Genomic DNA, 57,671 nt, shown 5'->3' with positions numbered 1-57,671 from the left:
ATAAGAGAAGTCCTTTACATGGAGTTCCCAAACTGTGCTGTCTGTTACTTCGTTCTGGAATACATGAGTGTCCTTGTCCCAACCGTCAGGGTCTGTAGAGTCGAGATCAACAATCATTGAACGGTTACCGTTTACACCGACTGCCTTTGAGTATACATCCTGTGTTTCACTTGTTGTTGTTTCGCCTGTTGTAGGATTAACTACTGTGATTGTGTAGGTGTAGTAGTAGTCTTTCCATTCGCCAGTAAGCTTAATCTCCCAAATGCCTGTAGCATCATCTTTCTCAAGCCGGTAAGAGGCTACCTTACTTGCTCCCTGTTCATCGTCTGAACCTTTTGTAAAAATATTTACCTTAATGTCAGTTGCTGTAGGTGACCAAACTTTGAAAGTTGTGGCATCTTTAGTGTATGTAGCACCGAGGTCATCTCCATCATATCTGTAATTTGCGTCAAGTTCCTCGAGTGCTTTTGTAGCAGTTGTATCAACTGCTACAGAATTGCCTGAAACTGTTTCGGCATCGGTTGTTGCAGCCATTGAAGTAACAGCTGTTGTTGTACCGAGCATACAAAATGCAAGAACAACAGAAACAAATTTCTTTGTATTTTTCATAGATTTATTTCCTCCTTGTTTTTTATAATCTATCCCTTGTGGGAATAACTACCTAAAATCATTCGTCTATATCCATAGACTCGGCAAAAGCCTTTTTCCTTTTAATGTTTGTATAAAGAGTGCTTGCAACGCATCCTGCAAGAATTAGACCTGCGGCAATATATACAACAACCATAACCGACTTAAGCGGGTCAGGGTCGTTTGAATATGAATAAATTACATTAACTTCTGTTTTTGTAAAATTACCGTTCGCATTTGACGGAACAAATCTTAATGTCATATCTTCAAATTCTTTTTCTTCTGCCGTATAAGCTTCTCCTTCTGCACCTGTAAGAGTTGTCTTTTCAACAACCTTACCGCTGCCGTCCATATAAATTACATTTACTCTGCATTCGTCCTTTGACTTGTCATCATCCGCAATCTTTTCGTATTTAAAGGTTACATCAAAATCCTTGTTAGGAAGAACACCGGAAGCATTGTTCGGAAGTTCGTCGAGTATAAGTCTGTAATTTTCAATACCCGGAATTTCGGGAGTGTAATACTCAACCCCTGTTCTGTTTTTAATTGAATAGCTGTCAACTAAATCTTTACCGCTCTCTTTATCAACAAAGTGGTAAGTAACTGTTGAAAAAGTACCCTCGTACTTTTCAACATAAACCTTAGCGTGAAGAACTCCGTCTGTAAAGAACCCTTTTGCGTCACCGTCGGTTTTCTTTATGTCATAGTTAAGAGTAAAAGCATTTTCAGCAAGGTCATAAGCCTTACCGATACCGCCTGTTACGGTTTGTGTAGAGATAAGCTCCTGAGTTTTGTTATCGTAATAGTCAACAACAACTGCGCCCTCTCTGATTGTAAGCGCTGCGTTTTCAAAGCCCTGCTTGTCTGCCATAACTACGGCTGAGTGAGCCTTAACCTCTACACTGCCGTCAACTTCGCCGAGGTTTCTTAATCCTGCTGTTTCGTTGTCCGCAACGATTACCCACTTTCCGTCAACTTTAACAGTCTGTGACTCATCACCGCCGTTAAAAAGAACGCAAACTTCATTCCATTTGCCCTGCTCTTTGTTGTTAAGTTTGTAACCTACAACTGTCTTTGGCAAGTCATTTAAATAATTAATTGCATTTGCACTCTGTGTCGTGCAATCCTTAAATGCCGCAAATTCTTCTCTGATTTGCATTAAACCTCTGTAATACTCAACAATATCGCTGTATTCATTGATATTGTTCCAATCAAGCATATTTTCCTCTCGGCTTGACGCATAAGAGTTTTCGTCACCGTCTTTGCTTCTTGCAAATTCCTCACCGGCAAGCATAAACGGAATACCCTGCGAAGTCATTACAATGGCAGCAGACAGCTTATTCATTGCAACTAAATCTTCGTAACGCTTTCTGTACTCTGAATCTCTGCCGTAAACCGAATCAACAAGTTTGTCATAAAGGCAAAGGTTATCGTGACAAGACGCATAAGTAACGCACTGTGACGGAACATTTGCCCAACCCGATGAGCGGTCTGACTGTCCTGCAATGCCAACCTTGAGATTGCCCTTTTTACTTCCGTCCTGCACAAATGCACCGTCTGTACCGCCTGAGCTGCCCTTAATAGCATCACGAATAGTATCGTCAAATGCGCCTATGCGGTCATTAAGCTGCTTGAGGTTATTTTGGTTAGCCATTACTGTGCCCTCGTCACAAGCAGTAGACATATTCCAAGCCTCGCCGTACATAAGAATTTTTTTGCCGATTCCGTTATCATAAAGGTTGTCGAGCGCCGCTCTTACCTGATTGAGAGTTTCAACATCGTGAAGTCCCATAAGGTCAAAACGAAAACCGTCAATGTGGTACTCCTTTGCCCAATAAGTAACTGAATCTACCATATATTTGCGGAACATCTTATGCTCCGATGCAGTATCATTGCTGCAGCCTGAGCCGTTAGAAAATGTGCCGTCCTCGTTCATTCTGTAATAATAGTTAGGAACTGTATTTTGGAATACGGAATCCGGTGTGTAGGTGTGGTTGTAAACAACATCCATAATTACACCGATACCTGCATTATGAAGTGCCTGTATCATCTGCTTACATTCTTTGATACGAACATTACCGTCATAAGGATTTGCAGAATACGAACCCTCGGGACAGTTATAGTTTACAGGGTCATAGCCCCAATTGTATTGCGACATAATGTCTTTTGATTCGTCAACAGAGCCGAAATCATAGAAAGGCATAACCTGAACATACTTTACACCGAGCTTTTTAAGGTAGTCAATGCAGGTTGGTGTGCCACCCTGAATGCCGTTTACAGTAGTACCCTCTTCGGTAAATGCAAGGAACTTGCCTCTGTTTGCCTTTGAAACACCGCTTGACTCCGAAGAAGAAAAGTCTGCAACTGAAACTTCCCATACAGATGCCTCGGTAGGATTTGAAACCGTTACATGAACATCGTTTTCCCAACCCTCAGGATTTGTGCTACTGAGATTTACTACCATGCTGCGCACGCCGTTCACACCGCAGGCCTTGGCATATACATCGCCTGTTTCAGCAACCTTGTCGCCGTTTTTTACGCTGTAAGTGTAGTATTTGCCTGCAAGGTCACCGCTAACCTTAACGCTCCATATGCCTGTTTTTTTGTCAAGCTCCATGGTTTTGGTTGAAATAGAACCACCGTCACCCTCTTCGTCACTGCCATGCTCGTAGAGGTTGAGCTTTACTGTATCAGCCTTAGGTGCCCATACTTTAAATGTAGTAGACTCCTTAGACCATACAGCGCCGAGGTCATTGCCCGAATACGCCGATTTGTCAAGCTCGGCTGCATATGCCTGATAATTCACCTTTTTATTTTCAACCTTCTTGTTTTCTGCTGCGCTGATTGCAGATGCGCACATACCTGCCATAATCATTGCTGTTAATGCCCCTGTAATTAATCTTTTTAATAACAATAAAAATGCCTCCTGACTCTGCGGCAATACCTTTCAGAATTCTTGTCTGCTTATAAAAGCCGCCATCAGAAACAAAATATTCAGTTTTAGTATTGACCAAAATAACACTGCTTGCTTCAGGACAGTATTATACATAATAAATAATTATATTTTCTTATTTATCATTCTAACATAATTTACAAGTTGTTTTATATCTTTTAAAGAATTATATTTTAAATCCGCCACTTTATAACGTAGAATTTTATTCGCTTTTATTGTGCATATTGCTATACAACAACTCGCATTTTTATATATTTTTCAATTAATCTTATAAAATGACAATATAAAAAAGGTCATTCAACCCCTGAATAAGCCGAATAACCTTTTTAGAATGGCAAAAATTTGACAATTTATTTAATTTGATTTTTAAAAGCCGTAAACCGAAGAACCCTTTATCAGACTTTCTATTCTCAAAAGTCTGTTGTACTTGCACACCCTGTCTGTACGGCAAGGAGCGCCCGTTTTTATCTGACCTGCGTTTACGGCTACCGCAATATCGGCAATAGTAGTGTCCTCTGTTTCACCGCTCCTATGAGAAATAACAGTTGTGTAGCCTGCTTTCTGCGCCGTATCAATAGCCTCAAAGGTTTCGGTAAGCGTTCCGATTTGATTCATTTTTATAAGAATAGAATTGCCTGCGCCAATCGAAATACCCTTGCAAAGTCTTTCTGTATTGGTCACAAATAAATCGTCGCCCACCAGCTGAATTTGACTGCCGAGCCGCTGAGTAATATTCTGCCAACCCTCCCAATCATATTCCGAAAGCGGATCTTCTATTGAAATAATCGGATACTTGCTGCAAAGATTTTCAAAATAATCAATTAGATCGCTTGTTTTCAGTACCGAATTTCTTTTTGGCAAATGATAAATACCATCGCTGTACCATTCAGACGCCGCCGCATCAATCGCAATCTTTGTGTTATCGGTATTATAACCTGCGTTTGCGATTGCCCCAATTATAAGCTCAATAGCCTCTTCATCGGTTTCAAGGTTCGGAGCAAATCCTCCCTCGTCCCCCACAGAGGCAGCCATTCCCTTTTGCGAAAGAATTTTTCCGAGCCTATGATAAATTTCACAGCACTGCTGTAAACCGTCAGAAAAGGTTTCTGCACCAACAGGCATTATCATAAATTCCTGAATATCAATATTATTTGCGGCGTGAGCACCGCCGTTTAAAATATTCATCATCGGTACGGGAAGTTTTACCGAATAAATACCGCCGAGATACCTGTAAAGCGGAAGTCTGAGCGACTTTGCCGCCGCCTTGGCAACCGCAACCGATACTGCAAGTACAGCGTTTGCGCCGAGATTTTTCTTGTTTTTACTGCCGTCAAGCTCAAACAGCTTTTTGTCAATTCCACATTGGTCAAACGGCGACATTCCGCAAAGTTCGGGCGCAATCACCTTGCTGATATTTGCAACTGCTTTTTTTACGCCTTTGCCGCCAAATCTTTCTCCGCCGTCACGCAGCTCCACCGCCTCGTACGCACCTGTTGACGCACCCGACGGCACTGCCGCATTTGCAAATGTTCCGTCTGTAAGACCTACCGTTGCCTCCACCGTCGGGTTGCCTCTTGAATCAATAATTTCTCTGCCAACTACTGAATTAATTGTAATTTTCATTTTATTACCTCCTAATATATTTTGCCGTAGCTGTCAAAAAATATTCAGAGCAGTAGCAATGCAAAACGGCAGGCATATTATAATAGAAAAGCAAGGAGGAATAATATGGATATTGTTTACTATACGGTCAGACCCGGAAATACTTTGTTTGGAATTGCGCAGTTTTTTCAAACAACGGTGAACGACATTTTAAGATATAACAATATAGCAGACGCAAACAGAATTTATGTGGGAGAAACACTTGCGATTCCGGCAGGAACTTCTCAGTCGCCACGCACACATATTGTAAGACCAGGAGAATCTCTTTGGTATATTTCAAAAATGTATAATATGACGGTAGAGGACATTATGGATAAAAACAACCTCGGAAATCCAAATGTTCTGTATCCGGGACAAATACTCAATGTGTAATTATTTAAAAATTGATAAGTTAAAGTAAATTTAAAATTTAGGTCAACCCTTTTTAAAGGGTTGCGGATTTGGGCAGAGCCCATAAAATGATGAAAACACACTGATTTGATATATTAATAAACATTTATAATTATATTATAGAATAATTAAACTTTAGATTAATCAAATCTTTAATATTAAACGAAAGTCAAGACTAATTAGTGGCAGAAAGTAAGAAAGTCACATTTGAGCCAAAGCAGAGAACGGTATTATAAAGGACACAAAAATTTGAGTGTGTGGCTTTTCCTTTCCGCTGTCGCATTTTGCTTTACTTTGTTGCCCGACAAATAATTTGCTAAACCATTATTTATTAATGTTACCCCAACATTTAGAATAAAAACTTAAAACTAAAAAACAAAAGCTGTACCGAAAATTCGATACAGCTTTTATGTATTATCCGTTTATACCATTACTTTTCAAATAAGATACTATCTGTTCATCATCACAAATACCGAGGTCATCGCAACCCGAAAGGTGTTCGTTGTGGTGCTTTACTTCATGGTGCATAATTTTTTCAAGTTCATTGTAAAGCCTGTCATTGGGCAATCTTCCGTAAACTTTCATTATACTGCCGTAGTAAAACACAATAGAATTTCCGATTGAATTTCTTACATACTCGCCGAGTATGAACAGCTCTCCCCTTACGCTTTGCGGATGCAACTTTGCCTGCGGTTCAAGCGACATTCCGCCATTTAAATCACGGAAAAGTTCCTGCGGCATTGAGTCTGCAATTTCATCGAGCATCTGAGCACATTCTTCAAAAGTAACCATAATCAATACCTAATTAATAATCAAGATAATCCTTGAGCTTTCTGCTTCTTGACGGATGTCTGAGCTTTCTGAGTGCCTTTGCCTCAATCTGACGGATACGCTCACGAGTTACATTAAACTCCCTGCCGACCTCTTCAAGAGTTCTGCTTCTGCCGTCCTCAAGGCCAAAACGAAGTCTTAAAACCTTTTCTTCTCTTGGAGTAAGAGTAGAAAGAACATCTGAAAGCTGCTCTCTGAGCATTGTGTGTGACGCAGCGTCGGCAGGAGCAGGTGCACCGTCATCAGGAATAAAGTCGCCGAGGTGGCTGTCTTCCTCTTCGCCGATAGGAGTTTCAAGCGAAACAGGCTCCTGAGCAACACGCATAATCTCTCTAACCTTATCAACAGGCAAATCAAGCTCCTCTGCAATTTCATCAGGAGTTGGCTCGTGACCGTTCTGATGCAAAAGCTGGCTCTGTACCTTTTTAACCTTATTAATAGTTTCAACCATATGAACAGGAATACGAATTGTTCTTGCTTGATCTGCAATAGCTCTTGTAATAGCCTGTCTGATCCACCATGTAGCATATGTTGAGAACTTAAAGCCTTTTGTGTAGTCGAACTTATCAACAGCCTTAATCAGACCAAGGTTACCCTCCTGAATAAGGTCGAGGAACTGCATACCTCTGCCAAGGTAGCGCTTTGCAATACTTACAACAAGACGGAGGTTAGCCTCTGAAAGGCGCTGTTTTGCCTGCACATCGCCATCTGCAATTCTGATAGCAAGGTCAATTTCCTCTTCCGAAGAAAGGAGCGGCACTCTGCCGATTTCTTTTAAATATACTTTAACAGGGTCATCAACGGTGACTGCACCGTCTGCAACAAAGTCGGAATCCTTACCGTCGCCGAGGTCAATGTCATCAATCTTAATATCGCCCATATCCTCAACGATTTCAATACCTTGCTGCTCAAGATTGTCATAGAGTTTTTCGAGCTGTTCGGGATCAAAATCCATCTCGCCGATTGCATCGAGAATATCCTGATTGGTGAGCTGTCCCTTTTGTTTGCCAAGCTCTAAAAGCTCTTTTACAACTGTTTTCTTGTCCTGAGGTGCGTTCATACTCATTTTCCTTTCTGAATGTCCAAATGATTATATATTAAAGAAACAGGATAAATTTACTATTTTTTATTCTGTTTCAACCTTTTTATGTAATCGTTAATGTCATCTGCCGACATTTCGGCAAGCTTGTCCGAAGTCAGCTTACTGCTTTCTTCATTAATTACCTTTATGTATTCTTCAACCGCCTCTCTTGTAGATGCGGCAGGAATTGTAGTGGAAATCAGCTTATACAGATACGAAACCTCGTCTGAATTAAAGTCGGACGCCACGCTTGTAAGCGGCTCGTATCCGCTCTTTATTTTGCCAAGCACATATTCATAGTAGCGCTTGATAAGCGAATTTGAAAATTTATCGGGAGTGACCCTCTCTGAAATACTGTTTGCGTAATCGGGATTGTTGATTAAATAAACAAGCAAAGCCTCCTCTGCGCTTGAACTTCTCGGCTTTTTATAGTGCTCCTTGTTTATTTTATCATTCTGTCCGTTCAGCTCGTATTGAATCTGTCGGGTTTCCTTTTTAATGTTCTCTCTTCTGCCTCGCCTTTTAATTTTTGCAATCTGATCATTAAAGGCATTTTTGTCAATCTCAAGCTCGGCACAAAGTTTAGATGCAAAAACATCTCGCTCAATGGGGCTTTCGATTGAGGCAACAATTTTTACCGCATCGTTAAGAAATGCAACCTTGCCGTCAGTAGTGGTAAGATTGTAGTTTTCCCTTAATTTCATAAGTCGGTACTCAACATCATTGCCGCATTTGTCTATTAAAAGTTTAAAAGCCGCAGGCCCGTTTTCTCCCTTTGAGCGAATAAACTCGTCCGGGTCTTTTCCGCTCGGAACAGTGAGAATTTTAATAGGAAGTCCTGCATTTCTCAAAATTTGTATCGCCCTTGCGGTGGCTTTCTGTCCTGCACCGTCAGCGTCATAGCAAATTATAACTTCATCGGCATATCTTTTCATAAGTACAGCCTGTTCGTTGGTAAGCGCCGTACCGAGTGTAGCAACAGCATTTGTAAAGCCTGCCTGATTGAGCGCAATAACATCCATATATCCCTCGCACAAAATCAATGTGCGTGTATCCGAACTCTTTGCATTATTAAGTGAAAAAAGATTTTCACTCTTTTTAAATACGGGTGTATCGGATGTATTGAGATATTTCGGCTTTTCGTCAGTCATAATTCTGCCGCCAAAAGCTATAACATTGCCACGCAAATCTATAATAGGAAACATAACCCTATTTACAAATCGGTCGTGTATTCCGTTTCCGCTCCTGTTTTTAAAGGCAAGATTTGCAGATAAAATCTCATATTCCGAAAAGCCTTTGTTTTTCAGATGATTACAAAGTGAATTCCAATCATCATCGGCAAAACCTAATCCAAAATGCCTTATTGTGCGGTCAGACAGCGCCCTGCCCCTAAGATAATTTAATCCGCTCTGCCCTTTCGGCGAAATCAGGGTTGAATGAAAAAACCTCGCCGCCTCACGATTAGCCTCATAAATTCTCATTCTGAGCTTGCTCATACTGTCATCATAGGTGTTTTCGGGCATTTCCATACCTGCCCTTTGCGCAAGAAATTTTACCGCCTCTACATAATCAAGATTTTCAATCTTCATTATAAAGGTAATAACATCTCCGCCTGCTCCGCAGCCAAAACAGTAGAAAGAACCGTTTTCGGTATAAATATTAAAGGAAGGAGTTTTTTCTCCGTGAAACGGGCACAATCCCACCATATTTCTGCCATGGCGCTTAAGATTTACATATGAAGATGCAATCTCCGTTATATCGTTTCTCAGCTTTAATTCCTGCAAAAAACTGTCTGGAAAAGGCATAAAACTCCCCCCTTTTCTGTTTCCCATTAGCTATTTACGAATTTTTCGCAAATATTCCTTTTTTATTTCAAAAAAATTTTAAAAATTTACAATTATTCATTTATAGGCACTGCAAAATACTGTTTGTCTGTCTGCTGAGTCACAACCTCGCCCGAAGTTGCGTCTGCAAGTTTTTTATTGAGAGTGCCGAGTAAGCCGGGCTTTATATGGAATTTTACAAGCACATCACTTTCAAATACAGTATCGTCAACATTTGCACCAAGTCCCATAATGAGAGATGACACCTTGCCGTACTGATTATATGCGCATCTTGTTTCACACACAAGGCAATTTTGCATTATTACAGGCTTAGCCGCCTCAAGTGCAATTTTAGAGCCATGAGAATACGCACGCACAAGTCCGCCCGTACCCAACAGCACACCGCCAAAATACCTTGTAACAACAACCACAACATCAAAAATCTCGTTTTTGACTATAACATCAAGCACAGGCATACCTGCTGTACCCGACGGCTCGCCGTCATCGCTGTATCTCTTTATGTTGCCCTCTCTTAGGGAATAAGCGTAAACATTGTGTGTAGCGTTCCAATGCTCACTGCGCTTTTCGTTAATAAAATCTATTGCCTCCTGCTCGGTTTTTACAGGCTTGCAATATCCTATAAATCGAGAGCGCTTTTCAACAAATTCATCACTTGCATACTCAAGTACAGTTTTATAATCCTTTGCCAATAGTACACCTCCGCAAAATAAACTTACAGACAACAGTCAAAAAGGCGGCACTAAGTGCCGCCTCAACAATTACGATATAAAAATTATTTGTCCATACCGAAACGCTTTTTGAATCTGTCAACTCGTCCGCCGGTATCAACCAATTTCTGCTTTCCTGTGAAGAATGGGTGGCATTTTGAACAAACTTCAACACGAATGTCCTTCTTTGTTGAACCTGTTTCAATAACATTACCGCAAGCACATGTAATTGTTGTCTGCTGATAATCTGGATGGATGTTCTCTTTCATTTTCCTCACCTGCCTGACTCTGCATAATAACAGATAGATTATACAACAAAAATAAGCAAAATGCAAGTATTTTTCAAAACTTTTTTCAAAATTTCGCAATATTTTTTAATTTTGCTTATTTTTGAAGTTATTAAATAGTATATACAATTATAATAATTCTTATTGTGAATTATTTAATTTCCTTTGTGTCAATTTCTTTCTTAGCCATTGCAATAAAGTCCTCAAGTTTCATTGCGCCGAGGTCGCCCTCTTTTCTGTGACGGACAGAAACTGTATTAGCCTCAACATCCTTATCACCGATAATGAACATATAAGGAACTTTCTCAAGCTGAGCCTCACGAATCTTGTAGCCGATCTTTTCACTTCTTGAGTCAACCTCAACACGCATACCGCAAGCGTCAAGAGCCTTTTTGATTTCGTAAACATAGTCAAGGTGTCTGTCTGCAACAGGAAGAAGTTTAACCTGAACAGGAGCAAGCCACATCGGGAATGCACCTGCATACTTTTCAATAAGAAGTGCAAGTGTTCTTTCGTAGCAACCGATTGATGTTCTATGAATAATGTAAGGATGTTTCTTTGAACCGTCCTTGTCTACATATTCCATACCGAACTTTTCAGCGAGCATCTGGTCAATCTGAATTGTAATAAGAGTATCTTCCTTGCCGTAAACATTCTTAATCTGAATGTCGAGCTTTGGACCATAGAATGCTGCCTCGCCAACACCGATAGCATAAGGAATCTCAAGGTGATCAAGGATTTTCTGCATAATGCCCTGAGCCTCGTCCCACTGCTCCGGTGTGCCGATATACTTAGCTGTATCCTTAGGATCCCACTGAGAAAATCTGTAAGATACATCTTCATAAAGACCGAGTGTTTTAAGCATATAAATAGCAAGCTCAAGACAGTTTCTGAACTCGTCCTCAAGCTGTTCAGGCAAGCACATAAGGTGACCTTCTGAAATTGTGAACTGACGAACTCTGATAAGTCCGTGCATCTCTCCGCTTGCTTCATTTCTGAAAAGTGTTGAAGTTTCATTGTAACGGAGCGGAAGATCTCTGTATGAACGCTGACGATTAAGATAAGCCTGATACTGGAACGGGCAAGTCATAGGACGAAGTGCAAATACTTCATCATCTTTTTCGGGGTCGCCGAGTACAAACATACCGTCCATATAGTGGTCCCAGTGACCGCTGATTTTGTAAAGGTCGCTCTTAGCCATAAAAGGTGTTTTTGTGAGCAACCAACCACGGCGCTGTTCCTCGTCTTCTACAAATCTCTGTAAAAGCTGAACGATTCTTGCGCCCTTTGGAAGAAGGATAGGAAGACCCTGACCGATTACATCTGATGTTGTGAAAAGCTCAAGTTCTCTGCCGAGTTTGTTATGGTCACGGCTTCTTGCCTCTGCAAGCATTTTAAGGTGTTCCTCAAGCATAGATGCCTTAGGGAACGCTACACCGTAAACTCTGCAAAGCTGATGATTGTTTGCGTCGCCTCTCCAGTATGCGCCTGTGCAGTTTGTAAGTTCAACAGCCTTAACAGGTGCAACGCTCATAAGGTGCGGGCCTGCGCAGAGGTCTGTAAAATCGTCCTGCTTGTAAAAGCTGATATGCTCGCCGTTGTCTGAATGTTCCTTTGCAAGCTCAACCTTGTAAGGCTCGTTCATCTCTTCAAGCATTTTTACAGCCTCATCAGGAGCAAGCTCAAAACGCTCAATCTCAATGCCCGACTTAACAATTTTCTTCATCTCTGCCTTGATTTTTTCAAGATCCTCGGCTGAAAAAGGCTTTTCAACCTCAAAATCATAGTAAAAACCGTTGTCAACGGCAGGACCGATAGCGCACTTTGCGTTTGGATAAAGGCGCTTAACTGCCTGTGCAAGAATATGTGATGCTGTGTGCCAAAACGCCTTTTTGCCGTCCGGCTCGTCAAAAGTAAGAAGATCTACTCTGCAATCCTTTGTAATAGGTGTGCGCAGGTCAACTACATTGCCGTCAACTCTCGCACAACAAACAGACTTATAAAGTCCCATACCGATAGATTTTGCAATTTCAGCAGGAGTTACTCCGCTTTCAAACTCCTTGACTGTACCGCCCTTTAATTCAACATTAATCATATTCATTCTCCTTAATCAAAAGAAATAAAAAGCCCGATATTCCAAAAGGAATATCGGGACGAATATACTTCGTGGTTCCACCCAACTTTGGCATAATTAATATGCCCTCATTCGACCTTAACGCAGTCATACGCCGCACCATTTCCTGTGCAGACTCAAAGGTGGTAGCTTAAAATTACTTTTGCGAAAAATCACAGCAGACATTTTCGCTCTCTGAAAAAGTAGGTTTTTAAACCGTGTCCTTATCGAAGTTCTTTATTTTACTTAATATTAACACCGCCGACTTGAAATGTCAAGCATTAATTTTCAAAACTTATTTTTTGTTATTGAGTTCATTTTGCTGTTCGTCAAGATCAGCGAGTAATTTATCAATCTCATTCATAAGTTTTTCTTCTTTTTTCTGTCTTCTTGCGGCAATAATGCTTGAATCGGCGTCATCGTCATCAATGCCTAACACAAAGCCGCCGGAAAGATCTCCCTCTTCACCGATAACCTTTGGAGCAGATATTTCGGGAATAACATCGTCAGCCTCATAACCCATAATAAAATCATCTGTATCGGCAGTAGCTTTTTGAGAATAATCCTCATCCTTTTTATCTTCACCCAATACAAGCTCGCCGTCTATATTATTGATTTCGGTATCTGAATTTGAATCTGTAAAAGCGTCTACAATTACGATTTCATCTTTTCTGAGTGCACCTCTTGTAAGCTCAACAAGGTAGCAAATCTGATACAAACCAAATGAAATAAGCATAGCGCCTGCAAGCAGAGCAATACCGCCCACACTGTCAAACACTACCCTTGCAATAAGGAATGCGCCGTAAGAAATACCGAAAGCGGCTGACGGCATACCGTAAATAAACGATGCCTTAACAGGGTTTTTACCCGGAATTTTTGAAATTACCATTGCCTGTGGGAACAATGAAAGTGTAAGGAAAATAAAGCAGAACAGCAAAGACATATCTGATGCCGCTACCGAGAGCTTTGTTGCCTCAAGGAAGCATGAAACCAACTCTGAAACTGCCCAAAGCGATGGGAAAACATACAAAAATGCAATGTTTGAAACAGGTGCAAATCCTGTAAAATGCGTTCTCGCCATAAACACAAGTCCGATAGCGGCAAGCATTGCAAGGAAAGCACATACTATATAAACCAAAAGATACTCACTGTCTTTTTTCGCCATAAGGGTCATTACAGAGTATGCAAGCGTAAATGCCGCCGAAAGCACCGAGAAGATACCGGCAGGCACATTTCTCTTTGACTCGTAAACCGGTGCGGTTTTTCGGTCTGCAATATTAAAAATTATACACAGCACAAAGAGTGCAAGTGCTACTCCGACTGCTAAATAAGAAAACAACAGTGCGTTTATTCCGCTTATCATTCCTGTATCATCATTGCCAAAAACGCTCAGCAGTCTAAGCGCAGTCATTGCAAGAACGGCAGGAATAAATGGAATCCATGATAATTTAATCTTCATACTTATCTCCGTTTCTTCAAACAATATAACGGTTATTTTAGCCGAATTTTTTACATATATTATTTTAAGCCAAATAAACTCTTATGTCAAGAATTATTGGGTCAAAAAATATCTTTTGCAAAGTTATACGAAAAGAGAGGAATTTATGAGAATAAAAGTTATATTTATAATAATCTTTTTGCTTACAATGGCATTTTTGCCCATAATTGTGTCAAAATGCACCGCAACCAAAACTACCGCAGCCTCGGTATCTACCGCCGACTATGCAGAAAAGCCGACCGATAATTCAACTGAAAATTCAGAGAAGAGCACAATAAAGCCTCAGCAAGAAAGCAGTGAAAGCAAAGCAGAACTTACCGATGCCGAGCTTTGCGGTATGGTAGCCGCCAATTATGACGAAAGCTATTGCGAAGAAACCCTCAAGGCTTTGGCTGTAATTCTCTACACCAATTATTGCCTTGCCCCCGATGATTACGACTTGAAAGACAGTAGAATATGTATTTTGGAAAGCAATGCAGAAAATTCAGTAAAAGAAAATTACAACACAATAAAATCTGCCGTTTCGGCTGTATATAAAAAAGCACTCTGCTCAAACGGCAAAGTGCTTTATATACCTTTTACAAGCTCAACCAACGGAAAAACCTCGTCAAGCAGTGAATATCCCTATCTGACCGCCGTTGCATCTCCATGGGACAGCTACTCAAACGCAAATGACGATGAGCATTGCGGCGTCAGTCTTAACGGAATAAATTATTTATGTAACGATGGATACAGCTATGCGCAGGCTTTGCAGTGGTATCTGCCCGATTTCACTATACAATAATCACATATAATGCTTTGTGATTTTATACAGCTTAGCCGCTCCCATCTGTATATGCCTTGTAACAACAGGCGGAGTTACACCAAGCTCACTTGCAATGGTTTTCATTTTCTTATGATTAAAATAATATTCAAGCACACAATGGCGCTGTCTGTCGGTAAGGTCATTTTCGATTACATTCATAAGTACCTTTAAAGCCTTTTTGCGGTTTTCGCTGTTGCTTTCGCCATTCATTATACTTCTTTCAAAGCAAATTTTATCCGAATTTAAATCAGAAAAATGTATAAGTCTGTCTCTCATTACATTACCCCCTTATATCTTGCCTCAAGAAGATTTGCAATATCAAGACATTCAAGATAATATCCTCTGTATTTGCCTATCCTCTCGTATATTTCTTTTTTATTAACAAAACCTTTGGTTTTTAACATTTTTTTATATTTATCAATAACAGACAACATTCTGTCTGCCTCTGTTCTGTATTCTTTTGACCATTCAAGATAATTATTCATATTATACTTCCTTTCTGCCTTTTATTCATTCGCTAAGAACCAACGGGGCTTGGTTCTATATTTATTATAGAGAGAAAAAATCACAAAATCAATAGTTTTTAGAACATTTGTTCTAATTAGCGCAATTTTTAAGAGCAAAGTCCCTTTTTCAGTACTTTGCAGGCAGAATTTATAAATTTTCTCAAAGTATTTCGATTGCTTTTTATTCTCAAACTTTCTTGACAAAACAATTCTTTTATACTAAACTATTAATAGATATGTGCCAATAGCTCAGCAGGATAGAGCGTCTGCCTCCTAAGCAGAAGGTCGGGGGTTCGAATCCCTTTTGGCACGCCAATAAGGCTCTCATCGTTAAGTTTTATGTGACTTAATGATGAGAGCTTTTGTTATATAGCAATATTATAGAAATTTAATTATAATTATTATAAATGAGAAATATAAAAGTAGTATACCCTGTTATAATTTCTCACATATAATTACTCATATTTTTTGGAAGGAATAACGATGAATAAAATAAAAAAATTAATTCTGATATTTTTTTCTGCCATTCTGACTTTAGAAACAAGCGGTTGTATATTTAATAAAGAGCCAAGCACAAAGGAGCTTGCTTTACAATACCTAAGCAGCAAGTATAATGATAATTTCACTTTATGCGGTTATTTAAGCAAAAGCTGGGCATATAGTTATGAAACAATAACCTACTATTCAGAAAAATATTCCGACAAGGTTACAGTTTATGTTTACGGTGATAAGGGCGATTACAGTTATAAAGATAATTACTATATGCTTTCTATGAAAGACGATGCTCAAAATTATTTTGAAAAATTCCCTCAAAAATATGGTTATTCGGTTGAAACTAAGGCACGATTCCTCTTTTCTGACAGCTATTATGTTGACGGAAATGACTCTTTTCTTGACTATTTAAAATCAGGTAATTGTAAGATTGAAATTTATTACATATGTCAATCAGATTTTTTGGAAAATGATAGTAAAACAATTTTAAAAGATATTTATAATTCTAATTCAAAAATAAAATTAGGATTTATATACTTTATTGTAACTAATGACAAAGACCTATTATCACAATACACTATTGATGAAATCGTTAATGATAAGCGCGATAACATATTGAGAGAATGGAACTACACAATAAACAATAAATATGGATTTGAAGAATCTTAAAAATATTCAAACATTTAAAGAAAGTTAAAATGGCTACTATAAGATAACGAACTTTTAACTATTACGCAACAAAAATATCACCGTAAGAAAGGAATAATGATGAATAAAATAAAAAAATTAATTCTGATATTTTTTTCTGTCATTCTGACTTTAGAAACAAGTGGTTGTATATTTAATAAAGAACCAAGCACAAAGGAGCTTGCTTTGCAATACCTAAGCAGCAAGTATAATGATAATTTCACTTTATCCGGTTATTTAAGCAAAAGCTGGGCATATAGTTATGAAACAATAACCTACTATTCAGAAAAATATTCCGACAAGGTTACAGTTTATGTTTACGGTGATAAGGGCGATTACAGTTATAAAGATAATTACTATATGCTTTCTATGAAAGACGATGCTCAAAATTATTTTGAAAAATTCCCTCAAAAATATGGTTATTCAGTTGAAACTAAAGTTAAATTTATTCCATCGGAAATTTACAACATCAATGGTAATGACCCTTTTGAGGAATACGCAAAATCCGAAAAATGTATGGCAGATGTATATTTTATATGCAAATCAAATTATTCAAATAATGATATGGAAGCTATAATAAAAGATATATGTAATTCTAAAATTATGGGCTCTGTTTATTTTTGGGTCACGAATGATAATAACTTATTATCACAATATGATCTTGATTACATATTTAACTATAAAATGGACTCTGTTTTAGATGAACAATATTATTCAATCAATAATTTATTTGAATATGAAAAAATAAAATGAAAAATTACAAAAGGAGAAATATATGGCTTTATCAAACAATCAATTACTATTGCTTAATAATATAATTTATACAGACTATATATCAAACCATAAATCCGTGAAAGATATAATTGACGATATGGAAATAAACAAAAATATAATCAACGCATGCGAAATGACCTCACAAGAATGGAAAGAATTGATCAATGAAATAAAAAGTGATCCGGTTCTTTTAAATTATAGAGTTACAAACTATGTAAATGATGAAAGCACCGGAATGAGAGCTGCTTGCTTTGTTGATGACGAAAATAATCCTAGTGATGTAAATGTGGTATTTAGAGGAACCAGCGGAGATAAAGAATGGCATGACAACGGACAAGGTGGATACCTTGCCGATACTCCGCAGCAAATATCGGCAGCAGAATATGTAAATAGTCTTCCAAATAAATACGGTAATCATTTAACAGTTACCGGTCATTCAAAGGGTGGTAATAAAGCGCAATATGTAACCATTGTTACAGACAGAATTGCCAGATGTGTATCCTTTGACGGTCAGGGCTTTTCAAAAGAATTTTTAGAAAAATACTCAGATGATATTACAAAAAAATCTCAAATAATTACCTCTATTTCTGCAAAGGATGACTTTGTAAATTGTTTATTATATCCAATTGCTGGCACTAAAATTTATGTAGATACTGATACACAAGAGAATTATTTGCATTACCACAAACCAAACATATTATTAAGAAATATAGATAATCCTAAATGTCAATCAGATGAGCCGGCTGAAATTTCGAAATTTATTAATGAATATACAACATATATGATTTCAAATTTATCTGAACCGGAAAGAAGTATTACAGTTGACGGCCTAATATCTTTTTTGGAACAAGGCGATGACAAGGAAAATATCATACAATTTATTTTAGCAGGAACCGATGCACTCTCTCATTTAGATGATTTTGCTTTTGACTATATTGGAAAAGAATATGGTTATCCTGCTGAATATAGCATAACTTTAGTAGCTGCAGCTATATGCCCTTTCCTATTTGCAGATGACTTAATAATTTGTCGTGAGAAACATCTAAAAAAGCAATTTGAAGATGCTATAAATAAAATGATAGATTTTTCTGATACGATTAAAAATAGACTATATACCTTTGGAGAAAAATGCTCTGATTTTACAAATACATTTGTATCAGCAATAACTGATTTTATAAGCAAAATAAAAAATCAAAGCAATCAAATATTTAACTATACTCAAAACTATGTATGCGAAAATCCTGAAATTTGTGTTGACACAAACAAACTGCGATACTATGGAGAAAGGCTTTCTAAAATAAGCCTAAGAATTAATGACTTAGATAAAAGACTTCGAAACTTATATAATAAAGTCGGTTTCTCAGATTTATTTACTATAATTCAATCTAATATTTTATTAGATGAAATTTGGAAAATAGAACAGTGTATAAAATATTTAGAAGAAACCGCAAGTGATTTTGATTCTGTTGAACGTGAAATAACGGCAAACTACAATAAAACATAAAGTGAATAGTGATATTAGTTCACCTAATTTAAATCAAAATATGTAATATAAAGTTGAAAACACATCTTTCATTTGATATAATAGTCATTACAAACACAAATTACAAATATACCTAATATATCCACAGATCAAAGGAATTGTTATGATTATTAAAAGAGCCATACTTCACATACTCGATTTCAACTCGGGAATGAGCGTATTTTCACAAAATGAGCTTGATCTCTCAGACGAAACCGTAAGCACATTTCTTCAAAAGCATATTGAAAAATTACATAAGGACTCGGCACGAAAAAGCGGAAATTTTAACGAGGAAAGCGGATTTGCCGCCGCACTTACAGAATACCGCAACGGCGCACTTGAATTCATAGGCTTTACTACGCAAATCGCCAATGTTCTTTATGAGAATATTTCAATTTCCGACAAACTCGAACCCATTGATTTGGTTGCGGTTGACTATATAAACGATGAGTCCGATTATTTTGCGCTCCTGCTCATAACCAATAAATCCGCCTATACTCATCAGGTAATTACTGACGAAAGCGGTATTCACAACGAAATAATGAAACATTATGCCATTCTCCCCACCCCATCGCAAAAAATTGACGCATACGCAATAATAAATATGCAGTCGGGCGAAATATATTTTGCAGACAAGAAAAGGCAGATTGACGGCAATTCAGTCTTTGTACTTCCGCAAATTTTGTTGGAATGTTCATCGGGTGCGTCAACAAAAGAGGTTGTAAAAATTGTGAGAGAAACCGCCAACGAAGTAGCCGAGGAATACGGTGTAAACACAGCGGTTGCGGTATCAAAGGCAAAAAACTATATTGTAGAGAATTGCGAGGAGTCCGATACGATCTCTACCGAGGAACTTGCCGAAAATATTTTTTCGGAGTCCCCTATTATGCGAGAGGCTTTTGAAAAGAAAATTGAGGAAAAAGAAATTCCAAAGGATATTAAAATTGAAAAAGCGTCTGCGGTAAGGGCAAGCAAAAGTCAAAAGATAAAGACCGACACAGGCATTGAAATAACTGTACCTGTTGAATACTTTGAGGATGACCGATATATAGAGTTTATCAACAACAATGACGGCACAATATCCATTGCGCTAAAAAACATCGGCAAGCTGACAAACAGATAAAACCTGCTATTTTACAAGGCAGCAAAAATATTTTAAAAAATTTTAAATAATGCTTGACAAATCTCTAATCATTTGATATAATCAATATCGCTGATTGAGATTACAGCATTACGGCGACATAGCCAAGTGGTAAGGCACGAGTCTGCAAAACTCCGATTCCCCAGTTCAAATCTGGGTGTCGCCTCCAATATTGTAAAAGCACTTCGCAAGGGGTGCTTTTACAAATAATAAAAAACAACTTTATGGGAGCATAGCTCAGCTGGGAGAGCATCTGCCTTACAAGCAGAGGGTCATAGGTTCGAGCCCTATTGTTCCCACCAAAAGGGTAAAAGTTAAATAGCCTTTACCCTTTTTATTATGCGGATGTAGCTCATCTGGTAGAGCGCCACCTTGCCAAGGTGGAGGTAGCGGGTTCGAGCCCCGTCATCCGCTCCAAAAAGCATTTGTTTTAACAAGTGCTTTTATTTTTTGTTCAATGTTAAATGGCTATTTGTCAATAGTTGGAAAATTACAATAAATTAGGGTTTAACAGACTTTCGGTCGAGCAACAAAGTAAAGCAAAAGCTAAACTTTCCGCCCCGAATATAAAAGTTTGGTCAACCTTTTCAAAGCTTGTTGGTGTGGGCAACAACCACAAATTCTTTATGCTATCTCAAATTTTGATAGTCAAACGGCAAGCCGTTAGGCGGTTTGAACATAGCGGCGAAAAGCTTCTTAATTGCGACAGCAACAAAGAAAAAAGCACGCTACTAAACTGCTAATTTGCCATTTTTTACTTTCTGCCACTCATTAGTCTTAACTTTTGTTTTCTGCTAAAGTCTTGATTAATCTAAAATTTAGGTTTATAAAACTAAAATCTGTGTAATAAAACAACTATTCACAAAACAGCAAAAAGGCTCAGCCGTTTTGGCTGAGCCCTTTTTATTTATCGTAATCATCAAGAAAGCTATGCTGTAAATCATCTTTTTTATAAGAAATTATTGTATTCAAATTTACATTCTCCACACTGCGGAATATATTGCTCTCTATCTGCGGATTAATTTTTTTCAGCTCGGCAATAAGCTGTTTTATCTCCTGCCTTTTTGAGCCTGTATTGCTCGGATTGCAAGATGTGCAGGTATCTGTAAAACGGCAGGCACACTGAATAAAATTGAGCTTATTATAATCTCGCCAATGCTTTATTTCAGCCTCTCTTATGAGATACAAGGGGCGGATAAGCTCCATTCCCTCATAGTTTGTGCTATGTAATTTAGGCATCATTGTTTGTACCTGTCCGCCGTACAGCATACCCATAAGTATTGTTTCTATAACATCGTCATAGTGGTGACCGAGCGCTATTTTATTACAGCCAAGCTCCTTTGCCTTTTTATAAAGGTAGCCTCTCCTCATTCTTGCACACAGATAACAAGGATATTTTTCAACATTATACACTGATTCAAATATATTGGTTTCAAATACAGTGATAGGGATATTCAGCTTTCGAGCGTTGTTTTCAATAACATCTCTGTTCTCTACGCTGTACCCGGGATCCATTACAAGGTACACAAGCTCAAACGGGAACTTATTATGCCTTTTCAGCTCCTGAAACAGCTTTGCCATAAGCATTGAATCTTTACCGCCCGAAATGCACACAGCTATTTTATCGTTAGGCTTTACAAGCTCATATTCAATGATTGCCTTTGTAAATCTTCCCCATATTGTTTTGCTGAATTTTTTTCTTATGCTTTTTTCAACATCTGCCGCATAATCGTCCTCTGTAAATTTATCTTTCAGCCAACCGTAATAGCCGTTTACAAGGTTCACTGCGTTGTATCCGTCTTCCCTAAGCTCTTCGGCAAGGGTGTCGCTTATCTGACCGCTTTTACAACAAATTATCAGTTTTTTGTCTTTTGGCAAAATGCTTTTATCGTTCTTTATTTTCTCAAGCGGAATATTAACCGAATTGGGAATATTTCCGTAATTATAAGAAATCTCATCTCTTATGTCGATTATAACGCAGTTGCTTTTGTCTGCTTTCTTTAATTCCTCAATAGAAATTTCATATTCTTCTCTTTCCATACTTACCTCTGATATTTATAATATGCTACTATTATACTCCCATTTTGCCTTATCAGCAATACATAAACGCAAAAATAAAGCTGTACCAAATATTGCATGGTACAGCTTTAATAGTGAATAAAAGGAGATTTTTTAATCACTAATAGCGGAATATTTATTACTCAATAATATTATACAGTTAAAAATGACAAAAGTCAACTATTATCAATTCTATAATAGTCAATATTAATTATATTTTTCAATAATTGTATTTAAAAAATCAACCCACTCCGACTCGGGTACATTATTTTTTAACGCAAATCTCAATGTATGGCGAATAATCTCGTTTTCGTTAATATAATCCGCAATGTCAAAAGCAACAGCTCTTGCATTTTTGCTTTTTGCGGCAAGGTCAAGCATTTCACCGAACTCGTCACCGTCAAGATCAAGCGCATTTTTAAATTTTAAAAGCACTTCATATGACGGCGCAGGGCGTTTGCCCGTTTCTATGCTTGACTGATAAACAGCCGAAATGCCGATTTCTTTCGCAACCTCTTTTAATGAATGTTCACTTCTGATTCTTTTTTCTTTAATGAATTCACCAAAGCTAATACTCATAACCCTCACCTTTATGATACTACAAATTATTTATTAATTTCATAGTATAATTTATATATAATTATAAATCTACACAGCATTAAAATTACTTTTTATTACATAAATTATTAGAAAATGTTGGTTTTTGTTAGTTTTTTGTAGTATAATATATTAGCGAGGTGGTAACGTGAATAAACTTAACTTACTAATTGTTGAAGATGACATTAATACTATTAATGAATACAAGGCAAGCATAAGGAACTTTGATAATTTTTATCTTGTCGGCACTACAAACAATTCCTCTGAGGCGGTAAATATGGTAAAAGAATACTGTCCACACGCTGTAATTCTTGACCTTGAGCTACATCTTGGCAGTGGCAACGGACTGATATTTTTAAAGCAGCTTTGCGAGCTTGCATTACCCTACAAGCCGTTTATTCTTGTTGTAACAAACAACATCAGCAATGTTACCCATTCCATTGCAAGAAATCTTGGTGCTGATTTTGTAATAACAAAAAATCAAAATGATTTCAGCTGTAAAATGGTTCTCGAATTTTTGAGTTCGATTGCCCAGTCAACCATAAATTCAAATCTTAATTCTTCATCTGCCGCACAGGCGGCTGCTGATATAAGCAACAGAGAAACTCTCAGAGATAAAATTTCTACCGAGCTTGACCTTATCGGCATAAGCTCAAAACTAAAGGGCAGGCAATATCTTGCAGATGCCATTGAAATCACCTACAATCAGAGGGTGTCGAACCTTTGCAGTATAATTGCTAAAAAATATTCAAAAACAGACGCAAGCGTAGAGCGAGCTATGCAGACAGCTATAAATCACGCTTGGCGCAATACAGACATAGAAAGCCTTGAGAGATACTACACCACATACATAAACCCTCAGAAAGGCGTACCCACAGTTATGGAATTTATCTACTACTATTCCGCTAAAATCAAAAAATCTTTGTAATCCTATCCCGATGCTGAAAAGTATCGGGATTTTTTAATTAAATTTAAAAAAATCAATACAAAGCTACAATTTCCAAGCTGTATTTATACATAAAGTGATTATTTTTCACTTAATTTAAAACAAAACAATTACAGCAACAAATCAGAATTTTCTCGCAAAAACGGTACACTTTACTTGTAAAACAAAAGTAAAGGAGGTACTCAATATGTGGGAAACACTTTATGAATTATTAAAAAGACTTTGGGGTTAATTAATTTGCAAATGTAGTGACAACATCCTTCTTGTATGATATAATATTACTATAATTTTATACGGAGAAAAATATTATGCAAGAGTATATCCACACATTTACCATTTATTTTTTGTCAAAATTACCGCTAATATATTCGGCGGTTTACATTTACATTAAGGCAATAAACCAAAAATGCAGCAAATCAAAGGTAGCTTTGTATTTGACTGCATTTTTTGGTATTTCATTAATTTCTGCTTTGCTGAACATATTAAACAACGGCATAAGCATACTTGCTAACTATATATTATTTATTACACTCATAACGCTGCTTACAAAAACAAACATAAAGTTAAGTATTCCGATTTCAATAGTTTCACTTGGAATAGCATACTACATACGATTTATCACTCTGACGATTATAGCTCCAATATCCTACTGGCTATCATTTACGCAATTTGATTTTATGGATGTAGACAGCATTTATTTAAACTTAATCGTTTCCATTCTAAACCTTATTATTACCTACTTAGTAATGAAAATTAAACGGTTAAAAAACGGACTTGCATTTTTCAATAACACAAATAATTTCGGACTCGGTCTGCTGTTGTCGGGATTTGCTTTCATTTCTGTAATAATAATTTCCGATAACAATGATACCGACAAAACTTTATTTTTCTTCTTATTTATTGGTTTAATTATTTGCTGTATAGGTACGGTAATATGGGTAAGGTCAAGCATAACAAGGCATTACAAAAGCAAACTTCAGCAAAAAGCCGATGAGCACTTTAATGCCATTATAGCTGAAAAGGAGTCCGAAATTGCAGAGCTCACCGATTCAAACACCTTTCTTTCTAAAATTGTCCATAGAGATAATCATCTTATGACATCTTTACAGTATTCATTAGCTCAACTTCAAAATTGCAGCGATAAAAATGAGCAGAATAAAATAATCTTAGAATTATTAACGCTTGCCAAAGAGAGGAACGAGCTTGTTCAAAAAGAGCAGAAAGAAAACAAAGTGCTCGTATCAACAGGCAACTCTGTAATAGACGGTGCATTGCTCAATATGTATATAAAAGCGGCGGCGCACAAAATTAATTTTGATTTAATAGTATCTGCCGATATAAACTATATTATTAATCACTTTATCACACAAACAGAGCTTGAAACCTTGCTTTGCGACCATATAAAAGACTCTATAATAGCTGTTGAAAGTGCAAATATTGCAAACGGAATAATTTTAACTTCGGTGTCAATGGCAGACGGTATATATGAAATATCGGTAAATGATAACGGAGTAGAATTTGAGCCGACTACATTAGATAAGCTCGGTATTGAGAGAGTAACCACACACAAAGAAAGCGGCGGTAATGGCATCGGCTTTATGACGAGCTTTGAAACTCTGAAAAAGGCAAATGCAAGTATCATTATAACCGAGTACGAACCCGACAAACCTTTTAGAAAAACAATTACTTTCAAATTTGACGGTAAAAATGAGTTTAATATAAAAACATACAGATATGAATTGCTCAAAGAAAAATTACATCGTACAGATGTAAAAATAACAACTAATCAATAATGTTCATCTGTAATTATAAGGCTGACACTGCTGACTTGCAATGTCAGCTTTTTTATAAAATCAAAAAGTCTGCTTATAAAAATAAACAGACTTTTTAAGTGCCGATTGATACTAATTGCTAAAAATCAAGCCTTATTATATACAGCAATAAATTTCTTTCGGGATTTTTCCCTTGGTGGAGCAGACATTAATTCCGCTTGCAATTTGGGCAATGATTATATTTGCAATATCCTGCGTTATGATCTCCCCCTTTGCTATAATAGGGATTCCGGGCGGATATGCCCACACATACTCAAGTGAAATTTTATCAATACTATGCTCAAGCAAGCAAAACTCGCCGTCTTTACCGCTGCACTCGCAAGGCTTTACTGAAATTTTAGGAATAGTAATTGAATATCTGTAAGCATTTAATTCTTTTACAGAACATTTACTATCTATAATTTGCAGTGCATTAATAAGCCTTGCAAATCCCTCATCGGTATCGCAAACAGTACTTATAAGCAACACATAATCGGAACATACCATTTCCGGCTCAATTTTAAAATCATTTCTAAGTATTTCGGCAAGCTGAGTGCCGTTAATATCAAGTCTCCTTACCGATACGGTAATTTTAGAAATATCAAAATCAAAGAATCTATGATTTTTCACTTCATCATTGCCATAGCAAAGCACTTTGATTTTTTTCAGACTTTTGCATTTTTCATTAAAAGAATTAAGCCTTTTTATATACTCATCAAAGGCGCTTGCGTTTTCACAAAATTCAAGACATTTTTCAATAGCCGACATAAAAATATATGACGGACTGCTTGTTTCAAAAATTGCAAGATTTTCAGCAAGTGAATTTATAAGACTTTCATTAGAGGTGAGCAACAAAGCCGTTTGAGTAAGTGACGGCAAGGTTTTATGCAAACTTGCAACCGCTGCATCCGCCCCACTTGCCACTGCCTCACTCGGAAAACTTTTTGAAAACGGAAAATGCGCCCCATGCGCCTCATCTACAAGCACCATCACATTATGTAAATGTGCAATCCTGCAAATTTCTTTTATGTCGGACACCACGCCCTCATAGGTCGGAGAAGTAATAATCAACAGCTTTGTATTGGGATTTTTCACGATTGCTTTTTCAACCTGCAACGGTGTAATTGAGCAATTTATTCCGAACTCATCATCCACTGCCGGCACGATATATTCAGGCTCTAATCCGCAAATCTCAAGCGCATTGTAAACGGATTTGTGACTGTTGCGAGCAACAAGCACCTTATCTCCCCTGTTTGTCATTGCACGAACAGCCGATAAAATTCCACCTGTTGCGCCGTTTACAAGCAAAAATGCTTTTTTTACATTATACAGTCTTTCCGCAAGGTTCTGTACCTCAAGGATACAACCCTCGGCATTGTGCAGATTATCAAAGCCGTCTATCTCGGTAAGGTCAATTTCATACGGCATTGTGCCGTCGCTAAGTGCTGTGTTGCGCTTATGCCCCGGCATATGAAACGGATACACTCCGCTTTTTGAATATTTTTTTAATTTATCGTAAAGCATTACCAATCTGTACCGAACTCTCTAAGCTCAAGTCCCTTGTTGTGTTCAAGTGCCCAGTCGATGCTCCAATAGCTTGTAAACAACAATAAGTGGTTGCCCTTTAAATCCTGAATACGCTTTGTATCTGACGCAAGGTCAAGTTCCTTTGGATTTACATCTTTATTTACAATCCATCTGATATATTCGTAAGGCAGATTTTCCATAATAATATCAACATTGTATTCGTTTTCAAGGCGATACTTGAGTACATCAAACTGCAGCACACCTACTACGCCTACAATTACTTCTTCCATACCGGCATCAAGCTCCTGGAAAATCTGAATTGCACCTTCCTGCGCAATCTGACTTGTGCCCTTTATGAACTGCTTTCTTTTCATTGTGTCTTTCTGACGAACGAGTGCAAAGTGCTCCGGCGCAAAGGTAGGAATACCCTTGAACTGAATTTTTTTGCCCGGTGAACAGATTGTATCGCCGATAGAGAAAATGCCAGGATCAAACACACCGATAATATCGCCTGCGTACGCCTCTTCTACAATTTCTCTTTCCTGCGCCATAATCTGTTGTGGCTGAGAAAGACGCATTTTTTTGTTGCCCTGAAGGTGGTAAACCTCCATATTTTTCTCAAACTTGCCACTGCAAATTCGCATAAACGCAACTCTGTCACGATGCGCCCTGTTCATATTCGCCTGTATTTTAAATACAAATGCCGAGAAATAATCAGACATTGGCTCAACAATGCCGTCAACGGTTTCTCTTGCAAGCGGTGAAGTTGTAATCTTTAAGAACTGCTCAAGGAACGGCTCTACACCAAAGTTTGTGAGGGCAGAACCAAAGAATACAGGTGTAAGCTCGCCTCGTCTTACTGCCTCAAGGTCAAAGTCATCGCCTGCGCCGTCAAGCAGCTCTATATCATCAAACAAATCCTGTCTATGATACATACCGATTACATCATCTATGCTCGGATCATCAAGGCTGATTTCGTTTTTCTCAACCTCTTTCTGACCGTTGTTAGCGGTAAACGCAAGAATTTTCTTTGAGTTTCTGTCATACACACCCTTAAATTCTTTACCGGAACCGATAGGCCAGTTTACAGGGCAGGTATGAATACCGAGTACATTTTCTATGTCTTCAAGTAAATCAAATGGATTTTTTGCATCTCTGTCCATTTTATTTATAAATGTAATAATCGGGATATGGCGCATAACGCAAACCTTAAAGAGCTTGATTGTTTGGCGCTCTACACCCTTTGAACCGTCAATTACCATTACTGCGGAGTCTGCCGCCATAAGTGTACGGTAGGTATCCTCCGAAAAGTCCTGATGTCCGGGTGTGTCAAGAATATTTATGCAGTAGCCGTTATACTTAAACTGCAAAACAGAAGAAGTAACGGAAATACCACGCTGTTTTTCAATTTCCATCCAGTCCGATACTGCATGCTTTGCCGTACGCTTGCCCTTTACAGAACCTGCAAGGTTAATTGCTCCGCCGTATAAAAGGAGCTTTTCTGTAAGTGTTGTTTTACCTGCGTCAGGGTGCGAAATAATCGCAAAAGTCCTGCGCTTGCTTATTTCTTCGTTTAATGAACTCATAGTTTACAATCCTTTCGGAATCTTTATTACATACTTTTCTACAATACTATATTTTACTATTTATCGTATATATATGTCAATAAAACAGGCAAAAAATATTTGTTTTCTGCCTTTCTTAAAAATAAATTCCTACAAAACCTTGACAAATTTGTAATTTTATTGTAATATATAGTTAATGAAGGTAATAAATTCATTTTATATCTTGTTTTTTCCTATTTTTTCATATACCTTCCAAATCGGGGCAGGAGTTTTACTTCTGCCTCAAATTCTTTTACGGAGATTATTATGAGTAAATCTATCGGACTTTATCTGCACATACCGTTTTGCAAAAGCAAATGCCCCTACTGCGATTTTTACAGCACAAGGGCAGGCGAAACCGAATACAGCGACTATGTTTTTGCTTTAAAAGAAAAAATAAAATATTGGAGCAAGCGTTTTGACGGCACTGTAAAAACAGTATATATCGGCGGAGGCACTCCGAGCGTTCTCGGGGCGGAAAGGCTTTGCGATATTCTTAGTTCCGTAAAAGAAAATTTTACACTCGAAAGTAATGCGGAAATCACGGTTGAAGTAAACCCTGACAGTGGAAAAAAACTTGATTTTGCCTTAATGAAAAGTACAGGCTTTAACCGCTTGTCAATCGGTATGCAAAGCGCAGTACCCGCCGAATTAAAAAAGCTCGGCAGAATACACTCCGCCGAAGACGCAAAACATACGGCAGAGCTAGCACAAGCTGCGGGAATTACCAACATTTCGCTTGACCTTATGACAGGCATTCCTCTGCAAACAAAGGAAACTCTGAAACAATCCGTTGACTTTTGCGCTCAATGCGGAGTTACTCATATTTCATCGTATATTTTGAAAATTGAGGAAAATACAAAATTTGCTCAGATAGAGTCAAAGCTAAATCTTCCGAGTGACGATGAGCAAGCCGAACTCTATCTATATACCGTTGAATTGCTTGAACAATACGGCTATATGCAATATGAAATTTCTAATTTCGCAAAAAAAGGCTTTGAAAGCAGGCATAATTCAAGCTATTGGGAATGTGGCGAGTACATTGGCATAGGCCCGTCTGCTCATTCTTTCTTTAACGGCAAAAGATTTTTCTACGGCAGAAGTATTGAGGATTTTAAGGCCGATAAAATCATAGAAGACGGCGAGGGCGGAACAGCCGAGGAGTATAGTATGCTTTCACTCAGACTAAAAAAAGGTCTTAACACTGATGAATATACAAAAAGATACGGTGCTACTCTCCCACTGAGCTTTTTTAAAAAAGCCGATTTATATGTAAAAAACGGCTTTATGGAGCATAACGGCGCTTCGTACTCATTCACTCCAAAAGGATTTTTAGTATCAAATACAATTCTTGCTGATTTGATATAGATAATTTTTAACAATTTTATAAAATAATGTTAATTTGATTTTCGTTGCCATAGCAACATATTTGCAGAGTCTAAAATATTATAATTATGCCACAAGGTGAGCGATTAACATACGCTCCTTGCATAAATAAGTATTTTGGAGGCAACTTTATGGATTATAAAATGTTTTGTTATCAATGTCAGGAAACTGCGAATTGTTCGGGTTGTACCGTAAGCGGCGTGTGCGGCAAAAAACCTGATACAGCAAATATGCAGGACTTACTCGTGTATGTTACAAAGGGCATTTCTGCCGTTACAACAAGGCTGAGAGCAGAGGGTAAACAGATAGATAAAAGTGTAAATCATCTAATCACACTGAATTTGTTTACAACAATTACAAACGCAAATTTTGACAAAGATGTTATCGTTGAACGCATTAAAACAACCCTCAAAGTAAAAGAGAATTTGTTAAAAGAAGTTTCCGATAAATCAGCACTTCCAAGCGCATCTTTATGGGACGGAAATGAAAGTGAATTTGCGGCAAAAGCGGCTACAGTCGGCGTACTTGCCACAGAAAACGAAGACATAAGAAGTCTTAGGGAACTTATAACCTACGGTTTAAAGGGACTTTCGGCATACAGCAAACACGCAAATGTTCTTATGAATGACAATGAAGAGCTTGACGCTTTCTTACAGAGAGCGCTGTCAATGTTGCTTGATGATACACTGTCCGTTGACGACCTTGTAGCATTGACGCTTGAAACAGGTAAATTCGGCGTTGACGGAATGGCTATGCTCGACAAGGCAAACACTACGGCATACGGCAATCCTGAAATAACAAAAGTAAACATTGGTGTCAGAAACAACCCTGCAATCCTCGTTTCAGGTCACGATCTTAGAGATCTTGAAATGCTTTTACAGCAGACAAAAGATACAGGAGTAGATGTATATACACACTCCGAGATGCTGCCTGCACACTACTACCCTGCATTTAAGAAATACAGCCATTTTGCAGGTAACTACGGCAATGCGTGGTGGAAACAAAAAGAAGAGTTTGAGAGCTTTAACGGCGCAATTCTTATGACTACAAACTGCATAGTACCGCCAAAGGACAGCTACAAAGACCGAATGTTTACAACAGGTGCGGCAGGTTATCCCGATGTAAAACACATAGACGGTGAAATCGGCGAGGTTAAGGACTTTTCAGAGATTATTTCTGTTGCTAAAAAGTGCAAACCGCCTGTTGAAATCGAAAGCGGTGAAATTATAGGCGGCTTTGCGCACAATCAGGTGCTTGCGCTTGCCGACAAAATTGTGGATGCTGTAAAAAGCGGCGATATTAAAAAATTTGTTGTTATGGCAGGATGTGACGGCAGAGCAAAGTCAAGAAACTACTACACTGAATTTGCAAAAGCCTTGCCAAAGGATACTGTAATTCTCACAGCAGGTTGTGCAAAGTACAAATACAACAAGCTAAACCTCGGCGACATAAACGGTATTCCTCGTGTGCTTGACGCAGGTCAGTGCAACGATTCGTACTCACTTGCCGTAATCGCCCTAAAACTAAAGGAAGTGTTCGGTCTTGACGACATAAACGAACTGCCAATCGTTTACAACATTGCGTGGTATGAGCAAAAGGCGGTAATCGTTCTCCTTTCTCTGCTCTACCTCGGTGTTAAAAATATTCATCTCGGCCCTACCCTCCCTGCTTTCATCTCTCCAAATGTTTTAAATGTGCTTGTAAGCAACTTTGGCATAAGCGGTATAGGTTCTGTTGAGGACGATATAAAACTTTTCTTTAATAAATAATAATGAAAACGGGCAAAACATAATCTAGTTTTGCCCGTTTTTTAACCAAAAACAGCCGCATTGCTGCGGCTGTCCTCAGTTTTTATGAAATTTTGAATTATCGTGAAAACACGGTATTATCAATGTAACTCGGGTTATCAGCCAACCTTGGCATTTGCTGTATCACCAAAGAAATTGAATCTGAAAAGCTTGCTTTCGTCATTCTTATTATCACAGATGATGCTTGCCTCAGCAATTCTGCCGCCCTCAATCAGCTTTGTTAAGCCAACGAGCTGACAAAGTTTGCTCTTAAGGTTTAATCTGTCGCCTTCGCTTGTAACGAGATATACATTGCCCTCGCAGGTATCGAGCACGGCGAGGAATTTGGTTACATCAATGTTGTGTAAATTAAGGATTGGTGTCATAAAAATTTCCTCCTTTAAAAATATCAATTATTATTTTTTTCGTGCGCCATTTACCATTTGGCAAAATCTAGACTTAATTTCGACTTAATTAATTTTACTCGAGTAATGTGACTGGTTAATCAGTCGATAGTCAAGCGGACTATTTACTTGACAATTATTATTATACTCAAGACTTCGTGAAAGTCAACATTTTTTCAATTATTTGTTTGTGCATTATGCTGTTTAAGTGTGCAATTCAGCTAATAAATCAACATTATTTTTGTATATTAATTACAATGGTTAGAACATATGTTTACATAATCTTCATTTTGTTTTTACATTCAATATTAATATTCACCATTATAAAATATAATTGAGAACAAAATTTTGACTTTTTTTAACAAAGTTGCATTTTTCGTATATAGAATAATTTAACTATTATGATTGACTGCAAACAAAAATAGGGATATAATTACACTTATAAATGAGGTGAAAACATTGATAAAGCTCTATTTAGCTGATATTTCCGTACTTGGTGATCCGCAAAGCGACAACAGCAAAATTTCTCTTTTACCGCAAGAAAGGCAAATTAAAATACTCAAGCACAAACTTGCCGATGACCGCAGGCGCTCACTCGGAGCAGGTATGATTATAAATAAAATTCTTTATGAGAATAATGTGGATGTAAATTCTATTCATTACGGCAGTAACGGCAAGCCGTATGTTGATAAAATTTTCTTTAATGCGGCTCACTCCGGTAACTTTGCTTTCGGAGTCAGTTCCGATAAGAAGATAGGCTGTGATGTTGAAATCATTAAAAAACCTCGCCTTGACGTCGCAAAAAGATTTTTCACCGAAAATGAATACAATTATATTACTCATTCAGAAAATACAAGCAATGCATTTTACAAACTTTGGACGATTAAAGAAAGTTATATAAAGCAGAGCGGCGAGGGATTGCGAATACCTCTCAACAGTTTTGAAATTAATATAAATAAAGATACCATTACCGTTTCGGAAAATAACACAAAGAAAAATTGCTATATCACCCACTTTGAATTTAAAAATCATTCATTTGCCATATGCAGCTATGAACAGCCGCCAAGAAAAATTGAATTCAATTATGTATAAACGCAAAACACTCCAACCACAATTAAGTAGTTGGAGTGTTTTTATAGGTAGATTAATGATTAAATCTTGATAAAAATGCCTGAGTTCTCGGATTCTGCGGATTATTGATTACCTGCTCCGGTGTGCCCTGCTCGGCTATTACGCCGTCTGCCATAAAGATAATTTTATCTGCAACATCTCTTGCAAATTCAATCTCGTGAGTAACAACAATCATTGTACTGTCAGAAGTTTTAAGACTTCTTATAACATTGAGAACCTCGCCTGTCAGTTCAGGGTCAAGTGCCGAAGTCGGCTCGTCAAAGCACAAAACATCTGGGTTTAGCGCAAGTGCTCTTGCAATGGCAACTCGCTGCTGCTGACCGCCGCTTAGGTTGCATGGGTAAGATTCGCTCTTTTCTGAAAGTCCTACCTTTTCAAGCAAACCGAGTGCGGTTTCTCTGATAATTTTCTGAGCGTCCTTATAGTTCTTTGCTCCCATATAGTCGCCCGTCTGCTTAATCTGCTCCTTTGCCGCAAGGCGTGGCGCAAGCATAATATTGTCAATTACGCTGTACTGCGGAAAAAGATTGAAAGACTGGAACACAAGTCCAAAGTGCAGTCTGTTCTTACGAATCTGAGATTCGCTGCTTTTGCCCGATCCGTTGCTGTCAAAAAGCACCTTGCCGCCTACACTGATTTTGCCGTTCTGTGGTGTTTCAAGAAAATTAAGGCATCTTAAAAGTGTGGTCTTGCCCGAGCCCGAAGAACCGATAATTGCAAGTACCTCGCCCTTTTCGAGCGAAAAGCTGATGTCCTTAAGGACGGGAGTTTTGCCGTAGCTTTTACGGATATTTTCAACGCTTAACAATGACATACTACCCCTCCTTAACCCTTGTAATAATCAAGTTTTTTCTCAATGAATGAGAAGAGAATTGTAAGAACACCGCAGAATACAAGGTAAAATACCGCAGAGTAGAACAGCGGCCAAATAAGGCCCTGCATTGAGAAGTCCTTTGCCATCATAAGAATTTCGGGAATAGCAATTACACTTGAAAGCGAAGTATCCTTAACAAGTGTGATAATTTCATTGCCGATTGGTGCAGTGATTTTCTTTACAACCTGCATAAGCACAACCTTAAAGAAAATCTGTGGCTTGGTCATACCAAGCACCTGTCCTGCCTCGTACTGTCCCTTTGGCACTGATTCAATACCGCCACGATAAATCTCCGAGAAATAAGCTGAATAGTTAATGATAAACGCAATAAGAGCCGCATTTATTCTCGAAAAATTAAATCCGCCGTTTGTCATGAGCGGTGGCACATAGAACACTACAAAAAGCTGGAGCATGAGAGGTGTACCCCTGATTATCCACACGAATGTTCTTGTAATCCACTTAATCGGTTTGAATTTTGACATTGAACCCATTGAAACAACAAGTCCAAGCGGCATTGCCGCAAGAATTGTAACTATAAAGATAAGGCAGTTTTGTCCAAAGCCCTCTAACAGGCTGTTAGTAACATTTATAAACTGATTCATAATTATTTAGCCTTTACAAGGAGTAAGTCCTGAAGATTATATTTTGTTGCAATTTGCTCAAGTGAGCCGTCATCAGCACAAGCCTGAATAGCGTCATCGAGCTTTTTGAGAGTTTCTGTGCTGTTTTTGCGGAGTGCAATACCGTACTGCTCAGGAGAGAAAGCCTTGCCGTCTACTACCTTAAGGTCAGCATAATCAGAACCCTCGGCAAGTGTGCCGATTGACATTACATAGTCGATAACCGCAACATCAGCTGTACCAGACTTAACCTCAAGCAAAGCCTTTGCCTGTGAGTCAACCGATACATAATCAGCGCTTGTAAAGAATTCGTCGCTCTGAGCTACCTCTTCACCTGCCGACTTTTTCTCTGCAACAACAGTTTTGCCCTTGAGTGCGTCAGCAGAAGTGAGCTGATCTGCTAAATCAGCCTTAGCAACCATAACCTGCTTGTTTTCCATATATGGAGTAGAAATATCCATATTTTCCTTACGCTCGTCTGTAATTGTAAGACCGTTCCAAATACAGTCAATAGTTTTTGCGTTAAGCTCTACTTCCTTAGAATCCCAGTCAATCTTCTGGAACTTTGGAGTAACGCCCATCTTTTCGCAAACCTTTGTTGCAAACTCGGTTTCAAAACCTGTGAGGTTGCCGTTTTCGTCCATATAGTTCATTGGCTCAAAATATGTAATACCGATTACCAACTCGCCCTTATTCTGAATATATGTCCAATCATTCTCGGCAGTCTGAGAATTTTGACCTGACGCTGAATTTGAACCGCCGCAACCTGCAAGAGCTGTTGCCGCCATAACGCCTGCAAGTAATAAAGCTGAAATCTTTTTCATAAATGTTTTCCTCCATAATTTAACTTAGCGAAAAGCTACACTATATTATAGCATTATCACATTAGCAAAGTAAAGTGTTTTCGACAGATTTTTCCCTGTTATCGTAAATTTTATAACATTATTACAATCTGCAAGTTTGCAAAATTATCAATCGGATAACAGTTTCTTAAAAAACAAACTTTCCTTACAAATAAAAAAATTAGATCAAGCCTTTTTAAAGGTTGACCAAACTTTTATAATTGTTCGGAAAATTATTCCCATAAACCAGAATTTTCCCAACTATAAAAAAGAGCAAAAGAAAACGGCACTGATAAAAAGTGCCGTTTTAAAGTTAAAATAATCAGCCGAGCTTTTCAGCAAGGAGATTGCCCATATTATACATACCTGCACCCTGATTTGCAAGATATACAGCGGCATTTACTGCGCCAACTGCAAATACCTCTTTAGACTGAGCCTGATGTGAAATTGTTACAACCTCATCGTGACCTGCAAAAATAACCTCGTGTTCGCCGACAATAGTGCCGCCTCTTACAGAGTGAATACCGATTTCATTCTTAGAACGCTTTTTGCGGTAAGAATGGCGGTCATAAACATACTGCGGTTCTTCTGCAAGTGTGTCAGAAATACCGTCTGCAATCATAAGTGCAGTGCCGCTTGGAGCGTCAATTTTCTGATTATGGTGCTTTTCTACGATTTCAATATCAAAATCAGCAGCACCAAGAATCTTTGCAGCCTCTTTTGAAAGCTCAATAAGAAGATTTATGCCGAGTGACATATTTCCCGAATAGAAAATTGCTACACTTTCAGACGCTTTTTTAATCTTTTCAACCTGCTCGGGTGAGTAACCTGTTGTGCAAAGCACGCAAGGAACACTGTTCTCAAGTGCATAAGCGAGAACATCATCAAGAGATGCAGGATTTGAAAAGTCTATAATAACATCAGCCTTTTTGTCTGATACGGCAAGGCTCTCAAATACAGGATAATCGTATGCAGGAGTTCCAAAAGGATCTGCACCGAAAATAATTTTACAGTCATTTCTTGACTCAGCGGCTGAAGTAACAGCCTTACCCATTTTTCCGTTACAGCCGACAAGAGCTATATTTACCATTTTTAACTTCCCCTTTTGTACGAATTACTTTGTGTGCTTTCCTAAAAGATCGTACTTAGCAAGGCAATCCTTGAGGTCATGATAGCCTGCTGCGCTCATTGGAACAAGCGGAAGTCTGCACTCGCCGCAGTCAAAACCAAAGAGGTTCATGGCTGTCTTGATCGGAATAGGATTTACATCGTTGAACATAATGTTCATAAGCTCAAGGTAGTGGAAGTGGAGCTTTTGAGCCTCTGCAAAGTCATTTTCAAGACAAAGCTGACAAATCTTGTGCATTTCAGCAGGGCAAATGTTTGCAAATACCGAAATTACACCCAAAGCACCGAGTGACATAAACGGAACTGTCTGATCGTCATTACCTGAGTAAATGTCGAGGTTATCGCCGCAAAGTGAGCGGATAAGAGCAACCTGAGAAATATTGCCGCTTGCCTCCTTGGCAGCCACAATGTTAGGATGCTTGCAAAGCTCCTCATATGTCTTTGGCTGAATGTTGCAGCCTGTTCTTGACGGAACATTATAAAGAATGATAGGAAGGTCAACTGCGTCTGCAATTACATTGAAGTGCTTTACAAGACCTGCCTGTGAAGTTTTATTGTAATATGGAGTTACACAAAGGAGTGCGTCTGCGCCGGTTTTCTGTGCAGACTTAGAAAGCATAACGGCTGTTGAAGTATCGTTGCTGCCTGTACCTGCAATAACAGGAATTCTTCCGTTGATTTTCTCTGATACGAAAGAAAGCACTTTACAGTGTTCTTCCTCCGAAAGAGTTGCTGCCTCGCCTGTTGTACCGCAAGCGATAATGGCGTCTGTACCGTTTTCAACATGGAATTCAAGCAGCTGCTCAAGTACATCATAATTAACGCTGCCGTCAGAATTCATAGGTGTTACAAGCGCAACACCGGAACCAGTGAAAATGTGATTTCCCATAATTTACCTCCATTTAAGATTTTTAAAATAATTAAATTAAAATATAAAATTAATAGCTTATAAGCTGTTAATTAGTCCATGTAGCCTTCTGCGCAAAGGAGCTCTGCAAGCAATACTGCGCCGCCTGCTGCGCCTCTTAATGTGTTGTGTGACATACATACAAACTTGTAATCATACTGTGTGTCTTCTCTGAGTCTGCCTACTGAAACAGCCATACCGTTCTCAAGGTTTCTCTCGCTCTTAATTTGTGGGCGGTCAGGCTCTGTAAAGTAGTGTAAGAACTGCTTTGGTGCACTTGGAAGCTCAAGCTCCTGTGCTCTGCCCTTGTATGATTCCCAAATCTTGATGATTTCATCTACTGATGGTTTCTTTACGCCGTCCTTAAATGACATAAATACAGCAGCTGTGTGACCGTCTGAAACAGGTACACGAATACACTGTGCTGTGATGGCAATATCGTCTGTCTTAACGATTTCGTTGTTCTCAATGTGGCCCCAAATCTTGAGTGGCTCCTGCTCTGACTTCTCTTCCTCGCCGCCAATGTAAGGAATAACATTATCTATCATCTCAGGCCATGTCTTAAATGTTTTGCCTGCGCCTGAAATTGCCTGATATGTGCAAGCGAGAACCTTATTTACACCAAGCTCCTTGAGTGGGTGAATAGCAGGAACATAGCTCTGAAGTGAACAGTTAGACTTAACTGCGATAAAGCCTCTCTTTGTGCCGAGTCTTTTTCTCTGAGCGTCAATAATCTCAAGGTGATCTGCATTAATCTCAGGAATAACCATAGGAACATCCGGAGTAAATCTGTGTGCCGAGTTATTAGAAACGATTGGGCACTCTGCCTTTGCATATCTCTCTTCAAGAGCTTTGATTTCGTCTTTCTTCATATTTACAGCGCAGAAACAGAAGTCAACCTGTGAAGCAACCTCTTCTACATTCTCTGCGTCAACAATTACCATATCTTTATATTTCTCTGGAAGATCCTTTGTCATATGCCATCTTCCCTCAACTACATCACCGTATTTTTTACCGGCACTTCTTGCACTTGCCGCAAGAACCTTTACCTCAAACCATGGGTGATTCTCAAGAAGGAGAGCAAAACGCTGACCAACCATACCTGTTGCACCGATAATACCAACTTTAAATTTCTTCTGATTCACAACAATTCCTCCGAATGAAATATTTTTTATAAAAAGCAGTTGCCTTATTTGATAAAATATTATATTATTAAGACAGTGTGTTTTGCAATGCCGAGCTTTGTCGAACAAACGCACAAACTGCTCATATTAAATTATAATATATCATTTAATATTTATAATGTCAATTATTTTTGCAATCACAAATGTGATTTTTTAAATTTTATTGCCTCAAAAATTGAGGTTTTTTCTTGAGAGGAACTAAACAATGAAAACAAGTGATTTTTATTACGATTTACCTAAGGAGCTTATAGCTCAAACCCCTGTTGAACCTCGTGACAGCTCAAGGCTTATGCTGCTCAACAGAAATACAGGTGAAATCGACCATAAACATTTTTATGACATTATCGACAGCTTAAATCCCGGAGATTTGCTTGTGGCAAACGATTCACGAGTTTTGCCTGCAAGAATTTACGGCATAAAGGACGAAACAGGCGCAAGAGTTGAATTTTTGCTGTTAAGACAGATTACCGGCAACCGCTGGGAGGCGCTCTGCAAACCCGGCAAAAAAGCTAAAGAGGGCACTTCATTTACATTTGGTGACGGACTTTTGAGAGCAACCGTAGCCGAGGTTAAAGATGACGGCAACCGAATTGTTGATTTTGAATGTGACGAAAACTTTTTCAGCACACTTGACAAAATCGGTCAAATGCCGCTCCCTCCTTACATTACAGAGGAATTAAAGGACAAGGAGCGCTATCAGACTGTTTACAGTCACGAATTAGGCTCTGCCGCTGCGCCGACAGCAGGACTTCACTTTACCAAAGAGCTTATGCAAAGAATTAAAGACAAGGGTGTAAATATTACCTATGTTACACTCCATGTCGGACTCGGCACATTCCGCCCTGTAAAGGTTGACGATGTAACAAATCACAAAATGCACAGTGAGCATTACGAGATACCCGAAGAAACTGCAAGGCTTATTAACGAAACCAAGAAAAGCGGCGGCAGGGTAATTGCCGTAGGCACAACCTCTTGCCGTACACTCGAAAGCGTTGCCACTTTTTACGGTGAAATCAAGCCATGTGAGGGATTTACCGATATATTTATTTATCCGGGATATGAATTTAAGGTGCTTGACGGACTTATCACAAACTTCCACCTGCCCGAAAGCACACTTATTATGCTTGTAAGCGCTTTTGCGGGCTATGATAATGTAATGAACGCCTACAAAACCGCCGTTGAAGAAAAATACAGATTTTTCTCATTCGGCGATGCAATGTTCATTTCTTAATTAAAAACATTATTATTGCGAATTAAAAGGAGATTTCTATAATATGTTAAAAATTATCAAAACAGAGGGCAACGCACGCCGAGGCGAATTTGTTACACCGCACGGCACTGTGCAAACCCCTGCATTTATGAATGTAGCTACCTGCGGCGCAATCAAAGGCGCTGTATCGGCACTTGATTTAAAGCAGATAAAATGTCAGGTTCAGCTCTGCAACACCTATCACCTGCACTTAAGACCGGGTGACGAAAAGGTTAAGCAGCTGGGCGGACTTCACAAATTCACCCGTTGGGACGGCCCTATCCTCACAGACAGCGGCGGATTTCAGGTTTTCTCACTTGCAAAGCTGAGAAACATTAAAGAAGAGGGCGTTTACTTCAACTCTCATATTGACGGCAGAAAGATTTTTATGGGGCCTGAGGAAAGTATGCGTATTCAATCAAACCTCGGCTCTACAATAGCAATGGCTTTTGACGAGTGTGTAGAAAACCCATCTCCGTATGACTATACAAAGAAAAGCGTTGAGCGTACAACACGCTGGCTAAAAAGATGTATTGCAGAAATGAACCGTCTTAATTCGCTTGACGACACAATTAACCGAGAGCAAATGCTCTTCGGCATAAATCAGGGCGGCATTTACAAAGACTTGCGTATTAACCATATGAAGGAAATTGCCGACCTCGACCTGCCGGGCTATTCAATAGGCGGTCTTGCTGTCGGAGAACCTACGGAAAAAATGTATGAAATCATTGAAGAGGTTGAGCCTTACGCACCTAAAAACAAGCCGAGATACCTTATGGGCGTTGGTACTCCTGTAAATATTCTTGAGGGTATCGCACGAGGAATCGACCTCTTTGACTGCGTTATGCCAAGCCGAAACGCAAGACACGGACAGCTTTTCACATGGGAAGGTGTGCGTAATATCAACAACGCAAAGTACGAGCTTGACGAGCGCCCTATTGACGAGCACTGCGATTGCCCCGTATGCCAAAATTTCTCAAGAGCATATATCAGACACTTGCTCAAGAGCGGCGAAATGCTCGGTATGCGCCTTGCGGTTCTCCACAACCTATACTTCTACAACAACCTTACGGCTGTTATCAGAGAACAGCTTGACAACGGTACTTTTACAGAATTTTACAATAAATATCGCAATATTTTGGGCGTGCGAATTTAATACCGATATTTTTTCAAAAAATTCTTGCAAGATTAATATAAAGCTGTTATAATCAATGTAATGTATGAAAGGAATGACTATTATGAATTTTTTAAATCAGGTTGTACTTGCTGACCCTGCTCAGGGCAGTGCTAATGCTTTTGGTACATACGGTATGATTCTTATTTGGGTTTTAGTATTTGCTGCTCTTTATTTCTTTGTATTGCGTCCAAGCTCAAAGAAGAAAAAAGAAGAGGCTCAGATGCGTAACTCACTTGAAATCGGTGATGAAATTACAACAATCGGCGGCATTATGGGCAGAGTTGTTGCAATTAAAGATGATGAAGACGCTATCATCATTGAAACAGGCTCAGACAGAGTTAAAATGAAGTTTAAAAAGTGGTGCATCTCTACTGTTGATACAGTAAAAGAAGCTCCTGCTAAGGAAAAGGCTGCCGAGAAAGAAGAAGCCACAGAGAAAAAGGGCCTTTTCGGCAAAAAGAAAAAGGACGAAGAAAGCAAGTAAAAGCTGACTTTCCTTTAGTTTTCATATTTTAGAATTAAATCTCACTCCCCCGAATATAGTATATTAATTTATATTATTCGGGGGAGTTTTTATGTCTGATAAAAAGCAACTTATAAAATCAGTTTTTGTCGGTGTGCTTACCTCTGCGCTGACAGAGATTATATTAATGTCCGTTTTTTCGGTGCTTATTATAACTTCGGGTTTACTGCCTGCTGATATTACCGACTACATAATGATAGCCGTTACAGCTATGTCGGTATTCTGCGGAGGGTTTATCTGCGCAAAAATCAACAAATCATCGGGACTTGTCTGCGGTTTGTTTACCGCTTTGACACTGTTTATTATTATCACAGCCATAGGACTGCTGCAAAATGATGTAGTGCTCACTCCCCTATCGTTAATCCGCCTTGGAGCAATGCTTTTATGCGGATGCGGCGGAGGAGTGCTGGGAGTAAATCAGAAAGAAAAGGTATTTATCAAATAATTTTATTTCTTTATAATAATTATCGCAAGGCTTTGGATTATGTTTCAAAGCCTTGTTTTTTGTAAATAATAACAATATTGTTTACAAAATATTCATAAACAATTCAGAAAATAATATAGAAAAAAATCCTGTAATATGATATAATAGCATAATACGGAAGTATGCCGTAACGAAGGTTTATGAAAAAATACATTTGTGTATAGATAGGATGTGTGAAAATGGCAAGAGGTATTAAACTGCCCGAAGAATTAAAGGATTGGAAAATAATTTCCCTTGTTTCTGAAAAAAAGGGACAAAATAAATATCGCATTGTAAAAAAAGACAGCAACGGTGAGGTTTTTGCAAACCTGTTCCATATTTTTGCATACGGTGACCATTACAGCAGTGAAAAAGCCGATTTCTTTGAAGATGAGGTTAATTTTCTTAATTCAATAGCTGACAAAAAAGATTATTTCACCTGCTTTGGCGCTTATCTTTATGACAACCCGTCAAAGGAAAAGGCAGATATGTATATTGCCACAGAGGAGCTTGAGCCTTTCTCAAAGGTAATGCGCAGTAAAACCTTTACAGATGATGAAATTACGGATTTCGGCTTGCAGATGGCTGAAATACTCGCCTTTCTTGAGGAAAATAATATTTTCCATGGCAATATTCGACCAGAAAATATATTTGTGACCGATGACGGCAAGTACAAGCTCGGCGGATTTTCGGATTTTGAGTGCAAGGCTACCGACCTTGACTTCTCAGCGCCTGAGGTTGCCGAGGGCAGAAACCCTGACCTCACTACCGATATATATTCTGTCGGTCTTATTATGTATTGCCTTGCAAACAATAAGGCATTGCCTTTTGAGGGCGGTCTTACCACAAAGGCAGAGGCAGTCAAGATGAGAACTGAGGGCACTGCAATTACCGCCCCTGCAAACGGCAACGAAAAGCTAAAGAGCATTATCATAATTGCTATTCAGCCTAAGAATGAAAACAGATGGAAAAATGCGCTCAATATGAAAAACGCATTGCTTGCCTCCTGCGGTAAGCTCACAGTTGAACCGCCAAAGAAAGAAGAGCAAGCCGAGAACAACGCAGTTGAAAAAGCCGAAGAAAGCGGCAAAGAAAATACAGAGCCTACAATTTTTGAACAGACCGTTGCTCTGCCGCAAGCAGAAAAGGACGAGGCTGACAGCCATACAAACGAAGTTTATCAGCCGACAGAAGTGCTTGCCGACAATAAGGAAAATACGGCAGACGGTACAACCGAAAATGTAACCGATAATACACCTGTTGTTTCCGCAGATACTGCACAGGCACCGATTTCAAACGATGTATTTGAAGATTACGAGGCTACAACAAAAATTATAGACAGTGATGTTACCACACCAAAGAAAGATTACGGTTCGTTCTTTGATGACCAAGATACTGTTGAAAGCGAAAGCTACAACAAAACTGCTCCGATTGCCGACAATGATAAAAGTGCAAACGAAAAGGCGGCTGTTCAAACTGAGCAAAAGCAGTTTAGCAATGTAGACATTTTCAGCAGTGACAGCGAGGCTAACGCTCCGAAACCAATCGCTAAAGATAACGATGCTGAGCCTAAGAAGAAAAAGAAAGGCGCTACCATCGCATTAGTTACTGTAAGCGTTGTTATAATTCTTGCGGTACTCGGTTTTGTGGGATATATAGTTTATCAGGAAATTTTTGCCAACAGAGCAAACAATAAAAAGCCTGCAACCGCCGATGAAGTTACCACTGCCGAAGTCACCACAGTTGCGCCAACCACAGTAAAGCCGACTACACAGCCGACAACAACCGCTGAAAAAGAAGTAATTAATGTGGTTGGTTACGATTATGAAAGTGCAAAGGAAAAGCTCGAGGCACTCGGCTTTAAGGTTGCGGAGGGCAATCACCTTTACAGCACTCTTTACAGCGATGGATACGTAATTTTTCAATCTCCGGAGTCAGGCACAATGGCGTCAACCGATACGGTAATTACACTTGATATTTCTCTCGGACAGGAATATACAGAGCCTGAAACCTCAGCCGCTGAGGAGTCAAGCAACAGCTCGGCTACCAACAACAGCTTTATTTTTGCAAACAGTGATTCTTCATATATCAGCAAGTCAGATGTAAAAGATCTCAGCGACAGCGAGCTTGAGCTTGCACTCAATGAGATTTATGCAAAAAGAGGTTGGATATTTACCGATTCGGAGCTTGCCGCATACTTTAACTCACAGTCATGGTACACACCACGCTACACCTCCTCGGAGTTCTCTAAAAATGTAACATTCAACGAATACGAGCAGGCTAACATTCAGCTTATTATTAACGAAGAAAAGAGCAGAGGTATCCGATAAAGACCGATGAACTAAAAAACACTAAAGGATAAATCGTTTATGAAGAATTTTTTTATTAAATTATTTAAAAATAAATTATTTGTTTCCTTTGCAGTAAATGCTTTGATAATGTTCTTTTGCATTTATGTTTCATCGTTCTCTTATGACAGCTATGATGATTATGTAAATTCTCTGCTTATTTCGCATTATCACATTCCCTATATCAACTCTATAAATTACTTACTTGCATTTGCTGTAAGCAATATCCAGTACTTTTTCTCTACAATTAATTTATATGTATTTGCACAGGTTATATTTGGCTGGCTTGCGTTTTCGTCTATCACATATGCGCTCACAGACAAATTCGGATACAAAAAAGGTATTGTATTCTCGGCTTTCCTTAATATTCTGTTTGCATTAAATCACTATGCGGACATAGCAAGTCAAAAAACCGCCGCCATACTTTTTGCGGCAGGATTTCTGCTTATATTTAATTCAATCAGACGAAAAAGATACAGATTTATGTGCTTGCTGGGAGCGGTTGAAATTATACTCGGCTCGTTCTATTGCTTTAAACTGTTCCCGATAGTGCTTTCGTTTGCAATCCTGTATTTGATAGCCGACCTTATCGCAAAAGGAAAGTACAAAATCAAGTTTCACAAGTTTATGTGGTATTTCAGACCGTTCCTTATTCTGTTTGTAATTATTACGGCTTTGGTATTTGCACTGAACAATTATACGGTAGCCGTAAACAATCAGAACGCCACACTGCAAAGGACTTATGAATACTATGAAACTATGGAGGATATTTCAAATTCACCGTATCCCGATTACTCGGAAAACGAAGAAACCTTTAACAATGCGCAGATAACAAAGACCGAATATGAATTGCTCAAGGACGGCTATTATGACGAAAAAACACCGCTTAATTTGGAATCACTAAAGCTGGTACATTCCTTACAGAGCAAAAACGGCATTATGGGCGTGTGGGACAGCTTTGTTGATTTTCTGTCATCAAGCGCAGTAAGTCTTGCAAACTTTGACAATGATGCCATGCTTATTATAGTATATATAATCTTTGTTGCTCTGTTCCTTGTTTTCCACAAAAAGTCGCATATGTTCTTTCCTATTCTCATAACATTACAGCTTATTGTGTCAAACACCCTGCTGAGATACTTCTATAACAGCTACTACTATACTGTGTATATATCATGGATAATGGCATATTGCGTGCTTTTATACAGCATAGATTTTACGGCATTCAAAAGCAGCTGCAACGCAATGCTTAAGGCGGCAAGAAAAGGTACATTCTTTGTTTCCGCAATGCTTGTTGTAGTGCTGCTGCTTGTAAACTGTCTTGTATATCAGTCGCATCTTCACAATGCCATTGATACAAAAAGCAGACCGAGCAGGTTGTATGTAGAGGTTGAAAGACACCCCGAAAGGCTCTATATTCTCGACTGCAAAACAGCTATTGAATACACCAAGTATTCCACAAACTATATCCACCCTATGTGGGGATTTAAAAATAACTATATGAGAAATATAGACAGCTTCGGATTTTTGCACAGAGATTCCGTTCTTCAGAAAAAGGGCGCAGACAGTGTATATACCGCCGCAATTAATCTGGACAATGTTTATGTAATCGACAACTACATCACCTACAAAAAGGAAAACTACTTTAAAAAGTATTACTCAACGGACGAGAATAAAAACTACTTCTATAAACTCGAAAAAGAAATTGACGGGTATAAGATTTATTCGATAGTTTAAATCGGTTATTTTCACTTGGGCAACAAAGTAAAGCAAAAAGCCAAACTTTCCGTCCCGTAAATAAAATTTCTTAATCTAAATTTTCTGCAATTTAACCACACCTCTAACAACAAAAACCGCTTTAGCAACAACAAAGTCTGCTAAAGCGGTTTTGCTTTATAAATTAAATCGGTTTTCTTCTGAATTTATACTGGGTAACCTCGCCTGTCTTAACAAAGCCTATATTTTGATATACGCTGTTTGATGACTTATTTTGTGCGTCTGCATAAAGCATAGGTGTTACTCCGTCATCAAGCAATCGCCTGCAAATATCGGCTACAAGCATTTTTGCGTATCCCTTGCCTCGCTTTTGACGGAAAGTAACAACAGAGTTTATTCGTGCCACCCTGTTAATATTCTGCGCAATCATAGCCATTGCGCACACCTCGCCGTCAACCTTCCACAACGAAAGCTGTTCGCAGTTAATCATAGACTCCGCAAAGCCTTCCGCCTCCTCAAGCGGAATAATCTGATGCTCGGCGTCCTCTACAAATTCGGTTATCAGCTCTGTCATAGCGTTTCTGTCGGCTTTTGTCGGCACACCGGCCTCTCCTATATACTCAGGCTCAATCAGATTTTTGCACGCATATGCGTTTAAATCCATTATCTTTTCAATATCCACTCCGCTCTTTTCGCAAGCAAGCTCAAGTATTTCTCGGCTTTTTTGTGAGCAGACATTAAGCTGAATATTTGAATCCTGCAAAATCCTTGCCGCTATAATATCCGCCGCACATTCGACCGCATTTTCGTCTATATCGTCAGCAAACCACGCCCATATAGGCATAATATCGTTTGGCTGGCAAATAATAAAACTCTTATGATCACTCCATGCATAAACCTTGTGTTCCGAGAGTATCAGCTCAAACAGAATAAAGGTTATTCTCTCATCAAAAGTAAGCAAACTATGCACATCCTGCAAAGCCGTAACATTATCGACAAAATAATTTTCCCTTATCAAAATGACAACCTCCCCTATCTAAACTCATTATAAATGAGCAAAAACATATGAACCTTTCTTTTTAAGCCATGTATAAAGAATTATATTAAACACAACATTCAAGAGCGCAAATATAAGCATATATCCAACAAAGCCGTAAATTGAATTAAATATAGCCGAAGTCATTAAATAGCCTAAAAGGAAAATTACAGCGTATCCTAAACCGCCGAATAAAGCTATAAACACGCAGGCACTCTGCTTAATCGGAGTTATCTCGTTTGTCCAATTTAAGTTTGCCATTTTTATTCCTAAAAACAATCCGAACTGAGCTGAAAGGAAAGTATATAAAATCGGGAAAATGAAGAAAAATATCATTTCAACTGCATTCATCGGACAAACAAAAGCTAAAACAATTTCACATATAACAGCAGGAATTAAGGTTAAAACAATCTGCAAAGCCAGCTTTGCTCTAAGCACCTGCCATGGAGTTATTGGCAATGACTGAGCAATCCAAATAGTTTTGCCCTCAAGTGAAACCGAGGGTGCGGTAATATCAATCATTGACACAAGTGCGCAAACAGCCGCACAAAGCAAAATTGCCGAGAAGCTGCCGCCACCGACGAACATTTTTAGAGAACCGCCGTTAAATAGCATAAATACAGCAAAAACAGGGAGCAAAATTATTCCAAATCCGCAGTTTAGCATATAGTTAGGACTTGCGGTAAATCTTTTCAATTCCTTAAAGAACAGCGCTTTGTCAATGCTCATTTGCTTTACTGCTGTACGCTTATATTTTTTCTTTGCGCCCGATCCCGATGAGGTTGTAATCTTTATAAAGCTGCGTGAAATCAAGAACCACATAACGGCAAATAGTGCGGCTACCACAAAGGTTACAATCAGCATTGAAAAAATATCCCCAACTCCAACACTGCCGAAAATATAAATCGGATATGCGCTTGATTTAATAGCCGTACCGTAAGAAACGGCATTTTTAACGAGGTCGTTTATAATCTCCTCAGACTTGTAATAAACCAAATAATATGCACCGAAAAACAGCAGTGAAATAATCACTGTAACAAAACTTTTGTTTTTTAACTTCAAACTGATTTTTGCCACTACCCAACCGAGGGCACATGAAAGTGTAAGCACAAAAACTGAAATCAACAACACCATAAGAATACAGCCGATAACAGCCGTTACACTTGCCGATACAGTAGCAAGATATACAATTACGGCAGGAATCATAACTATACCCGAATACAGAAAGCTCATAATATACACACTGAGAAGTCGAGAGCACATAATAGCGCTGACAGGTATCGGCATAGACAGCAACAGGTCATTATCCTTTGCAAGATAAAGTCCCGAAAAAGTATTGAACACACTGCCAAAAGTTCCGAGCAAAACAGCAAGCATACCCATTATTGCAAAGTAAAGCCATGCCATACCCGACTCAGCCATTGATTCACATAAAACAAATGACAAAACGGTAAACATACCGCCAATTACAACAACAATGAGAAATGCAAACGATAAAAATAAACCTGCCGTTCCTCCCTTTGAGCGAGCCGTATTTTTCTTGGAGTTGTAGAAATAACTACGAAAAATCTCCATCAGCTGTTTTTTCAGTAGAGTTTTAAACATTTATTCTCCCTCCAACTCAAGGAATACCTCTTCAAGCGAATCGTCACCCTTTACTTCCTCAATCGTGCCGCTGCGAATCAGTTTGCCGCCTTTGATAATTGCCACCTTATCGCAAAGTTTTTCCGCAACCTCAAGCACATGAGTCGAAAAGAAAATAGCACCTCCGTTGTCGCACACCTCTCTCATCATTTCCTTTAGCAAATGCGAGGCTTTCGGGTCAAGTCCTACAAACGGCTCGTCCATAATAATCAGCTTTGGAGAATGAAGCCACGCTGAAATAATCGCAAGTTTTTGTTTCATACCGTGCGAGTAAGCCGATATAGGCTGAGCAAGGTCAGAGGTAATTTCAAACATATCTGAATATTTGTGAATACGCTCGTTGCGCTCTTTTTCATTGATACCGAAAATATCTGCAACAAAATTAAGATATTTAATTCCGGACATATAATCGTACAAATCGGGATTATCGGGAATATAAGCAATGTCGCTTTTACAGCCTAACGGATCTTCTTTAATTGATTTTCCGTTAATATAAATTTCACCCGAATCGAACTGCAAAATTCCCACCACGGATTTTAGCGTTGTGGTCTTTCCTGCGCCGTTGTGACCTATAAAGCCGTAAATTTCGCCCGACTGAATATGTAAACTCAAATCATCAACAGCCTTCTTAGTGCCATATACCTTTGTTAAATGTTGTATTTTCAGCATACTAAACACTCCTATTTATTTTTATGAATATAAACCGATTATTGTTTATAAATTGATTTTATCATAGTTATTTACCGATAGCAAGATATTGAAAAGTTTATTTTTATGGTATAAAATTCTATATATAAATTCTTCACACAAAAAACATACAAAAAATGTAAATTTAACTATGGTGATTGTTATGTATAAAATTCTCCTCGTAGAAGACGATAAAAATATAAGAGAAATGGTTGTAGAATATTTTTCCCGAAAAGGCAGTGGCAATTTTTCTGTTGCCGTTGCGCCAAACGGAGAAACCGGACTGCAAATGGCATATGAAAATCCATACGATTTGCTTTTGCTCGATGTAAATCTGCCCAAGATGGATGGTTTTTCTATCTGCAAAGAGGTCAGACGATACAGCGATGTGCCGATTATGTTCATTACCGCAAGAGTGAGTGAGGACGATGTGCTGAACGGCTATGCCCTCGGATGCGATGACTACATAATCAAGCCTTTTGCTCTGCCTGTTCTTTTTGAAAAAGTAAAAGCGCTTATCAAACGCTCAAAGGGACTTGTGCGCTCCTCGGTGCTGACCGTCGGCACTCTCACACTAAATCCAAACAACGGCATTGTTGTTTCAGACGGTGACGAGGTTGACCTTACCGCCAAAGAATATAATATATTAAAATTTCTTTTAGAGAATAAAAATATTGTTATTTCACGCTCAAAACTAATAGAAAATTTGTGGGGTTACGATTCTGAGGTTGACCAAAGGGTACTTGACACCCACATTAAAAATCTGCGAAAAGCGCTGAAGGGCAATTCAAAGCTGATTAAAACAGTAATCGGCAGAGGATATAAAATAGAGGAATAATTATGAATAAAAAGCAAAAAAAAGAAAACCGTAAAATACTTATAAGCATTGTCGCAATAGTTTTGCTTATCTGCCTGCTTGCAATGGGTACTTTCTCGTATCTTACATATAATTCTACAAAAGAAATTGACAAGTATCAGGCAGAGCTAAAAGCTAACAACATTATAGATAATGCAAATTACATTGATATAACCAATTTCGGCGAAGTCAATTCATTCGTTGTCGGAAATCTTCACAATTACTCAGACACAGATGAAAACAGTACATATGTAATTCTTAAAAATGACTACTATAATCTTTCGGTAGACAATGCAAATAAATTATACATTAAAACGGAAAGCTACTATACAAGTTTAGATTATTTCACAGCCGATTCAACAGTAACTTACAATTACGGAAATTATCTTGACTATTTTACACTTAGAAACAGTATGACTGATGAGCAGTATAATAAAATATGCGATTATCTAAATACAGAGCCTGACGAAAACGGCAACTATTACATTTTATCTGTCAATCAATATGCGATTGATATTTTCAGCGAGGCAAGCAGCGAGGAAATGATACCGATAAGGTTAGAGATTTTGCTCACAAACGAAAACAATGTATGGTATGCGCAGGACAAGCATATAGAATATTTTGACCTTTCATCTGAAAAAATAAGCAAGATGAAAGAACTTCAAAAAGAAGAAGAAGAAAACTACAAAAAATATCAAATAGAAAACGAGGACGATTTATACTCGCTACCAGTACAAATCGGGCCTATACTGTCTGTCGGAAAAATGTCAAAGAACGAAGTCACTAAGGACTTTTTCATAAACGGCGGCAAAGAAAACGAATTAAAAAAATTCAGCGAAAGCAATTCATTAGATGATGAAAATTACAAAACATATATTCCACAAGATAATTTTTCATTTATATACACACAAATCGAATACACAAACCCCAACTATGTTTTGGCAAGCAATTATTATGAGGGCGAAGTAATAACAGAGAATGATTTAACTGCATATGAACAAAAGAAATGCAAAATTATAAGCTATCAAAAATACGAGCCTCTAAAGGAAAGTATGCCTACACTGATAATCGGCAACTGCATTATACTTGTTTTCTTTATTGTAATCGGAACTATGCTCATACTTATTGTGTGGAAAAACATTACCGGCAGGGCAATTCGTGAACAGCAACGCATTGCAATGACCAATGCGGTAGCGCATAATCTCAAAACTCCCCTATGCGTTATTAACGGTTTTTCTGAAAATCTGCGTGAGGAAGACGGTTACCTTACAAAACAGCATTACATAGATGTCATTCAACAGCAGGCAGGCGATATGGACGCCCTTGTGCATAAAATGCTGAATTTTTCAAAACTCGAATCCGACTCTGCAAAGGCTAATAAACAGCTTTTCAACATAAAAACCGAGCTTGAAACACTCGCCGAAAGGTATAATAGCATTACCGACAAAAACATTATCATTACTGCCGATAATACAGATGTATCTGCCGACAAGGCTCTTATGGAGCTTGTGTTTGAAAATCTGATTGAAAATGCAATAAGATACTCAAGCAATAATTCTGATATAGAAATATCGTTTATAAATCATACTTTCTCCGTTTCTAATGAGTGTGACACGATTTCCAAAAAGGATATTAAAAAGATGTGGAAACCGTACTGCCGCCTGCCGAGAAATGAAGAGGTGCGAGGCACGGGAATAGGACTTTCAATCGTTAGGCAAATTCTTAAAATCCACAAAATCAAACCCTGCACAGAATACACAAACGGAAAACTGATTATCAGTTTTGAAATGAAATAATAATCTAAAACGGCTCTGCGCTTTAATTTTGCGTAGAGCTGTTTTTGTGTTATAATAAATTTTATCTCAGACAAATGCGCTGATTTAAAACAGCTTTTTTGATTTTTCTATTGACAAAACAGATGATTTAAATATAATACTTATTGTATAGATAGGAATTATAAATTAAGGAGTAGCTATGATAATAAAATTTGATACGGTAAAAATACTGAAATCAGAGCTTATGGAAAATTTTAACACATATCTGCATTTTCACGATGCCTGCGGCGGACAGTATTTTTCGTTTGACGAAATTCCGAGCGATGAAGTTTTGCAGCACGCCGAAAACTTTTTTCGCAATATGAATTATAAAATTCAAATTTCAGACGATAAACTCAGTTTTTATATTAAGGAGAAAATCAATGCTTAATCAATTTTCAAGAACTCAGCTTTTGCTTGGCTCAGAGGCAATGGAAAAACTTGCAAACGCAAGAGTTGCAATATTCGGAATAGGAGGAGTTGGCGGATACACAGCCGAGGCTCTCGCAAGAACGGGAATAGGTCAGCTCGACCTTATTGACGATGACAAGGTTTGCCTTACAAATATTAATCGTCAGATTTTTGCCACAAGAAAAACGGTGGGAAAATACAAAGTAGATGTTGCCGAGGAAAGGCTCAAGGAAATTAACCCGGATATAATTATAAACAAGCACCAAAAGTTTTACACTCCAGAAACCTCGGGCGATTTTGACTTTACTCAGTACGATTATATTGTAGATGCAATCGACACAGTAACAGGAAAAATTGAGCTTGTTATGCAGGCAAAAAAGGCTGATACACCCATTATTTGCTCAATGGGCGCAGGCAATAAGCTTGACGCAAGCGCCTTTGAGGTAGCCGACCTTTACAAAACCTCGGTCTGCCCTCTTGCAAGGGTAATGCGCAACGAGCTTAAAAAGCGTGGAATAAAAAAGTTAAAGGTAGTTTACTCAAAAGAAAAGCCGATTACACCTATTGATGATATGGCTGTCAGCTGTAAAACTAATTGTATCTGTCCTCCCGAAACTGCAAGAAAATGCACCCAAAGGCGACAGGTTCCCGGCAGTACCGCCTTCGTTCCGTCAGTAGTAGGACTTATAATTGCAGGCGAGGTTGTAAAGGATTTAATAAAATAATTTTTAATACAGCATCATTACCACAACATTTATCATAGAACCAAACCATCTTAAACAAATAAAATCACGCACTCTTTAAGTATCAGCCTGTGGAAGACCGCCGAGAATTTTGTGTAAAAGTGAATAACTTCCTTTCGAGCAATAATGGAAATAGAAAAATTAAAGCTTGAAAGGAAGTTTTTTTAATGGCAAAAGCACAGGCAGAAATGATGAGAGAATTTGTAAGAAGTCAGAATTTCACCTCAACAGACGAAGTTATGACGGCGATGAAAGATATGTTCAAGGACATTCTTCAGGAGGTTATGGAATGTGAGCTTGCCGATGAACTCGGCTATGAGAAAAGCGAAAGAACATCGAATGATGAATGTGGCAATAAGTCGAAAAATTACAGAAACGGCTACTCAAAAAAGACGGTAAAAACGCAGATGGGAGAGCTTGAAATCAAAGTTCCGAGGGATAGAAACGGCGAATACGAGCCCAAAATAATCAGCAAATACAACCGCAATGCAGACGGTATGGAAGAGAAAATTCTCTCACTCTATGCCTGCGGAATGAGCCAGCGTGATATTTCCAAACAAATCAAAAATCTGTATGATGTAGAAATCTCTCCCGAGCTTGTCAGCAAGATAAGTGAGAAGATTATGCCCGATGTGACTGCTTGGCAAAATCGACCTCTTGAAGCTGTATATCCTTTTGTGTTTATGGATGCAATCCATTACAAGGTCAAGGAAAATCATCAGTATATCACGAAGGCTGCATATGTAGTTCTGGGCATCAATCTTGACGGTCAGAAAGATATTCTCGGCATATGGATTGGCGAAAATGAGAGCAGTAAATTTTGGTTGAATGTGTTGAACGAGCTCAAAACTCGTGGGATTAAAGATGTATTTCTGTTCTGCGTTGACGGTCTGACAGGTTTTAGACAGGCTATTGAAGCGGCTTTTCCGAACGCACAAATCCAGCGTTGCATCATTCATCAGATACGCTCAAGCACAAGATTCGTAAGCTACAAACACATCAAAGAGCTGATGGTTGACCTCAAGAAAGTATATCAAGCTATCAGCGAGGAGGAGGCTATGAACAACCTGATTTTGTTCAAGGAAAAGTGGGGCAAAACTTATCCCTCCTGCGTAAAAAGTTGGGAGGAAAATTGGGATATTCTATCCACATTCTTCGCATATCCGCCCGAAGTTCGGAAGATAATATATACAACGAATATTATCGAAGGGCTGAACCGTCAGTTCAGGCAGATTACGAAGAACAAGCCGTCATTTACAAATGATGACAGCCTGCGCAAAATGTTGTATTTAGCGTCGCAAAAAATTGTCGAACGCTGGACACAAAGATGTCGAAACTGGGACATAGTTTTGAGCCAGTTATCGATAATATTTGAGGACAGAATACCGGCTTGATTTGCCCCCGAGAATAGAATTTCCTGTCCGCAAAATGTTATTTCACGCAGAGCGTGCATAACATTCCGCAGACAGGAAAGAAAAGTTAACACGGGGCAAATCAGAAAGCCTGATTACACCGCAATCCGCTGTTTTGTTATTGCTTGAAGGATTATTATTTACACAGAATTTTATGGGGTGCCGAGTAATACATTATGTATTTCATATAAATTCTTAATTTTACATATATTTTTCTCACATATACTATTTCTATCCACAAGTACACATTTCATTCCAATTTTTTCACATGGCAAAATATCTGTTTTTATATTATCACCAACATATATAACTGAATCAATTTTCTCGCCTGACTGTTTGACCGCCTCATAAAAAATATCAACGGAAGGTTTTGCAAATCCTGTTTCTTCTGAAATAAGAATTATTTCAAAATATTTTTCAATGTTCGTACAACTCAACTTTGCTCTTTGCTGTATAGATTTCCCATTACTTATGATACCTAGTCGATATCCTTCCAATGAATGTAGCATATCAACCACATCATCAAATAAAATCCAACTATTTTCTAATTGTTTTTGATACTCTTCAAACAATTCCATTGCAATCTTTTCATTTTCCACATACCCACAATAACTTAACATTTTAATAAATCGATTTTTTCCTTGCTCTTCGAAAGTTATCTGTTTTGATAAATAATAATCAAAATACTTTCTAGAAATCTTACTCCAATAATCTGTTTGATTATTATTTAATACCAGTCCATATTTTTCTTTAAATATGAACTCTATCGCTTTTCTCTCTGAAGAATTGTAATCAATCAACGTATTATCTAAATCGAAATAAAGCATAATAAATGCTCCTTATTCAATTAATTCTCAAGTAACACTTTTTCTTATACTACACTATGCATATTCTTATAGTCCGTATTTGTATTTCCACATACCTACTTTTTTTCTATGTTAACTACTTATCAAACATTCAGAAACATCAGTACAAAATATATATTCTAACACCAAAGTTTACACTAATCAAAAAACACTCTAAAACCTACAGATGTTTTACTGTTCAGCGATTCCTGACACTGTCTTGATTCCTACACCCTATCTATTCAATTATAAACTTCAATTAGAATCGTAAATTATCAAAAACAGTATTTCAGATTACTTCAACCAAACTATCTATATAATCTTCCAAAAATTATCTTAGACTTCTATCTTTGCATTTTTGTATTTCTACAAATTTGTCAAATAATTTAACCGAAGATATTTAATAATTGCGAAATGCCCTATCTATAATACGACATTACATTAACTTTGTCAAAAATTAAAGTGGTAAAAATCGCAATTTTTATTAGCAAATGTAAATGAATACAGCAAATTGTATAAATAATAGAAAAAAGACGAGTATTGTGAGGTGGTATAAGTCGATATAATGTCGTATTATATCAACTCATAAATCTAAGTGTTCCAGTCGGACTCTTTTCTCCTCAGAAGTGGTCTTAGTGTAAATCCATGTAGTTTCTAATCTAGTGTGTCCGAGTAAATCAGCAAGTTCAGAAATATCACCAATCTTTCGCATATACTCTTTTGCAAACAGATGTCTAACCGAATGAGGATAAACCAACTCCTGTGGTATTCCAGCTTGAATTGCTATATATTTTAGGGCTTTGTCAATAAAAGTGTGTAAGTTTTTTTAGAAAATAGATAATTGATGTTTTTGTACGCCTTTTTCGTTGCGCTCCGCTCCACTTCAAAGGCTTCCAAAAATCATTGTACTATACTTTGACTTATTTTTTTACTAAAAATGGGTCACATCTATTTACAACGCAGAGCAGAGCGTGAAAAAATAAATAAAAATATCTTGACTAACATTGCAATATTTGCTAATATATGATATATTTATAAGTTTTTCTTTATTTTACAATTTTATTGTGGTTGAAAAGAAGGTGTAATATTTGAAATATTTGTTTTTGACGGCGTTGGTTTTTGTTGTATCTGTATTTTTTTATGGTTGTAGTGATGAAAATCAAAATTTAAGTGATTTATCTGAGTCAAAAAATCAATCTTTGACCATAGGAGATATAGCCTATGATAAAAATAATTCAAATGGATATCGAATATATCTTAAAGAAAATGAAAATTTAATTCCTTTTTTTGTGCTTACCTCTGATTATGACGGTTATTGCTTGATTTTGAGAGAGTTTTTATTAGATGAATATGTTGTTTACAACACTCCGAGAGAATATGCCTCTTACTATGCCGATAGTAATATTGATGTTTTTCTTAATCAGACATATTATTCCCAACTTTCGCAAGATATACAGCAATTAATAGTTCCGTGTAAAATAGAAATAACTACAAAAAATGCAATAGACACACACGATAATGAAACCGAGATTATAGAGCGTAATGTGTTTTTACTTTCAGCAAACGAGGTAAATTCCTCATTAAGTCGTGCGGCAATCAAAGAGGGAAAGCCACTTTTGTTTTTTGATAAAACTTCGAACAGAATAGCAACATTTGATAATTTGGAATCAAGTTCTTGGCTGTTGCGTACTCCGGCATTAAGAGATGGAAATACTATTATTGGTGTTGCGGACGATGGCAGTATTGGAATGGGAGGGATAAGTACTATCACTGGAAGTGGAGTCGGTGCAGTCAGACCGGCGTTTTGTATTCCTGCTAATGTTCCTATAACATTAGAAAATACTGATACAGGTGAAAAACGCTTTTTATTAAATAAAAAATTATAATTAACTAGGAGGTGACTCTGAAAAATAAGGAAAAAACGCAAGAGTAAAAAAGGATACAAAAAAACAGACCACATGAAAGTGACCCGACCCCCAAAAGTTAGACCTAAAAAATCTAACTTTGGAGGTCGGTATTTTTAT

Annotated in this window: 50 protein-coding genes, 4 tRNA genes and 1 other annotated feature (1 of these 55 running past the window's edge); of the genes, 27 read left to right on the top strand and 27 right to left on the bottom strand. The window is 38.1% G+C overall.

Annotation, left to right across the window (positions count from 1 at the left end):
• The 3 genes from pulA (DXC23_RS10165) to eno form a co-directional block, all read right to left on the bottom strand.
• On the bottom strand, positions 1 to 609 hold the 5' end (the start) of the coding sequence (gene pulA, locus DXC23_RS10165) for a type I pullulanase (RefSeq protein ID WP_117706090.1). The gene continues 2,562 nt to the left of window position 1, outside the view; 609 of the gene's 3,171 nt are visible here — the first part of the coding sequence; its start codon is at positions 607 to 609; its stop codon lies off the left edge, out of view.
• A 58-nt stretch (positions 610 to 667) separates the two neighbouring features.
• Positions 668 to 3,541 carry a type I pullulanase gene (gene pulA / locus DXC23_RS10160; protein WP_117706088.1) on the bottom strand — a complete coding sequence of 958 codons (2,874 nt, stop codon included), beginning with the start codon at positions 3,539 to 3,541 and terminating at the stop codon, positions 668 to 670.
• Positions 3,542 to 3,946: 405 nt separating this feature from the next.
• Positions 3,947 to 5,203, bottom strand: a complete 1,257-nt coding sequence (gene eno, locus DXC23_RS10155; protein ID WP_117706086.1) for a phosphopyruvate hydratase — start codon at positions 5,201 to 5,203, stop codon at positions 3,947 to 3,949.
• A gap of 105 nt (positions 5,204 to 5,308) precedes the next feature.
• Between eno and DXC23_RS10150 the strand changes: the two genes are divergently transcribed.
• Positions 5,309 to 5,614, top strand: coding sequence for a LysM peptidoglycan-binding domain-containing protein (locus tag DXC23_RS10150; protein ID WP_117706085.1), 306 nt, complete (start codon positions 5,309 to 5,311; stop codon positions 5,612 to 5,614).
• A gap of 432 nt (positions 5,615 to 6,046) precedes the next feature.
• Here DXC23_RS10150 and DXC23_RS10145 read toward each other — a convergent pair whose 3' ends face one another.
• The 7 genes from DXC23_RS10145 to DXC23_RS10115 all read right to left on the bottom strand — a co-directional run bounded on the left by DXC23_RS10145 (position 6,047) and on the right by DXC23_RS10115 (position 13,954).
• Positions 6,047 to 6,424 carry a metallopeptidase family protein gene (locus tag DXC23_RS10145; protein WP_117706083.1) on the bottom strand — a complete coding sequence of 126 codons (378 nt, stop codon included), beginning with the start codon at positions 6,422 to 6,424 and terminating at the stop codon, positions 6,047 to 6,049.
• Positions 6,425 to 6,437: 13 nt separating this feature from the next.
• Positions 6,438 to 7,523, bottom strand: coding sequence for an RNA polymerase sigma factor RpoD (rpoD, locus tag DXC23_RS10140; protein WP_117706081.1), 1,086 nt, complete (start codon positions 7,521 to 7,523; stop codon positions 6,438 to 6,440).
• A 59-nt stretch (positions 7,524 to 7,582) separates the two neighbouring features.
• Positions 7,583 to 9,349 carry a DNA primase gene (dnaG, locus tag DXC23_RS10135; protein WP_117706079.1) on the bottom strand — a complete coding sequence of 589 codons (1,767 nt, stop codon included), beginning with the start codon at positions 9,347 to 9,349 and terminating at the stop codon, positions 7,583 to 7,585.
• A 92-nt stretch (positions 9,350 to 9,441) separates the two neighbouring features.
• Positions 9,442 to 10,077, bottom strand: coding sequence for a YigZ family protein (locus tag DXC23_RS10130; RefSeq protein ID WP_117706076.1), 636 nt, complete (start codon positions 10,075 to 10,077; stop codon positions 9,442 to 9,444).
• 83 nt (positions 10,078 to 10,160) lie between these two features.
• Positions 10,161 to 10,364, bottom strand: a complete 204-nt coding sequence (rpmE, locus tag DXC23_RS10125) for a 50S ribosomal protein L31 (RefSeq protein ID WP_117706075.1) — start codon at positions 10,362 to 10,364, stop codon at positions 10,161 to 10,163.
• Positions 10,365 to 10,533: 169 nt separating this feature from the next.
• Positions 10,534 to 12,477 carry a threonine--tRNA ligase gene (gene thrS / locus DXC23_RS10120; protein WP_117706072.1) on the bottom strand — a complete coding sequence of 648 codons (1,944 nt, stop codon included), beginning with the start codon at positions 12,475 to 12,477 and terminating at the stop codon, positions 10,534 to 10,536.
• Between the two features lie 51 nt (positions 12,478 to 12,528).
• Positions 12,529 to 12,735, bottom strand: a binding site (T-box leader).
• A gap of 55 nt (positions 12,736 to 12,790) precedes the next feature.
• Positions 12,791 to 13,954, bottom strand: coding sequence for a hypothetical protein (locus DXC23_RS10115; RefSeq protein WP_117706070.1), 1,164 nt, complete (start codon positions 13,952 to 13,954; stop codon positions 12,791 to 12,793).
• 145 nt (positions 13,955 to 14,099) lie between these two features.
• Between DXC23_RS10115 and DXC23_RS10110 the strand changes: the two genes are divergently transcribed.
• Positions 14,100 to 14,777, top strand: coding sequence for a SpoIID/LytB domain-containing protein (locus DXC23_RS10110; protein ID WP_117706068.1), 678 nt, complete (start codon positions 14,100 to 14,102; stop codon positions 14,775 to 14,777).
• Here the strand turns inward: DXC23_RS10110 and DXC23_RS10105 are convergent, their stop codons facing one another.
• Both DXC23_RS10105 and DXC23_RS10100 read right to left on the bottom strand, forming a co-directional pair.
• Positions 14,778 to 15,074 carry a sigma factor-like helix-turn-helix DNA-binding protein gene (locus tag DXC23_RS10105; RefSeq protein WP_117706066.1) on the bottom strand — a complete coding sequence of 99 codons (297 nt, stop codon included), beginning with the start codon at positions 15,072 to 15,074 and terminating at the stop codon, positions 14,778 to 14,780. It abuts the gene before it with no gap.
• Positions 15,074 to 15,283 (bottom strand): hypothetical protein, encoded by a 210-nt coding sequence (locus DXC23_RS10100; RefSeq protein ID WP_117706064.1) that lies wholly within the window; start codon positions 15,281 to 15,283, stop codon positions 15,074 to 15,076. The genes DXC23_RS10105 and DXC23_RS10100 overlap by 1 nt, the downstream gene beginning before the upstream one ends.
• A gap of 259 nt (positions 15,284 to 15,542) precedes the next feature.
• On the opposite strand from DXC23_RS10100, the gene DXC23_RS10095 reads away from it, so the two are divergent.
• From DXC23_RS10095 to DXC23_RS10060, 8 genes are all read left to right on the top strand, one after another.
• A tRNA-Arg gene (locus DXC23_RS10095) sits at positions 15,543 to 15,619 on the top strand.
• A 168-nt stretch (positions 15,620 to 15,787) separates the two neighbouring features.
• Positions 15,788 to 16,465 carry a hypothetical protein gene (locus DXC23_RS10090; protein ID WP_117706062.1) on the top strand — a complete coding sequence of 226 codons (678 nt, stop codon included), beginning with the start codon at positions 15,788 to 15,790 and terminating at the stop codon, positions 16,463 to 16,465.
• A 99-nt stretch (positions 16,466 to 16,564) separates the two neighbouring features.
• Positions 16,565 to 17,236, top strand: a complete 672-nt coding sequence (locus tag DXC23_RS10085; protein ID WP_117706060.1) for a hypothetical protein — start codon at positions 16,565 to 16,567, stop codon at positions 17,234 to 17,236.
• Positions 17,237 to 17,258: 22 nt separating this feature from the next.
• Positions 17,259 to 18,761: an Mbeg1-like protein gene (locus DXC23_RS10080; RefSeq protein WP_117706059.1), complete on the top strand. Its 1,503-nt coding sequence runs from the start codon at positions 17,259 to 17,261 to the stop codon at positions 18,759 to 18,761.
• Between the two features lie 142 nt (positions 18,762 to 18,903).
• Positions 18,904 to 19,902: a nucleoid-associated protein gene (locus DXC23_RS10075; RefSeq protein ID WP_117706057.1), complete on the top strand. Its 999-nt coding sequence runs from the start codon at positions 18,904 to 18,906 to the stop codon at positions 19,900 to 19,902.
• 112 nt (positions 19,903 to 20,014) lie between these two features.
• Positions 20,015 to 20,089 (top strand) — tRNA-Cys (locus DXC23_RS10070).
• A gap of 57 nt (positions 20,090 to 20,146) precedes the next feature.
• Positions 20,147 to 20,222 (top strand) — tRNA-Val (locus tag DXC23_RS10065).
• 39 nt (positions 20,223 to 20,261) lie between these two features.
• Positions 20,262 to 20,337: transfer RNA gene (locus tag DXC23_RS10060), tRNA-Gly, on the top strand.
• Positions 20,338 to 20,823: 486 nt separating this feature from the next.
• On the opposite strand, the gene DXC23_RS10055 is transcribed toward DXC23_RS10060, so the two are convergent.
• Together DXC23_RS10055 and DXC23_RS10050 are read right to left on the bottom strand one after the other, a co-directional pair.
• Positions 20,824 to 21,960 carry an ATP-binding protein gene (locus DXC23_RS10055; protein WP_117706055.1) on the bottom strand — a complete coding sequence of 379 codons (1,137 nt, stop codon included), beginning with the start codon at positions 21,958 to 21,960 and terminating at the stop codon, positions 20,824 to 20,826.
• A gap of 225 nt (positions 21,961 to 22,185) precedes the next feature.
• Positions 22,186 to 22,557: a helix-turn-helix transcriptional regulator gene (locus DXC23_RS10050; protein ID WP_117706052.1), complete on the bottom strand. Its 372-nt coding sequence runs from the start codon at positions 22,555 to 22,557 to the stop codon at positions 22,186 to 22,188.
• 166 nt (positions 22,558 to 22,723) lie between these two features.
• Between DXC23_RS10050 and DXC23_RS10045 the strand changes: the two genes are divergently transcribed.
• Both DXC23_RS10045 and DXC23_RS10040 read left to right on the top strand, forming a co-directional pair.
• A complete protein-coding gene (locus DXC23_RS10045; protein ID WP_117706050.1) occupies positions 22,724 to 23,503 on the top strand; it encodes a sporulation initiation factor Spo0A C-terminal domain-containing protein in 780 nt (259 codons plus the stop codon).
• A 326-nt stretch (positions 23,504 to 23,829) separates the two neighbouring features.
• Positions 23,830 to 25,314: a HAMP domain-containing histidine kinase gene (locus DXC23_RS10040; protein ID WP_117706048.1), complete on the top strand. Its 1,485-nt coding sequence runs from the start codon at positions 23,830 to 23,832 to the stop codon at positions 25,312 to 25,314.
• 135 nt (positions 25,315 to 25,449) lie between these two features.
• On the opposite strand, the gene DXC23_RS10035 is transcribed toward DXC23_RS10040, so the two are convergent.
• Positions 25,450 to 26,856 carry an aminotransferase class I/II-fold pyridoxal phosphate-dependent enzyme gene (locus tag DXC23_RS10035; protein WP_117706046.1) on the bottom strand — a complete coding sequence of 469 codons (1,407 nt, stop codon included), beginning with the start codon at positions 26,854 to 26,856 and terminating at the stop codon, positions 25,450 to 25,452.
• The gene (locus tag DXC23_RS10030) at positions 26,856 to 28,445 is read right to left on the bottom strand and encodes a peptide chain release factor 3 (RefSeq protein ID WP_117706044.1); all 1,590 of its coding nucleotides are present in this window, start codon (positions 28,443 to 28,445) and stop codon (positions 26,856 to 26,858) included. The genes DXC23_RS10035 and DXC23_RS10030 overlap by 1 nt, the downstream gene beginning before the upstream one ends.
• Before the next feature lie 285 nt (positions 28,446 to 28,730).
• Here DXC23_RS10030 and hemW point away from each other — a divergent pair, with 285 nt between their 5' ends.
• The gene (hemW, locus tag DXC23_RS10025; protein ID WP_117706042.1) at positions 28,731 to 29,831 is read left to right on the top strand and encodes a radical SAM family heme chaperone HemW; all 1,101 of its coding nucleotides are present in this window, start codon (positions 28,731 to 28,733) and stop codon (positions 29,829 to 29,831) included.
• A 149-nt stretch (positions 29,832 to 29,980) separates the two neighbouring features.
• Entirely contained in the window at positions 29,981 to 31,618 is a 1,638-nt protein-coding gene (gene hcp, locus DXC23_RS10020; RefSeq protein WP_117706040.1) for a hydroxylamine reductase, read from the top strand.
• Positions 31,619 to 31,755: 137 nt separating this feature from the next.
• On the opposite strand, the gene DXC23_RS10015 is transcribed toward hcp, so the two are convergent.
• On the bottom strand, positions 31,756 to 32,022 hold the full coding sequence (locus DXC23_RS10015) for a hypothetical protein (protein WP_117706038.1): 267 nt from the start codon (positions 32,020 to 32,022) through the stop codon (positions 31,756 to 31,758).
• 477 nt (positions 32,023 to 32,499) lie between these two features.
• On the opposite strand from DXC23_RS10015, the gene DXC23_RS10010 reads away from it, so the two are divergent.
• The gene (locus DXC23_RS10010) at positions 32,500 to 33,132 is read left to right on the top strand and encodes a 4'-phosphopantetheinyl transferase superfamily protein (RefSeq protein WP_117706036.1); all 633 of its coding nucleotides are present in this window, start codon (positions 32,500 to 32,502) and stop codon (positions 33,130 to 33,132) included.
• Positions 33,133 to 33,184: 52 nt separating this feature from the next.
• Here DXC23_RS10010 and DXC23_RS10005 read toward each other — a convergent pair whose 3' ends face one another.
• The 6 genes from DXC23_RS10005 to asd form a co-directional block, all read right to left on the bottom strand.
• Positions 33,185 to 33,985 (bottom strand): amino acid ABC transporter ATP-binding protein, encoded by an 801-nt coding sequence (locus DXC23_RS10005; protein ID WP_117706034.1) that lies wholly within the window; start codon positions 33,983 to 33,985, stop codon positions 33,185 to 33,187.
• Positions 33,986 to 33,996: 11 nt separating this feature from the next.
• Complete coding sequence (locus DXC23_RS10000; RefSeq protein WP_117706032.1) at positions 33,997 to 34,647, bottom strand: amino acid ABC transporter permease; 651 nt, start codon at positions 34,645 to 34,647, stop codon at positions 33,997 to 33,999.
• Positions 34,648 to 34,649: 2 nt separating this feature from the next.
• Entirely contained in the window at positions 34,650 to 35,489 is an 840-nt protein-coding gene (locus tag DXC23_RS09995) for a transporter substrate-binding domain-containing protein (protein ID WP_117706030.1), read from the bottom strand.
• A gap of 340 nt (positions 35,490 to 35,829) precedes the next feature.
• Positions 35,830 to 36,597, bottom strand: coding sequence for a 4-hydroxy-tetrahydrodipicolinate reductase (gene dapB / locus DXC23_RS09990; RefSeq protein WP_117706028.1), 768 nt, complete (start codon positions 36,595 to 36,597; stop codon positions 35,830 to 35,832).
• Between the two features lie 24 nt (positions 36,598 to 36,621).
• Entirely contained in the window at positions 36,622 to 37,524 is a 903-nt protein-coding gene (gene dapA, locus DXC23_RS09985; RefSeq protein WP_117706026.1) for a 4-hydroxy-tetrahydrodipicolinate synthase, read from the bottom strand.
• A 71-nt stretch (positions 37,525 to 37,595) separates the two neighbouring features.
• The gene (asd, locus tag DXC23_RS09980) at positions 37,596 to 38,687 is read right to left on the bottom strand and encodes an aspartate-semialdehyde dehydrogenase (RefSeq protein WP_294388475.1); all 1,092 of its coding nucleotides are present in this window, start codon (positions 38,685 to 38,687) and stop codon (positions 37,596 to 37,598) included.
• 244 nt (positions 38,688 to 38,931) lie between these two features.
• Here asd and queA point away from each other — a divergent pair, with 244 nt between their 5' ends.
• From queA to DXC23_RS09950, 6 genes are all read left to right on the top strand, one after another.
• Entirely contained in the window at positions 38,932 to 39,957 is a 1,026-nt protein-coding gene (queA, locus tag DXC23_RS09975; RefSeq protein ID WP_117706025.1) for a tRNA preQ1(34) S-adenosylmethionine ribosyltransferase-isomerase QueA, read from the top strand.
• A 43-nt stretch (positions 39,958 to 40,000) separates the two neighbouring features.
• Positions 40,001 to 41,131, top strand: coding sequence for a tRNA guanosine(34) transglycosylase Tgt (tgt, locus tag DXC23_RS09970; protein WP_117706023.1), 1,131 nt, complete (start codon positions 40,001 to 40,003; stop codon positions 41,129 to 41,131).
• Between the two features lie 82 nt (positions 41,132 to 41,213).
• Positions 41,214 to 41,636, top strand: coding sequence for a preprotein translocase subunit YajC (gene yajC, locus DXC23_RS09965; protein ID WP_117706021.1), 423 nt, complete (start codon positions 41,214 to 41,216; stop codon positions 41,634 to 41,636).
• Between the two features lie 91 nt (positions 41,637 to 41,727).
• Complete coding sequence (locus DXC23_RS09960; RefSeq protein ID WP_117706019.1) at positions 41,728 to 42,120, top strand: TIGR04086 family membrane protein; 393 nt, start codon at positions 41,728 to 41,730, stop codon at positions 42,118 to 42,120.
• Positions 42,121 to 42,338: 218 nt separating this feature from the next.
• Positions 42,339 to 44,468 carry a YARHG domain-containing protein gene (locus DXC23_RS09955; protein WP_117706017.1) on the top strand — a complete coding sequence of 710 codons (2,130 nt, stop codon included), beginning with the start codon at positions 42,339 to 42,341 and terminating at the stop codon, positions 44,466 to 44,468.
• A gap of 39 nt (positions 44,469 to 44,507) precedes the next feature.
• Entirely contained in the window at positions 44,508 to 46,220 is a 1,713-nt protein-coding gene (locus DXC23_RS09950) for a hypothetical protein (protein WP_117706015.1), read from the top strand.
• 163 nt (positions 46,221 to 46,383) lie between these two features.
• Here the strand turns inward: DXC23_RS09950 and DXC23_RS09945 are convergent, their stop codons facing one another.
• Genes DXC23_RS09945 through DXC23_RS09935 form a run of 3 tightly spaced genes read right to left on the bottom strand, consistent with a single transcriptional unit; the run spans position 46,384 to position 49,548 of the window.
• Positions 46,384 to 47,217, bottom strand: a complete 834-nt coding sequence (locus DXC23_RS09945) for a GNAT family N-acetyltransferase (protein ID WP_117706013.1) — start codon at positions 47,215 to 47,217, stop codon at positions 46,384 to 46,386.
• 27 nt (positions 47,218 to 47,244) lie between these two features.
• The gene (locus DXC23_RS09940; protein ID WP_117706011.1) at positions 47,245 to 48,840 is read right to left on the bottom strand and encodes a hypothetical protein; all 1,596 of its coding nucleotides are present in this window, start codon (positions 48,838 to 48,840) and stop codon (positions 47,245 to 47,247) included.
• On the bottom strand, positions 48,841 to 49,548 hold the full coding sequence (locus DXC23_RS09935) for an ABC transporter ATP-binding protein (RefSeq protein ID WP_117706009.1): 708 nt from the start codon (positions 49,546 to 49,548) through the stop codon (positions 48,841 to 48,843).
• A gap of 181 nt (positions 49,549 to 49,729) precedes the next feature.
• On the opposite strand from DXC23_RS09935, the gene DXC23_RS09930 reads away from it, so the two are divergent.
• From DXC23_RS09930 to DXC23_RS09910, 5 genes are all read left to right on the top strand, one after another.
• The gene (locus DXC23_RS09930) at positions 49,730 to 50,404 is read left to right on the top strand and encodes a response regulator transcription factor (RefSeq protein ID WP_117706007.1); all 675 of its coding nucleotides are present in this window, start codon (positions 49,730 to 49,732) and stop codon (positions 50,402 to 50,404) included.
• Positions 50,405 to 50,406: 2 nt separating this feature from the next.
• Complete coding sequence (locus DXC23_RS09925; protein ID WP_117706005.1) at positions 50,407 to 52,218, top strand: HAMP domain-containing sensor histidine kinase; 1,812 nt, start codon at positions 50,407 to 50,409, stop codon at positions 52,216 to 52,218.
• A 178-nt stretch (positions 52,219 to 52,396) separates the two neighbouring features.
• Positions 52,397 to 52,627 (top strand): hypothetical protein, encoded by a 231-nt coding sequence (locus DXC23_RS09920; protein WP_117706003.1) that lies wholly within the window; start codon positions 52,397 to 52,399, stop codon positions 52,625 to 52,627.
• Complete coding sequence (locus tag DXC23_RS09915) at positions 52,620 to 53,372, top strand: tRNA threonylcarbamoyladenosine dehydratase (RefSeq protein WP_117706001.1); 753 nt, start codon at positions 52,620 to 52,622, stop codon at positions 53,370 to 53,372. The genes DXC23_RS09920 and DXC23_RS09915 overlap by 8 nt, the downstream gene beginning before the upstream one ends.
• Before the next feature lie 185 nt (positions 53,373 to 53,557).
• The gene (locus DXC23_RS09910; protein WP_117705999.1) at positions 53,558 to 54,784 is read left to right on the top strand and encodes an IS256 family transposase; all 1,227 of its coding nucleotides are present in this window, start codon (positions 53,558 to 53,560) and stop codon (positions 54,782 to 54,784) included.
• A 170-nt stretch (positions 54,785 to 54,954) separates the two neighbouring features.
• On the opposite strand, the gene DXC23_RS09905 is transcribed toward DXC23_RS09910, so the two are convergent.
• Positions 54,955 to 55,629, bottom strand: coding sequence for an HAD family hydrolase (locus DXC23_RS09905; RefSeq protein WP_117705997.1), 675 nt, complete (start codon positions 55,627 to 55,629; stop codon positions 54,955 to 54,957).
• A 1,106-nt stretch (positions 55,630 to 56,735) separates the two neighbouring features.
• Here DXC23_RS09905 and DXC23_RS09895 point away from each other — a divergent pair.
• Positions 56,736 to 57,533 (top strand): DUF6273 domain-containing protein, encoded by a 798-nt coding sequence (locus DXC23_RS09895; RefSeq protein WP_117705993.1) that lies wholly within the window; start codon positions 56,736 to 56,738, stop codon positions 57,531 to 57,533.
• Positions 57,534 to 57,671: the final 138 nt, after the last annotated feature.

It is taken from the genome of Eubacterium sp. OM08-24 (genome assembly GCF_003438075.1).
Classification (GTDB): Bacteria; Bacillota; Clostridia; order Oscillospirales; family Acutalibacteraceae; genus Ruminococcoides.
The sequence above is the reverse complement of the archived record's forward strand: the minus strand, read 5'-3'. Positions and strand labels throughout refer to the sequence as shown.

Bases quoted from the DNA above. Each gene is read 5' to 3' on its own strand.
- DXC23_RS10150 (WP_117706085.1), top strand. From the start codon at position 5,309: ATGGATATTGTTTACTATACGGTCAGACCCGGAAATACTTTGTTTGGA.
- DXC23_RS09925 (WP_117706005.1), top strand. From the start codon at position 50,407: ATGAATAAAAAGCAAAAAAAAGAAAACCGTAAAATACTTATAAGCATT.
- DXC23_RS09995 (WP_117706030.1), bottom strand. From the start codon at position 35,489: ATGAAAAAGATTTCAGCTTTATTACTTGCAGGCGTTATGGCGGCAACA.
- DXC23_RS09935 (WP_117706009.1), bottom strand. From the start codon at position 49,548: ATGCTGAAAATACAACATTTAACAAAGGTATATGGCACTAAGAAGGCT.
- DXC23_RS10115 (WP_117706070.1), bottom strand. From the start codon at position 13,954: ATGAAGATTAAATTATCATGGATTCCATTTATTCCTGCCGTTCTTGCA.
- DXC23_RS10035 (WP_117706046.1), bottom strand. From the start codon at position 26,856: ATGCTTTACGATAAATTAAAAAAATATTCAAAAAGCGGAGTGTATCCG.
- DXC23_RS10005 (WP_117706034.1), bottom strand. From the start codon at position 33,985: ATGTCATTGTTAAGCGTTGAAAATATCCGTAAAAGCTACGGCAAAACT.
- hcp (WP_117706040.1), top strand. From the start codon at position 29,981: ATGGATTATAAAATGTTTTGTTATCAATGTCAGGAAACTGCGAATTGT.
- DXC23_RS09960 (WP_117706019.1), top strand. From the start codon at position 41,728: ATGTCTGATAAAAAGCAACTTATAAAATCAGTTTTTGTCGGTGTGCTT.
- DXC23_RS10000 (WP_117706032.1), bottom strand. From the start codon at position 34,647: ATGAATCAGTTTATAAATGTTACTAACAGCCTGTTAGAGGGCTTTGGA.
- DXC23_RS10075 (WP_117706057.1), top strand. From the start codon at position 18,904: ATGATTATTAAAAGAGCCATACTTCACATACTCGATTTCAACTCGGGA.
- DXC23_RS10055 (WP_117706055.1), bottom strand. From the start codon at position 21,960: ATGGAAAGAGAAGAATATGAAATTTCTATTGAGGAATTAAAGAAAGCA.
- hemW (WP_117706042.1), top strand. From the start codon at position 28,731: ATGAGTAAATCTATCGGACTTTATCTGCACATACCGTTTTGCAAAAGC.
- dapB (WP_117706028.1), bottom strand. From the start codon at position 36,597: ATGGTAAATATAGCTCTTGTCGGCTGTAACGGAAAAATGGGTAAGGCT.
- DXC23_RS10110 (WP_117706068.1), top strand. From the start codon at position 14,100: ATGAGAATAAAAGTTATATTTATAATAATCTTTTTGCTTACAATGGCA.
- queA (WP_117706025.1), top strand. From the start codon at position 38,932: ATGAAAACAAGTGATTTTTATTACGATTTACCTAAGGAGCTTATAGCT.
- DXC23_RS10050 (WP_117706052.1), bottom strand. From the start codon at position 22,557: ATGAGTATTAGCTTTGGTGAATTCATTAAAGAAAAAAGAATCAGAAGT.
- DXC23_RS10090 (WP_117706062.1), top strand. From the start codon at position 15,788: ATGAATAAAATAAAAAAATTAATTCTGATATTTTTTTCTGCCATTCTG.
- rpmE (WP_117706075.1), bottom strand. From the start codon at position 10,364: ATGAAAGAGAACATCCATCCAGATTATCAGCAGACAACAATTACATGT.
- DXC23_RS10085 (WP_117706060.1), top strand. From the start codon at position 16,565: ATGAATAAAATAAAAAAATTAATTCTGATATTTTTTTCTGTCATTCTG.
- DXC23_RS09905 (WP_117705997.1), bottom strand. From the start codon at position 55,629: ATGCTTTATTTCGATTTAGATAATACGTTGATTGATTACAATTCTTCA.
- DXC23_RS10015 (WP_117706038.1), bottom strand. From the start codon at position 32,022: ATGACACCAATCCTTAATTTACACAACATTGATGTAACCAAATTCCTC.
- dapA (WP_117706026.1), bottom strand. From the start codon at position 37,524: ATGGGAAATCACATTTTCACTGGTTCCGGTGTTGCGCTTGTAACACCT.
- DXC23_RS10040 (WP_117706048.1), top strand. From the start codon at position 23,830: ATGCAAGAGTATATCCACACATTTACCATTTATTTTTTGTCAAAATTA.
- rpoD (WP_117706081.1), bottom strand. From the start codon at position 7,523: ATGAACGCACCTCAGGACAAGAAAACAGTTGTAAAAGAGCTTTTAGAG.
- tgt (WP_117706023.1), top strand. From the start codon at position 40,001: ATGTTAAAAATTATCAAAACAGAGGGCAACGCACGCCGAGGCGAATTT.
- DXC23_RS10080 (WP_117706059.1), top strand. From the start codon at position 17,259: ATGGCTTTATCAAACAATCAATTACTATTGCTTAATAATATAATTTAT.
- DXC23_RS09955 (WP_117706017.1), top strand. From the start codon at position 42,339: ATGGCAAGAGGTATTAAACTGCCCGAAGAATTAAAGGATTGGAAAATA.
- DXC23_RS09910 (WP_117705999.1), top strand. From the start codon at position 53,558: ATGGCAAAAGCACAGGCAGAAATGATGAGAGAATTTGTAAGAAGTCAG.
- DXC23_RS10105 (WP_117706066.1), bottom strand. From the start codon at position 15,074: ATGAGAGACAGACTTATACATTTTTCTGATTTAAATTCGGATAAAATT.
- DXC23_RS10100 (WP_117706064.1), bottom strand. From the start codon at position 15,283: ATGAATAATTATCTTGAATGGTCAAAAGAATACAGAACAGAGGCAGAC.
- DXC23_RS10030 (WP_117706044.1), bottom strand. From the start codon at position 28,445: ATGAGTTCATTAAACGAAGAAATAAGCAAGCGCAGGACTTTTGCGATT.
- DXC23_RS09930 (WP_117706007.1), top strand. From the start codon at position 49,730: ATGTATAAAATTCTCCTCGTAGAAGACGATAAAAATATAAGAGAAATG.
- DXC23_RS09915 (WP_117706001.1), top strand. From the start codon at position 52,620: ATGCTTAATCAATTTTCAAGAACTCAGCTTTTGCTTGGCTCAGAGGCA.
- yajC (WP_117706021.1), top strand. From the start codon at position 41,214: ATGAATTTTTTAAATCAGGTTGTACTTGCTGACCCTGCTCAGGGCAGT.
- DXC23_RS09920 (WP_117706003.1), top strand. From the start codon at position 52,397: ATGATAATAAAATTTGATACGGTAAAAATACTGAAATCAGAGCTTATG.
- DXC23_RS09940 (WP_117706011.1), bottom strand. From the start codon at position 48,840: ATGTTTAAAACTCTACTGAAAAAACAGCTGATGGAGATTTTTCGTAGT.
- dnaG (WP_117706079.1), bottom strand. From the start codon at position 9,349: ATGCCTTTTCCAGACAGTTTTTTGCAGGAATTAAAGCTGAGAAACGAT.
- DXC23_RS09950 (WP_117706015.1), top strand. From the start codon at position 44,508: ATGAAGAATTTTTTTATTAAATTATTTAAAAATAAATTATTTGTTTCC.
- eno (WP_117706086.1), bottom strand. From the start codon at position 5,203: ATGAAAATTACAATTAATTCAGTAGTTGGCAGAGAAATTATTGATTCA.
- DXC23_RS10145 (WP_117706083.1), bottom strand. From the start codon at position 6,424: ATGGTTACTTTTGAAGAATGTGCTCAGATGCTCGATGAAATTGCAGAC.
- thrS (WP_117706072.1), bottom strand. From the start codon at position 12,477: ATGATTAATGTTGAATTAAAGGGCGGTACAGTCAAGGAGTTTGAAAGC.